51 protein-coding genes (2 of these 51 running past the window's edge) are annotated in these 57671 nt (G+C 61.5%); 30 read left to right on the top strand and 21 right to left on the bottom strand.

The window, feature by feature from the left end:
* The 4 genes from ACVWYU_RS11175 to bfr all read left to right on the top strand — a co-directional run.
* Positions 1-311: the 3' end of a DNA-directed RNA polymerase subunit alpha gene (locus tag ACVWYU_RS11175; RefSeq protein ID WP_007924176.1), read on the top strand. The gene continues 691 nt to the left of window position 1, outside the view; 311 of the gene's 1002 nt are visible here — the last part of the coding sequence; its start codon lies beyond the left edge, outside the window; it ends in the stop codon at positions 309-311.
* 42 nt (positions 312-353) lie between these two features.
* Positions 354-740: a 50S ribosomal protein L17 gene (gene rplQ, locus ACVWYU_RS11170; protein WP_007924175.1), complete on the top strand. Its 387-nt coding sequence runs from the start codon at positions 354-356 to the stop codon at positions 738-740.
* A 234-nt stretch (positions 741-974) separates the two neighbouring features.
* Positions 975-2429, top strand: a complete 1455-nt coding sequence (locus ACVWYU_RS11165; RefSeq protein WP_457372708.1) for a catalase — start codon at positions 975-977, stop codon at positions 2427-2429.
* 148 nt (positions 2430-2577) lie between these two features.
* Positions 2578-3042, top strand: a complete 465-nt coding sequence (gene bfr, locus ACVWYU_RS11160; protein WP_247254549.1) for a bacterioferritin — start codon at positions 2578-2580, stop codon at positions 3040-3042.
* Positions 3043-3108: 66 nt separating this feature from the next.
* Here the strand turns inward: bfr and uvrA are convergent, their stop codons facing one another.
* The gene (uvrA, locus tag ACVWYU_RS11155; RefSeq protein WP_457372707.1) at positions 3109-5943 is read right to left on the bottom strand and encodes an excinuclease ABC subunit UvrA; all 2835 of its coding nucleotides are present in this window, start codon (positions 5941-5943) and stop codon (positions 3109-3111) included.
* Positions 5944-6134: 191 nt separating this feature from the next.
* On the opposite strand from uvrA, the gene ACVWYU_RS11150 reads away from it, so the two are divergent.
* Both ACVWYU_RS11150 and ACVWYU_RS11145 read left to right on the top strand, forming a co-directional pair.
* Positions 6135-7532, top strand: coding sequence for an MFS transporter (locus ACVWYU_RS11150; protein WP_248915658.1), 1398 nt, complete (start codon positions 6135-6137; stop codon positions 7530-7532).
* Between the two features lie 9 nt (positions 7533-7541).
* Positions 7542-8057, top strand: coding sequence for a single-stranded DNA-binding protein (locus ACVWYU_RS11145; RefSeq protein ID WP_007970128.1), 516 nt, complete (start codon positions 7542-7544; stop codon positions 8055-8057).
* A gap of 109 nt (positions 8058-8166) precedes the next feature.
* On the opposite strand, the gene ACVWYU_RS11140 is transcribed toward ACVWYU_RS11145, so the two are convergent.
* Complete coding sequence (locus ACVWYU_RS11140) at positions 8167-8724, bottom strand: cysteine hydrolase family protein (protein ID WP_457372706.1); 558 nt, start codon at positions 8722-8724, stop codon at positions 8167-8169.
* Between the two features lie 102 nt (positions 8725-8826).
* Here ACVWYU_RS11140 and ACVWYU_RS11135 point away from each other — a divergent pair, with 102 nt between their 5' ends.
* The 3 genes from ACVWYU_RS11135 (at position 8827) to ACVWYU_RS11125 (ending at position 11886) form a co-directional block, all read left to right on the top strand.
* Positions 8827-9831: a GlxA family transcriptional regulator gene (locus ACVWYU_RS11135; protein WP_247254553.1), complete on the top strand. Its 1005-nt coding sequence runs from the start codon at positions 8827-8829 to the stop codon at positions 9829-9831.
* Between the two features lie 197 nt (positions 9832-10028).
* Complete coding sequence (locus tag ACVWYU_RS11130) at positions 10029-11138, top strand: DUF3182 family protein (RefSeq protein ID WP_457372705.1); 1110 nt, start codon at positions 10029-10031, stop codon at positions 11136-11138.
* A complete protein-coding gene (locus ACVWYU_RS11125; RefSeq protein ID WP_090325593.1) occupies positions 11128-11886 on the top strand; it encodes an alpha/beta hydrolase family protein in 759 nt (252 codons plus the stop codon). The genes ACVWYU_RS11130 and ACVWYU_RS11125 overlap by 11 nt, the downstream gene beginning before the upstream one ends.
* Before the next feature lie 48 nt (positions 11887-11934).
* Here the strand turns inward: ACVWYU_RS11125 and ACVWYU_RS11120 are convergent, their stop codons facing one another.
* The 5 genes from ACVWYU_RS11120 to ACVWYU_RS11100 all read right to left on the bottom strand — a co-directional run bounded on the left by ACVWYU_RS11120 (position 11935) and on the right by ACVWYU_RS11100 (position 17461).
* Positions 11935-12921 carry a lysylphosphatidylglycerol synthase domain-containing protein gene (locus ACVWYU_RS11120; RefSeq protein ID WP_457372704.1) on the bottom strand — a complete coding sequence of 329 codons (987 nt, stop codon included), beginning with the start codon at positions 12919-12921 and terminating at the stop codon, positions 11935-11937.
* Positions 12918-14201, bottom strand: a complete 1284-nt coding sequence (gene clsB / locus ACVWYU_RS11115; RefSeq protein WP_457372703.1) for a cardiolipin synthase ClsB — start codon at positions 14199-14201, stop codon at positions 12918-12920. Before clsB ends, ACVWYU_RS11120 begins: the two co-directional genes overlap by 4 nt.
* The gene (locus ACVWYU_RS11110; protein WP_457372702.1) at positions 14198-14995 is read right to left on the bottom strand and encodes an endonuclease/exonuclease/phosphatase family protein; all 798 of its coding nucleotides are present in this window, start codon (positions 14993-14995) and stop codon (positions 14198-14200) included. The genes clsB and ACVWYU_RS11110 overlap by 4 nt, the downstream gene beginning before the upstream one ends.
* Positions 14992-15915 (bottom strand): DUF72 domain-containing protein, encoded by a 924-nt coding sequence (locus ACVWYU_RS11105; protein ID WP_457372701.1) that lies wholly within the window; start codon positions 15913-15915, stop codon positions 14992-14994. Before ACVWYU_RS11105 ends, ACVWYU_RS11110 begins: the two co-directional genes overlap by 4 nt.
* A 343-nt stretch (positions 15916-16258) precedes the next feature.
* Positions 16259-17461, bottom strand: coding sequence for an MFS transporter (locus ACVWYU_RS11100; protein WP_090325582.1), 1203 nt, complete (start codon positions 17459-17461; stop codon positions 16259-16261).
* Between the two features lie 220 nt (positions 17462-17681).
* Between ACVWYU_RS11100 and ACVWYU_RS11095 the strand changes: the two genes are divergently transcribed.
* Positions 17682-19817: a mechanosensitive ion channel family protein gene (locus ACVWYU_RS11095; protein WP_457372700.1), complete on the top strand. Its 2136-nt coding sequence runs from the start codon at positions 17682-17684 to the stop codon at positions 19815-19817.
* A gap of 88 nt (positions 19818-19905) precedes the next feature.
* Here ACVWYU_RS11095 and ACVWYU_RS11090 read toward each other — a convergent pair whose 3' ends face one another.
* Positions 19906-24219: an Lhr family helicase gene (locus tag ACVWYU_RS11090; RefSeq protein ID WP_457372699.1), complete on the bottom strand. Its 4314-nt coding sequence runs from the start codon at positions 24217-24219 to the stop codon at positions 19906-19908.
* A gap of 308 nt (positions 24220-24527) precedes the next feature.
* Between ACVWYU_RS11090 and ACVWYU_RS11085 the strand changes: the two genes are divergently transcribed.
* Both ACVWYU_RS11085 and ACVWYU_RS11080 read left to right on the top strand, forming a co-directional pair.
* Positions 24528-25412: a sugar nucleotide-binding protein gene (locus ACVWYU_RS11085; protein ID WP_090325577.1), complete on the top strand. Its 885-nt coding sequence runs from the start codon at positions 24528-24530 to the stop codon at positions 25410-25412.
* Positions 25405-26334 (top strand): NAD-dependent epimerase/dehydratase family protein, encoded by a 930-nt coding sequence (locus tag ACVWYU_RS11080; RefSeq protein ID WP_457372698.1) that lies wholly within the window; start codon positions 25405-25407, stop codon positions 26332-26334. The genes ACVWYU_RS11085 and ACVWYU_RS11080 overlap by 8 nt, the downstream gene beginning before the upstream one ends.
* 141 nt (positions 26335-26475) lie before the next feature.
* Here ACVWYU_RS11080 and ACVWYU_RS11075 read toward each other — a convergent pair whose 3' ends face one another.
* The 5 genes from ACVWYU_RS11075 to ACVWYU_RS11055 all read right to left on the bottom strand — a co-directional run bounded on the left by ACVWYU_RS11075 (position 26476) and on the right by ACVWYU_RS11055 (position 30624).
* Positions 26476-27174 (bottom strand): OmpW/AlkL family protein, encoded by a 699-nt coding sequence (locus tag ACVWYU_RS11075; protein WP_390957385.1) that lies wholly within the window; start codon positions 27172-27174, stop codon positions 26476-26478.
* A gap of 222 nt (positions 27175-27396) precedes the next feature.
* Entirely contained in the window at positions 27397-27930 is a 534-nt protein-coding gene (locus ACVWYU_RS11070) for a DUF3299 domain-containing protein (RefSeq protein WP_390957384.1), read from the bottom strand.
* On the bottom strand, positions 27927-29192 hold the full coding sequence (locus tag ACVWYU_RS11065) for an ABC transporter permease (protein ID WP_457372697.1): 1266 nt from the start codon (positions 29190-29192) through the stop codon (positions 27927-27929). Before ACVWYU_RS11065 ends, ACVWYU_RS11070 begins: the two co-directional genes overlap by 4 nt.
* Before the next feature lies 1 nt (position 29193).
* Positions 29194-29904 (bottom strand): ABC transporter ATP-binding protein, encoded by a 711-nt coding sequence (locus ACVWYU_RS11060; protein WP_090325568.1) that lies wholly within the window; start codon positions 29902-29904, stop codon positions 29194-29196.
* A 135-nt stretch (positions 29905-30039) separates the two neighbouring features.
* On the bottom strand, positions 30040-30624 hold the full coding sequence (locus tag ACVWYU_RS11055) for a DUF2796 domain-containing protein (RefSeq protein WP_248915647.1): 585 nt from the start codon (positions 30622-30624) through the stop codon (positions 30040-30042).
* A 135-nt stretch (positions 30625-30759) separates the two neighbouring features.
* Between ACVWYU_RS11055 and ACVWYU_RS11050 the strand changes: the two genes are divergently transcribed.
* Complete coding sequence (locus ACVWYU_RS11050; RefSeq protein WP_390957381.1) at positions 30760-31098, top strand: hypothetical protein; 339 nt, start codon at positions 30760-30762, stop codon at positions 31096-31098.
* A gap of 104 nt (positions 31099-31202) precedes the next feature.
* On the opposite strand, the gene trxA is transcribed toward ACVWYU_RS11050, so the two are convergent.
* The 3 genes from trxA to ACVWYU_RS11035 all read right to left on the bottom strand — a co-directional run bounded on the left by trxA (position 31203) and on the right by ACVWYU_RS11035 (position 33351).
* Positions 31203-32075 carry a thioredoxin gene (gene trxA, locus ACVWYU_RS11045; RefSeq protein ID WP_247254569.1) on the bottom strand — a complete coding sequence of 291 codons (873 nt, stop codon included), beginning with the start codon at positions 32073-32075 and terminating at the stop codon, positions 31203-31205.
* Positions 32076-32233: 158 nt separating this feature from the next.
* Positions 32234-32890 carry a class I SAM-dependent methyltransferase gene (locus ACVWYU_RS11040; protein WP_457372696.1) on the bottom strand — a complete coding sequence of 219 codons (657 nt, stop codon included), beginning with the start codon at positions 32888-32890 and terminating at the stop codon, positions 32234-32236.
* A complete protein-coding gene (locus ACVWYU_RS11035) occupies positions 32887-33351 on the bottom strand; it encodes a YbaY family lipoprotein (protein ID WP_247254571.1) in 465 nt (154 codons plus the stop codon). The genes ACVWYU_RS11040 and ACVWYU_RS11035 overlap by 4 nt, the downstream gene beginning before the upstream one ends.
* Positions 33352-33478: 127 nt before the next feature.
* Here ACVWYU_RS11035 and nrdR point away from each other — a divergent pair, with 127 nt between their 5' ends.
* The 12 genes from nrdR (at position 33479) to ACVWYU_RS10975 (ending at position 42211) form a co-directional block, all read left to right on the top strand.
* Positions 33479-33943 (top strand): transcriptional regulator NrdR, encoded by a 465-nt coding sequence (gene nrdR / locus ACVWYU_RS11030; protein ID WP_003228656.1) that lies wholly within the window; start codon positions 33479-33481, stop codon positions 33941-33943.
* Positions 33940-35073, top strand: coding sequence for a bifunctional diaminohydroxyphosphoribosylaminopyrimidine deaminase/5-amino-6-(5-phosphoribosylamino)uracil reductase RibD (gene ribD / locus ACVWYU_RS11025; RefSeq protein ID WP_457372695.1), 1134 nt, complete (start codon positions 33940-33942; stop codon positions 35071-35073). The genes nrdR and ribD overlap by 4 nt, the downstream gene beginning before the upstream one ends.
* Positions 35074-35120: 47 nt before the next feature.
* A complete protein-coding gene (locus tag ACVWYU_RS11020; RefSeq protein ID WP_096514815.1) occupies positions 35121-35786 on the top strand; it encodes a riboflavin synthase in 666 nt (221 codons plus the stop codon).
* Positions 35787-35802: 16 nt separating this feature from the next.
* Positions 35803-36894, top strand: coding sequence for a bifunctional 3,4-dihydroxy-2-butanone-4-phosphate synthase/GTP cyclohydrolase II (gene ribBA, locus ACVWYU_RS11015; protein WP_090325554.1), 1092 nt, complete (start codon positions 35803-35805; stop codon positions 36892-36894).
* Positions 36895-36985: 91 nt separating this feature from the next.
* Positions 36986-37462: a 6,7-dimethyl-8-ribityllumazine synthase gene (gene ribH, locus ACVWYU_RS11010; RefSeq protein ID WP_003228649.1), complete on the top strand. Its 477-nt coding sequence runs from the start codon at positions 36986-36988 to the stop codon at positions 37460-37462.
* On the top strand, positions 37459-37959 hold the full coding sequence (gene nusB / locus ACVWYU_RS11005; protein ID WP_008000432.1) for a transcription antitermination factor NusB: 501 nt from the start codon (positions 37459-37461) through the stop codon (positions 37957-37959). The genes ribH and nusB overlap by 4 nt, the downstream gene beginning before the upstream one ends.
* Positions 37960-37982: 23 nt before the next feature.
* Positions 37983-38948 (top strand): thiamine-phosphate kinase, encoded by a 966-nt coding sequence (thiL, locus tag ACVWYU_RS11000; protein WP_457372694.1) that lies wholly within the window; start codon positions 37983-37985, stop codon positions 38946-38948.
* The gene (locus tag ACVWYU_RS10995) at positions 38945-39448 is read left to right on the top strand and encodes a phosphatidylglycerophosphatase A family protein (protein WP_090325550.1); all 504 of its coding nucleotides are present in this window, start codon (positions 38945-38947) and stop codon (positions 39446-39448) included. The genes thiL and ACVWYU_RS10995 overlap by 4 nt, the downstream gene beginning before the upstream one ends.
* Before the next feature lie 43 nt (positions 39449-39491).
* Entirely contained in the window at positions 39492-40229 is a 738-nt protein-coding gene (locus ACVWYU_RS10990) for a substrate-binding periplasmic protein (protein WP_457372693.1), read from the top strand.
* A gap of 148 nt (positions 40230-40377) precedes the next feature.
* Positions 40378-40995 (top strand): GTP cyclohydrolase II, encoded by a 618-nt coding sequence (ribA, locus tag ACVWYU_RS10985; protein ID WP_090325547.1) that lies wholly within the window; start codon positions 40378-40380, stop codon positions 40993-40995.
* The gene (locus ACVWYU_RS10980) at positions 40992-41411 is read left to right on the top strand and encodes an MFS transporter (RefSeq protein WP_390957375.1); all 420 of its coding nucleotides are present in this window, start codon (positions 40992-40994) and stop codon (positions 41409-41411) included. Before ribA ends, ACVWYU_RS10980 begins: the two co-directional genes overlap by 4 nt.
* A complete protein-coding gene (locus ACVWYU_RS10975) occupies positions 41411-42211 on the top strand; it encodes a cobalamin-binding protein (RefSeq protein ID WP_457372692.1) in 801 nt (266 codons plus the stop codon). The genes ACVWYU_RS10980 and ACVWYU_RS10975 overlap by 1 nt, the downstream gene beginning before the upstream one ends.
* An 86-nt stretch (positions 42212-42297) precedes the next feature.
* Here ACVWYU_RS10975 and ACVWYU_RS10970 read toward each other — a convergent pair whose 3' ends face one another.
* The 5 genes from ACVWYU_RS10970 to ACVWYU_RS10950 all read right to left on the bottom strand — a co-directional run bounded on the left by ACVWYU_RS10970 (position 42298) and on the right by ACVWYU_RS10950 (position 48718).
* A complete protein-coding gene (locus tag ACVWYU_RS10970; protein WP_457372691.1) occupies positions 42298-44181 on the bottom strand; it encodes a TonB-dependent receptor domain-containing protein in 1884 nt (627 codons plus the stop codon).
* A gap of 150 nt (positions 44182-44331) precedes the next feature.
* On the bottom strand, positions 44332-46230 hold the full coding sequence (gene dxs / locus ACVWYU_RS10965) for a 1-deoxy-D-xylulose-5-phosphate synthase (RefSeq protein WP_457372690.1): 1899 nt from the start codon (positions 46228-46230) through the stop codon (positions 44332-44334).
* Positions 46231-46321: 91 nt separating this feature from the next.
* On the bottom strand, positions 46322-47209 hold the full coding sequence (ispA, locus tag ACVWYU_RS10960) for a (2E,6E)-farnesyl diphosphate synthase (RefSeq protein ID WP_248915638.1): 888 nt from the start codon (positions 47207-47209) through the stop codon (positions 46322-46324).
* On the bottom strand, positions 47206-47448 hold the full coding sequence (locus ACVWYU_RS10955) for an exodeoxyribonuclease VII small subunit (RefSeq protein WP_007894317.1): 243 nt from the start codon (positions 47446-47448) through the stop codon (positions 47206-47208). Before ACVWYU_RS10955 ends, ispA begins: the two co-directional genes overlap by 4 nt.
* A gap of 109 nt (positions 47449-47557) precedes the next feature.
* Entirely contained in the window at positions 47558-48718 is a 1161-nt protein-coding gene (locus ACVWYU_RS10950; protein ID WP_090325536.1) for a Fic family protein, read from the bottom strand.
* A 277-nt stretch (positions 48719-48995) separates the two neighbouring features.
* Here ACVWYU_RS10950 and ACVWYU_RS10945 point away from each other — a divergent pair, with 277 nt between their 5' ends.
* The 5 genes in view from ACVWYU_RS10945 to ACVWYU_RS10925 are tightly spaced (at most 35 nt apart) and all read left to right on the top strand, a layout consistent with a single transcriptional unit that may run on beyond the window.
* Positions 48996-49787, top strand: coding sequence for a YfaP family protein (locus ACVWYU_RS10945; protein WP_248915637.1), 792 nt, complete (start codon positions 48996-48998; stop codon positions 49785-49787).
* 35 nt (positions 49788-49822) lie between these two features.
* Positions 49823-51535: a DUF2138 domain-containing protein gene (locus ACVWYU_RS10940; RefSeq protein WP_090325534.1), complete on the top strand. Its 1713-nt coding sequence runs from the start codon at positions 49823-49825 to the stop codon at positions 51533-51535.
* Entirely contained in the window at positions 51520-52170 is a 651-nt protein-coding gene (locus ACVWYU_RS10935) for a DUF1175 domain-containing protein (RefSeq protein WP_090325533.1), read from the top strand. The genes ACVWYU_RS10940 and ACVWYU_RS10935 overlap by 16 nt, the downstream gene beginning before the upstream one ends.
* Complete coding sequence (locus ACVWYU_RS10930) at positions 52167-56726, top strand: alpha-2-macroglobulin family protein (RefSeq protein WP_457372689.1); 4560 nt, start codon at positions 52167-52169, stop codon at positions 56724-56726. The genes ACVWYU_RS10935 and ACVWYU_RS10930 overlap by 4 nt, the downstream gene beginning before the upstream one ends.
* Before the next feature lies 1 nt (position 56727).
* Positions 56728-57671, top strand: the 5' portion of a protein-coding gene (locus tag ACVWYU_RS10925; protein WP_457372688.1) for a DUF2300 domain-containing protein. 676 nt of this gene lie beyond the right edge of the window; only the first 944 of its 1620 coding nucleotides appear in the window; its start codon is at positions 56728-56730; its stop codon lies off the right edge, out of view.

Below are 57671 nucleotides of genomic sequence, written 5' to 3'. Positions count from 1 at the left end.
TCGACCTCAAGGGTGACAGCGAACCAGTGGTAATCGAGCAAGAAGACGAGATCGATCCGATCCTGCTTCGCCCGGTTGACGATCTGGAACTGACTGTACGTTCGGCTAACTGCCTTAAGGCGGAAAACATTTACTACATCGGCGACCTGATTCAGCGTACCGAAGTAGAACTGTTGAAGACTCCGAACCTTGGCAAGAAATCCTTGACTGAAATCAAGGACGTTCTGGCCTCCCGCGGTCTGTCCCTCGGCATGCGCCTCGACAACTGGCCGCCTGCAAGTCTTAAGAAGGACGACAAGGCGACTGCCTGATCGTCGTAATCACCGAACGTAGTGTTTGGTAAGGAATGAACCATGCGTCATCGTAAAAGTGGTCGTCACCTCAGCCGCACCAGCTCGCACCGCAAGGCCATGTTCCAGAACATGGCGGTGTCGCTGTTCGAGCACGAGCTGATCAAAACTACTCTGCCAAAAGCCAAAGAACTGCGCCGCGTTGCTGAGCCGCTGATCACTCTGGCCAAGACAGACAGCCTGGCTAACCGCCGTCTGGCTTTCGACCGTACTCGTTCGAAAGCTATCGTTGGTAAGCTCTTCAACGACCTGGGCAAGCGTTACGCTACCCGTGAGGGTGGCTACCTGCGCATCCTCAAGTGCGGTTTCCGCGCTGGCGACAACGCGCCTATGGCGTACGTCGAGTTGGTTGATCGTGCTGTCGGCGGTGAAGCTGTATCCGCTGAGTAAGACGTCAGTCTGAAACAAGAAACCGGGCCTAGCGCCCGGTTTTTTGTGCCTGTTAGAAATGCGCTCTACGTACAAGCTTCAAACCTTCCCGGTCGGCACTATATCCGTGGGTTGGTCATTAGTTATTTTCTATCGATGTCAGCAAGTTAATGAATTTGTGGCTGTCATGATGATGATCAATACTCCCTCCAAGCCGATTCGCCGGCAGTTCAAGACTGACAAAGGAAGAGACGCATGAGCCAGAACAAAACACTTACAACCGCCAGTGGCGCTCCTGTCGCCGACAACCAGAATTCTCGCTCCGCCGGCCCTCGTGGTCCTCTGCTGCTCGACGATTTCCACCTGATCGAGAAGCTTGCACACTTCAACCGTGAAAACATTCCAGAGCGTCGTGTTCACGCCAAAGGCTCGGGTGCTTACGGCACATTTACTGTGACGCGTGACATCACTCGCTACACCAGCGCCAAGCTGTTCGAGGCAGTGGGCAAACAAACGCCAACATTTCTACGTTTTTCCACCGTAGGTGGTGAGCGAGGTTCCGCTGATACCGAGCGCGACCCTCGTGGCTTTGCGTTGAAGTTCTACACCGAGGAAGGTAATTGGGACATCGTTGGCAACAACACCCCAGTGTTTTTCATCCGCGATCCGCTGAAATTCCCGGACTTCATCCATACGCAAAAGCGTTTGCCCCAAAGCAACCTCAAAAGTGCGCAGGCGATGTGGGACTTCTGGTCGTATTCGCCCGAGGCACTGCATCAGATCACCATTCTGTTTTCGGACCGGGGCATTCCTGATGGCTATCGTCATATGCACGGCTTTGGCAGCCATACCTATAGCCTGATCAGCGCCACAGGCGAGCGTCATTGGGTGAAATGGCACTACAAGACTCTGCAAGGGATCAAGAACCTGGCACCGGCGGAAGCAGCGCGCCTTGCCGGTACTGACCCGGATTACGCCCAACGGGACCTGTTCAACGCTATCGAGCGTGGTGACTTTCCAAAATGGCGTGTGTGCATCCAGATCATGACTGAGGCTCAAGCCGCCGCGCATTATGAGAACCCATTCGATGTGACCAAAACCTGGTCGCAGAAAGAGTTCCCGTTGATTGAAGTCGGTGAGCTGGAGCTCAATCGCAATCCGCTCAATTACTTCGCGGAAGTCGAGCAGGCCACCTTTGGTCCCAGCAACATGGTGCCAGGCGTCGGTCTGTCGCCAGACCGAATGCTACAAGGCCGTGTATTCGCTTACGCGGATGCTCACCGCTATCGCGTCGGCACCAACCATCAGCAGTTGCCGGTGAATGCGCCGCGCAGCCCGGTTAACAGCTATCAGCGCGATGGTTCGATGGCGTTGGGTTCCAATGGCGGTGCGGCTCCGAACTACGAACCGAACAGTTATGTCGATTCCCCGAAGCAGGCTCCTCGTTACGCTGAGCCCGCTTTACCGTTGAACGGTTCGGCTGATCGTTACGATCATCGTGAAGATACCGATTATTACAGCCATGCCGGTGCGCTGTTTCGCTTGATGAGTGACGAGCAGCGTGCGTTATTGGTGAGCAACATCGCCGGCGCGATGGCAGGTGTATCAAGTGATGTAGTTGATCGCCAGTTGCAGCATTTCTTCAAGGCCGATCCGGCGTATGGAGAAGCAATCGCAAAGCAGCTCAACGTACAGCTTAACGTAGTCTAAATGCGAAGCAGAACCGCCCTTGATTGGGCGGTTTTTGCGTTAATTAAGCTGCTTTTCTCAGAATATCTTCGCTTTTATTGCGTAATCGAGTGACCTGCCAAGCGGGTTGGTTCAAACTACAGACTTTCAAGCAGGGAGATGTAGGGCGATGCAAGGCCACCCAGACGTTATCGATTACCTCAACACGTTGCTGACCGGCGAACTGGCCGCACGTGATCAATATTTCGTCCATTCGCGGATGTACGAGGACTGGGGATTCACCAAGCTCTACGAACGTATCAATCACGAAATGGAAGAAGAAGCCGGGCATGCCGATGCGCTGATGCGTCGGATCCTGATGTTGGAAGGCACGCCACGCATGCGTCCGGATGATCTTGATGTGGGCACCACAGTGCCTGAGATGCTTGAGGCTGATCTGCGTCTTGAGTACAAGGTCCGTGCAGCACTGTGCAAAGGCATCGAGCTGTGCGAGCAACACAGGGACTACGTCAGTCGCGAGATCTTGCGTGTTCAGCTCAATGACACCGAAGAAGATCACACCTACTGGCTGGAAAAGCAGTTGGGTCTCATCAAGTTGATCGGTCTCGAGAACTACCTGCAATCGCACACCTGATGGCGGCGTATATAAAAAAGCCCCTGTCACTGATGAAGTGACAGGGGCTTTTTCTTGACCCGTGTCTCAGGCCCGATCGCGTTCCAGCAGCGGTTTCAGGTAGAAGCCGGTATGAGACTGTTTCATCTCTGCAACTTCCTCCGGTGTGCCAACGGCAATGATTTGGCCGCCTTTGGAGCCGCCTTCCGGCCCCAGGTCCACCAACCAGTCAGCGGTCTTGATCACATCCAGGTTGTGCTCGATCACCACAACCGTGTTGCCGTGGTCGCGCAGTCTGTGCAACACGTCGAGCAATTGCTGGATATCTGCAAAGTGCAGGCCGGTGGTCGGCTCGTCGAGGATGTACAGGGTCTTGCCTGTGTCGCGCTTGGACAGCTCGCGGGACAGTTTCACCCGTTGTGCTTCGCCACCGGACAGCGTGGTCGCTGATTGCCCCAGCTTGATGTACGACAGGCCCACATCCATCAGCGTCTGCAGCTTGCGCGCCAGTGCCGGTACCGCGTCGAAGAACTCCCGCGCTTCCTCGATGGTCATCTCGAGGGTTTCGTGGATGCTCTTGCCCTTGTACTTGATCTCCAGGGTTTCGCGGTTGTAGCGCTTGCTCTTGCACACATCACAAGGAACGTAGATGTCTGGCAGGAAGTGCATTTCCACCTTGATCAGACCATCGCCTTGGCAGGCCTCGCAGCGTCCGCCCTTCACGTTGAAGGAGAAGCGCCCCGGCCCGTAACCACGGGAGCGCGACTCCGGCACGCCGGCGAACAACTCGCGAATGGGCGTGAACAACCCGGTGTAGGTCGCCGGGTTGGAGCGCGGAGTACGACCAATCGGGCTCTGGTCGATATCGACGACTTTATCCAGATGCTCCAGACCCTTGATGCTGTCATGAGCGGCCGCTTCAAGTGTGGTTGCGCCGTTGAGTGCCGTGGCGCTCAGAGGAAACAGCGTGTTGTTGATCAGGGTCGATTTGCCTGAGCCGGATACACCGGTCACACAGGTCAGCAGGCCGATCGGCATCTCGAGGTCGACGTTGCGCAAGTTGTTGCCGCGAGCGCCCTTGAGCGATATCGACAGCTTCTTGTTGCGCGGCGTGCGTTTGGCCGGCACTTCGATCTTCACCCGACCCGACAGGTACTTGCCCGTCAGCGAGTCTGGGTGAGCCATGACCTCGGCCGGCGTGCCTTCGGCGACGATATGCCCGCCATGAACCCCGGCGCCCGGGCCGATATCCACCACGTAGTCCGCCAGGCGAATCGCGTCTTCGTCGTGCTCGACCACAATCACCGTGTTGCCGATGTCCCGCAGATGCTTGAGCGTGCCGAGTAACCGGTCGTTGTCGCGCTGATGCAAGCCAATCGACGGCTCGTCGAGGATGTAGAGAACGCCGACCAGGCCGGCACCGATCTGACTGGCCAGGCGAATACGCTGGGCCTCACCACCGGACAAGGTGTCGGCGCTGCGATCCAGCGACAGGTAATCAAGGCCGACGTTAACCAGGAACTGCAGCCGCTCGCGGATTTCCTTGAGGATCTTGTCAGCGATTTCCCCACGACGTCCGGTCAGCTTGAGCTCGCCGAAGTAGTCACAAGCATCGCCGATAGGCAGGTTGGTCACTGCCGGCAGGGTTTTCTCGCCGACCCATACATGCCGCGCCTCACGCCGCAGACGGGTGCCGCGGCAATCCGGGCAGGCCTGGGTGCTGAGGAACTTGGCCAGCTCTTCTCGCACCGAAGCCGATTCGGTTTCGCGGTAGCGGCGTTCCAGGTTCGGCACGATGCCTTCGAACGGGTGCGAACGTTTGACAATGTCGCCACGGTCGTTCAGGTACTTGAAGTCGACGTTTTGCGAGCCACTGCCGTGCAGGATGAATTTCTGCTGATCGCCGGGCAGTTCGTTGAACGGCACCTCGAGGCTGAATTTGTAGTGCGAGGCCAGCGAGCCGAGCATCTGGAAGTAATAGACGTTGCGCCGGTCCCAGCCGCGAATCGCGCCTTCGGCCAGGGTCAGCTCGCCATTGACCAGTCGCTTGATGTCGAAAAACTGCTTCACACCCAGGCCATCACACGTCGGGCAGGCGCCGGCCGGGTTGTTGAAAGAGAACAGCTTGGGTTCGAGTTCGCTGATGGCGTGGCCGCAAATCGGGCAGGCGAAGCGCGCGGAGAAGATCATCTCTTCACCCGGCTCGTCGTCCATCGGTGCCACCAGGGCGATGCCGTCCGCCAGCTTTAGCGCCGTCTCGAAGGATTCGGCCAGACGTTGCTGCAGGTCAGCGCGGACCTTGAAGCGGTCGACCACCACATCAATGGAGTGCTTCTTTTGTTTGTCGAGCTTGGGCGCTTCATCCAGCTCATACAGCTTGCCGTTGATCCGGGCGCGCACGAAGCCCTGGGCACGCAGCTCTTCGAACACCGACAGGTGCTCGCCTTTACGCTCGCGAATGACCGGGGCCAACAGCATGAGCTTGCTGCCCTCCGGTTGCGCCAGAACCAGGTCGACCATCTGGCTGACGGTCTGAGCCTCCAGCGGAATATCGTGATCGGGGCAGCGAGGAATGCCTACCCGCGCATAAAGCAGACGCAAGTAGTCGTAGATTTCGGTGATGGTGCCGACCGTCGAGCGCGGGTTGTGCGAGGTCGACTTCTGTTCGATTGAAATGGCCGGCGACAGGCCTTCGATGGTGTCGACATCGGGCTTTTCCATCATCGACAGGAACTGGCGGGCGTAGGCCGACAATGATTCGACGTAGCGGCGCTGGCCTTCGGCGTACAGGGTGTCGAAAGCCAGGGACGACTTGCCGGAGCCGGACAGGCCGGTGATGACGATCAGCTTGTCCCTTGGCAGGGTCAGGTCGATATTCTTCAGGTTGTGGGTTCGAGCCCCACGAATCAGGATCTTGTCCAAAGTGGCCTCGCTTGGCGGGCGTCGAAAACGTAGGAGTATACGGCCAAATACTGGATGGATGCACACTATCAAGTGACGGGAGGATTGGCTTACATGAAGAGTCTGTCAGATGAGCGCGTCAAAGCGTCGCGATATACCCCGTCAATCGATGGGACTGGTAGAATCGCCGCCGGTTCACATGAGGTTTTTCCATGCACGATCCCCACAGCGAACGCATGAGTGGCAGCGAGACCCGCGCGGCGAGTGGTCTGGCCCTGGTGTTTGCCTTCCGTATGCTTGGCATGTTCATGGTGTTGCCGGTATTGGCGACCTATGGGATGGACCTGGCGGGAGCGACCCCGGCCCTTATCGGGCTGGCGATTGGCGCTTACGGCCTGACCCAGGCGATTTTCCAGATTCCTTTCGGTTTCATTTCAGACCGCATCGGCCGCCGCCCGGTGATTTACCTCGGTTTGATTATCTTTGCCCTCGGCAGCGTCCTGGCGGCCAGCGCCGATTCCATCTGGGGCGTGATTGCCGGACGTATCCTGCAAGGTGCCGGGGCGATTTCCGCTGCGGTCATGGCGTTGTTGTCAGACCTGACCCGGGAACAGCATCGGACCAAGGCCATGGCCATGATCGGCATGACGATTGGCCTGTCGTTTGCCGTCGCCATGGTGGTCGGGCCATTGCTGACGCGTGCTTTCGGCCTGAGCGGATTGTTCCTCGCCACAGGTGGCATGGCGCTGTTCGGCATTGTGATCGTGATGTTCATGGTGCCGCGTTCCACCGGGCCGTTGCAGCACCGTGAGTCCGGCGTCGCGCGTCAGGCACTGATTCCGACGCTCAAGCACCCGGACCTGCTGCGCCTGGACCTGGGCATCTTTGTGTTGCACGCGATGTTGATGTCGAGTTTCGTTGCATTGCCCCTGGCCCTGGTCGAAAAAGCCGGGCTGCCTAAAGAGCAGCACTGGTGGGTGTACCTGACCGCGCTGCTGATTTCCTTCTTCGCCATGATCCCGTTCATTATCTACGGCGAGAAGAAACGCAAAATGAAACGAGTTTTGCTCGGCGCCGTCGTGACGCTGATGTTCACTGAGCTATTCTTCTGGCAGTTCGGCGACAGCTTGCGGGCTCTGGTGATCGGGACGGTGGTGTTCTTCACTGCGTTCAATCTGCTGGAAGCTTCATTGCCGTCGCTGATCAGCAAGGTTTCACCGGCCGGCGGCAAAGGCACGGCCATGGGGGTGTATTCCACCAGCCAGTTCCTGGGTTCCGCACTGGGCGGCATCCTCGGTGGCTGGTTGTTCCAGCATGGCGGTTTGTCGGTTGTGTTCCTTGGATGCGCGGGTCTGGCTGCCCTCTGGCTGGCCTTTGCTGTTACCATGCGCGAACCTCCCTACGTCACGAGCCTGCGCTTGCCGTTGTCGCCCGAGGCGATCCGCGAAGCGGGTTTGGTTGAGCGCCTGAAGGCGGTCGTAGGGGTAACAGATGCAGTGATCGTCGCTGATGAAGCGGCCATTTACATCAAATTGGACACCGAACTATTGGATCGCACCACCCTTGAGCGCCTGGTGAACAACCCGGCCGAGGCAGCGTGCGTAGCCTAGGAGAACGTAATGGCCCGTGGGGTTAACAAAGTCATATTGGTCGGCACTTGCGGCCAGGATCCTGAAGTTCGCTACCTGCCTAACGGTAACGCCGTGACCAACCTGAGTCTGGCGACCAGCGAGCAGTGGACTGACAAGCAAACCGGTCAGAAAGTCGAAAAGACCGAATGGCACCGTGTGTCGATGTTCGGCAAAGTTGCAGAGATCGCTGGCGAGTACCTGCGTAAAGGTTCGCAGGTGTACATCGAAGGCAAGCTGCAGACCCGCGAGTGGGAAAAAGACGGCATCAAGCGTTACACCACCGAAATCGTCGTCGACATGCAAGGCACCATGCAGCTGTTGGGTGGCCGTCCACAGGGCGACCAGCAAGGCCAGGGCGGCGGTAACAACTACCAGCAATCCGCTCCGCGCCAGCAGGCTCCACGTCCTGCACCGCAACAGCAGCCACAGCGTCCGGCACCGCAACAAGCCGCGCCGCAACCGGCTCCGGATTTCGACAGCTTTGATGACGATATTCCGTTCTGATAACCCGCTTCACCCGCTCTAAACACAAAGGCCCGGCGCTAACAGCGTCGGGCCTTTTTTGTGGGCGCTGGATTGATCAATCCGGTACCGGGTACGGCAAGCTCAGGCACTAACCCTGGCTGGCAGACAGAAACTCGTCGGTGGAGATCACCTTCGCATACGCAAAACCCAAGGCCGACATGAAGGCCGCGTGCACCTGGGCTGCCGGAACAGTCAGGCCGTTAAACTCCAGGTCACGGGAGGCACAGGCGTCGTGGATCACCGTGACGCTATAGCCGAGGTCGTTGGCGGCACGGGTGATGCCGTCGATGCACATGTGGCTCATGCTGCCGACGACCACCAGTTCCTTGATGCCTTGTTCGTCGAGGATCGACTGCAGTTCGGTTTCGCGGAATGAGTTGACGAAGTGCTTGAGCACCACTGGTTCGTCGGCATGGTTGAGGACCTTGGGGTGCAGCTTCGCGCCTTCGGAGCCCGGGGTGAAAAAGGGCGCGGTGTCGGAGGTGAACTCGTGGCGAATATGCACCACCGAATCGCCAGCATCACGGAAGGCTTTGAGCAGGCGTACAGCGTTGTCCGCCGCGGCATCGGCGCCGACCAGTGGCCACTTGCCTTGGGGGAAGTAGTCGTTTTGGATATCGACTAGGATGAGGGCTTGCTTGGCCATGACTGTTTCCTTGAAGTGCGGGTTGGATGTGGAATCAAGTATTGGCCCACGCACGCCCTCCAGGGATTGGCCGCACCGACAATAGAAGGGGGAAAACTGACAATGGATGCACAAAGGGCAATCGCCGAACTGGGCGTGTTGATCTATCCCGGCGCGCAAATGGCGGCGGTGCATGGGTTGACGGACCTGTTCGGGGTGGCCAACCGGATCGCCGCCGAACATCAGGCGGCGCAGTTGCCTCTGCTGCGGGTCAGTCATTGGCAAGTGGACGGCGAGCAGGCGCCAGCGCGGGTGTACGACAGCCATCCCGGGGTGGACGGCGCCTTGGCGGCGGTATTGATTCCGCCGTCGATTGCCGGGTTCCGCGAAGGCCAGGCATCGCAGGCGTTGATTCGCTGGATGCGCCAGCAACATGCCAATGGCGCGACCCTCGGCGGTGTCTGCGTGGGCTCGATTCTGCTGGCCGAAAGCGGACTGCTCGACGGCCGTAGCGCCACCACCCATTGGACCTCGGCCAAGGCATTCGCCGAACGTTACCCTGCAATCAAGCTCAAGGCCGATACCCCCATCGTCGATGACGGCGACCTGATCACGACCGCCGGGCTGATGGCCTGGTCGGAGCTGGGGCTGCGCCTGGTGAATCGCTTGTTGGGGCCGAGTATCGCCACTGGCACCGCCCGTTTTCTGGTGGTGGAGCACAGTGACAGCGCCAGCGAGTGCGGCAGCAACTTCGCGCCGATTCTCAACCATGGCGATGCGTCGATCCTCAAGGTTCAACACTGGCTGCAAAGCACCGGTGCCACCGATGTGTCGCTGACGTCCATGGCCGAGCGGGCAGGGTTGGAGGAACGCACGTTCCTGCGTCGGTTCCGTGCCGCCACCGGGCTCAAGCCCACCGAGTACTGCCAACACCTGCGGGTTGGCAAAGCGCGTGAAATGCTCGAATTCACTAATGGCACCATCGATCACATAGCCTGGACCGTGGGGTATCAGGACCCGGGCGCCTTTCGCTCGACGTTCAAGAAAATCACCGGGCTGGCGCCGAGTGATTACCGGACGCGATTTGGCGTGACGCCGAATACAGCCAATCGTGGCCAATCCTTGTAGTGCGCTCCCAAAGGTGTCACGCATCGATCATGCAAAATGCCAGAACAAGACATGCAGTCGTGCAGAATAAAACAGGCCCGATGCCACCACCTTTCGCGTAACCGGCTGATTTGAATTGCGTTTCTTTTCAGTCGCGATTGGCCTGATCTCTGCACCCCCAAAGCTACATTCATCTGGCGCCGATTGAAGGGGGACGCATGACCCCAACAAACCGCAAGAAACTGGTGGTCGCCCACTCGGTGCGTTCCGACGCGCCGTTGCACGAAGTCGAAACCAATCGCTCGCTGGCCCGCTGGCTGGCGCACATTCTCGGGCTCAAGTACGGCGGCAGTTACGACCCGACGCAGCATCTCGGTCGTGAACTTTACCTGCTGCCGACGCAAACCCTGGTCGGTGCTGCCGCCGCCCGGCAACTGGGCGTCAAGGGGCCTGAAGATTTGTGGGGCGGTTACGTCGAGCATGACTTCATCTGCACCAAAGCCATCAGTCACGGTTTGCGTAACCACCTTGCCCATGCCCCGCAAGGCTGGTCACCGTTGTTTTCCGAACGGGTGCGCCATGTGGTGCTTGATGGTCTCAGCGTGTTTTCCTTCGACGATGCGCGGCCGGCGGCGGAGCACCTGCTATACACCGGCCCGATCCGCCTCAAGCCGATTCACGCGTGCGCCGGGCGGGGTCAGGAAGTCATCAGGAGCCTCGACCAGTTCGATGAAATCCTTGCCCGACCCGAGGCCAAAACCCTGTTCACCGAAGGCGTGGTGCTGGAGCAGGACCTGGACCAGGTCACTACCCACAGCGTTGGTCAGAGTTTCATCGGCGACAAAGTGCTGAGTTATTGCGGTGATCAATATTTGACCAAAGACGCCCACGGCGAAGAGGTCTATGGTGGTTCCAACCTGTTGGTGGTGCAGGGTGGATACGATGATTTACTGAAGCTGGACCTGCCCGATGACGTGCGGCTGGCCATCCAGCAGGCACAAGTGTTCGACAGCGCCGCGGATGAAGCCTACCCCGGTTTCTATGCGTCGCGGCGCAATTACGACATTGCCCAGGGCATGGCCAGCGACGGCAAGCCACGCAGCGGCGTGCTCGAACAATCCTGGCGCATGGGCGGTGCCAGCAGTGCCGAAATGGCGGCCTTGCAGAGCTTCGTCAACGATCCGGATATGCGCGCGATTCGTGTGTCTTCGGTGGAAACCTACATCGAGCAGCCTTTGCCGGCGCACGCCATCGAGATGTACCGCGGACCGGCGCAAGACAGTGATTTTCTCCTCAAGTACGTAACGGTCAAAACCTATGACGGCTAGAAGCGAAAGCATTCAAATCGACATCGATGACGAACAGATGAGCGGGACTTTTCTCAGCCCCAAATCAAAGGTCCCCGGCGTGTTGTTCGTGCACGGTTGGGGCGGCAGTCAGGAGCGCGACCTGGAACGGGCCAAAGGCATCGCCGGCCTGGGGTGTGTGTGCCTGACCTTCGACCTGCGCGGGCATACCGGCGGCACCGGTATTCCGTTGTCCCGGGTGACCCGTGAAGACAACTTGCGCGACCTGCTGGCGGCCTACGATCGCTTGCTCGCTCACCCGGCGCTGGATACCTCGGCGATTGCCGTGGTCGGCACCAGCTATGGTGGTTACCTGGCCGCGATCCTGACCTCGTTGCGCCCCGTACGCTGGTTGGCGCTACGGGTGCCGGCGCTGTACCGCGACGAACAGTGGCACACACCCAAGCGCGATCTGGACAAGCTCGATCTGCGCGATTATCGCAGCACCCTGGTGCGCGCCGATGGCAACCGGGCGCTGCATGCCTGTTCGCAATTTACCGGGGATGTGCTGCTGGTGCAGTCCGAGACCGATGACTACGTGCCCCATGCAACCATCATGAGTTATCGCGCGGCCTGTCAGCAGACCCACTCGCTGACGCACCGCATCATCGACGGTGCCGACCATGCCCTGAGTGATCCCGTTTCACAGCAGGCCTATACCTCGATCCTCGTGGACTGGATCACGGAAATGGTGGTGGGTGAGCGGCTCAGCATCATTCAGTCCCGGTGATAGTGGCTGTCTCGAAGAACGCCATCGCGTCCTTTCAGACAGCAGCAGTCACACGGGCTTTTTCGAGATCCGCAACGCCTTGGCCTTGGCTTCCACCACCAGATACATCACCAGAGTGATCAACAACGGCAGCAGAAAGTAGATCGCCCGATAAGCCAGTAGCCCCGCCACCAGGCTGCCCCGCGACACCTCATGTTGCAGCAGCGCCACGATCACTGCCTCCAGCACACCGAGCCCGGCCGGGATGTGGGTGATCACCCCGGCGATGGCGCTGATCAGCAGCACGCCAAGCACCAGCGGGTAATCCAGTTTGCCCGGCAGCAGGGTGAAAATCACCGCCGCCATCAACGACCAGTTCAAGGCCCCGAGGGCCAGTTGCACGATGGCCATGCGCAGCGACGGCAGGTTGATTTCCACGCCGCGAATGGCCCATTCCCGGCGGGTTGAGTACCGGCACGCGGCCAGATAGCCCGCACTCACCAGCAGCAGTAACACACCGACCCCTTGCAGCGCGCCGCTGCTGAGTGTCCAGCCGGGCGGCATGCGCACCAGACCGCTGCTGAACACTGCGCCGGCCATCACCATGTAGCCAAACCAATTGGTGGCCAGGCTCAGACCGAGGATTTTCGCGATGTTGGCTTTGCTCACACCGAGTCGTGAGTACAGCCGATAACGCATGGCGATACCGCCGACCCAGGCGCTCAGGTTGAGGTTGAAGGCGTAACTGATGATCCCGACGGGCAGGATCTGTTTCCACGTGAGGTCCTGGCGGATGTAGGTGCGACCGACCAGGTCGAAGCAGGCGTACACCACAAAACTCGTGAGGGTCAGCCCGGACGCGATGATCAGCGTGCGCACCTTGAAGTCGGCCAGGGTATCGAACACCTCGTTCCATTCGATGCGCTGGGCGAACATCGTCAACAGCACGATCAGCGCCAGAAAAAACAGCAGCGTCAATGGTCGCTTCCAGCGGCTCCAGCGCGACTTGACCCGCTGTTCGGCGTTGCGCATCGCACGGGCTTCGGTGCGGCTCATGATGGCTCGCTCCGGGTCGACGCGGTGAAGGCCTTGAGGTGGGGTTTATGCGCCGGCAACCAACCGGCCCAGGCCGGGAAGTGCCGCAGGAAGTGGAAGACCAGAAAACCCACGGTCATGTGCCAGACGCGGCCGCGCGGTGCGTTGTCGACCGACATGACCTTGCAATGGTTGTCACTGAGATCTTCAAGGCGTTCGAACAGATGCCGGTTGAACCCTCGGTCGCGGATCAACACATTGGCCTCCAGGTTCATCGACAGGCTCAGGGGGTCGAGGTTGCTGGAACCGACCGTGCTCCAGTCCTCATCCACCAGCGCGACCTTGCCATGCAGCGGGCGGTCGCAATATTCGTAGATCGCCACACCGGACTTGAGCAGGTAGTCGTAGGTCATGCGCGCCGCGAGCTTGGCCACCAGCATGTCCGGCTGACCTTGCAGAATCAGCCGCACCTCGACACCACGACGGGCTGCGTTACGAATTTCGCGCAGCAGTCGATAGCCGGGAAAGAAGTAAGCATTGGCAATCACCACGCGCCGTTGCGCTGTACGCAGTACCTGTCGGTAAACCTCTTCGATGTCGGTCCGATGCTCGCCGTTGTCGCGATACACCAGGCGCACCTGTCCATCGTGATCGCTGAACGCCAACTCCGAGCGGCGTTGTCGACGCCGTTGCCACCAGTACCTGGCGTGCACCGGGCGGCCGCATTGCAGCAGGGCAAAGTGATGGATGTCGGCCACCGCCGGGCCTTGTACTTCAACCGAGTAATCCTGCTTGGCCTCCGGGCCGAAGTCGGCCAGATGGTCGGCGGAAAAGTTGATCCCGCCGAGGAACGCGAAGGTTCCGTCGACGACCACGATCTTGCGGTGCAGGCGCCGAAACCAGTTGGTGCGGATGCCCAGGTGTTTGGGCGCCGGGTCGAACATTTGCAAATGCACACCGGCGTCACTGAGGGCGGCGAGGTAACCGCTGCTCAGTTCTCCGCAACCAAATCCGTCGAAGCTGGCGGTGACACGCACGCCGCGCCGGGCCGCGTCGATGAGTACGGCCTGCAGTTCTGCGCCGACCTTGTCTTCGAAGACGATGAAGGTTTCCAGGAGAATTTCGCTTTTGGCCTGACGCATGGCCTCGAACACTCGGGGGAAATAGGCTTCGCCGTTTTCCAGCAACTCGACCCGGTTGTTGCCGTGCCAACGGTATTCGACATCGACGGCTGCCGGCTCGCTGACCGGGGGCGCGGGAACCGGGGCGACGGTGGTTTTATCCATCGGCGAAGCGCTCATACCTCGATCTCCACCGATAGCGGGGCGTGGTCGGAAAGGTGTGACCAGGGGCGGTTTGTCAGCACTTGCGGGCGACAGGCCTTCAGATTGCGTACATAGATGCGGTCCAGGCGCAGCACCGGCCATCGCGCAGGAAAACTGCGTGCCGGTTTGCCAAGGTGTTCGGCGAAGACTTCGCGCAAGCCGCAAGACTTGAGCAAGGCATCGGCGCGCTGGCGCCAGTCGTTGAAATCACCGGCGATGATTACTGGTGCGTCACCGGGCAGTTCTTCCAGGCGACGGGCCAACAGCTTGAGCTGTTCGGTGCGGTGGCTTTCACGCAGGCCAAGGTGCACGCAAATGGCATGCACCTCAGGGCCTTCGCCGGGCAAGCGCAATACACAATGCAGGAGGCCGCGATTCTCGTGGCCGCTGATCGACACGTCGAGATTGTCATGGCGCACGATCTGGAATTTCGACAGCAGCGCGTTACCGTGATCGCCCGCCGGGTAGACCGCGTTGCGCCCATAGGCGAACTGCGGCCAGAGGCTGTCGGCGAGGAATTCGTATTGCGGCATCGCCGGCCAATTGTCATAGCGCTTGGGGTGGTGTTCGTGGGTGCCGTGGACTTCCTGCAAAAACACCACATCAGCAGACACACTGCGCACCGCTTCGCGCAATTCCGGCAGGATGAAACGCCGGTTCAACGCGGTGAAGCCTTTGTGGGTATTGACCGTCAGGACAGTGAAGCGGTGCACCAGGGGCTCGATGAGCGCTTGCTCGTCGGTGACGCCAACCGGCTCGGGAATGCTCATGCCAGCACTCCTTCGGCTGCCGGCTCGCCGGGGGCGGTGGCCAGGTCCTTGTCGAGGTCGAAACGTTCGAGCAAGCGCCGCGCATCGAAGGGTGCACGTACCTTGATGTCATTGTCGAAATAACAGAACACCTCGCGGGACTTGCAGGCCTTGGGTTTGAGCCTCGGCGCGATCAGATGCAGGTCATCCGGTTGCCGACCATGCTGCCAGGCCTCGATCCGGTCACCCCAGCGTTTCAGAGCCTGGGTGTAGCCGCTGGCGTAGAGCTCTTCGTCACCGTGCAGGCGCAGGTAGACGAAGTCGCTGGTGATGTCTTCACGGTACGGCCATTTGCCGGCGGTGTCGGCGATGACCAACGCGGTGTTGTAGCGCTTGAGCAAACGCACAAACGCCGGGTCGATGAAGCTGTCATGGCGGATTTCCACGGCGTGGCGAACCGGCTTTTTCTTGTAGGCCTTCAGGCTGGCGTGGCTATTGATGTGCGCGTCGTGCTGGCGGGCGAGGGCAGCGGCTTGTTCGGTGTCGTGGGGCAATTGTTCGAGGAAGGTTTCGAACAGATCGGCATCGAATTTGAAGTTGGGCGGGAATTGCCAGAGGATCGGGCCGAGCTTTTCTTTCAGCTCCAGAACCCCCGAGGCGAAAAAATTCGCCAGGGGTTTATGAATGTCGCGCAGGCGCTTGATGTGAGTGATGAAACGTGGGGCCTTGACGCTGAAAACGAACTGCGCCGGTGTGTCGTTGTACCACTCGGCATAGCGCTCTGGCCGTTGCAGGGCGTAAAACGATCCATTGATTTCGATGCTGTTGACCGCCCGCGAAGCGAATTGCAATTCACGCTTCCGGGCCAGGCCCTTCGGGTAGAAATCCCCCCGCCAAGGCGTGTAGCGCCAACCTGAAATCCCGATATGAATCGCCGCCATGTCGCCTCCGGTCCGAGTGCCCCTGTCTTTTGATGACTGCGGGGCAAGGGCGAAAGTTTCGACGGGACTACAGGTGGCAGGTATTTCACTGATCACCGCAAAACCTGTAGGAACCGGCTTGTCGGCGATGGGTGTCAACGATAACGCGTGTAACCTGGTTAAACGTGGTGCCCTTGGGTCCATCGCGAGCAAGCTCGCTCCTACAGGTATTGCGTGACCTATGCCAGGGCACTGCCCTTGTGGGAGCCGGCTTGCCGGCGATGGGCGTCAACGATAACGCGTGTGATCTGGATAAACGCGGCGCACTGGAGTCCATCGCCAGCAGGCTGGCTCCTACGGGGGATCAGTGACCGACGACGATACGGGTCGAGGATTCAGCGTACACAGGACCCAAGCGGTCAAGGCGACCGCTCCAGGCCGTCAGCGCCAGTGCCACCAGCACCACCAGGCCACCAATCCACGCCGTATGAATCAATCCCATCTGCGCGACAATCAAGCCACCCCCCCAGGCACCGCCAGCGATGCCGAGGTTGAACGCGGCGATGTTCAGGCCGGAAGCCACGTCGACCGCGTTTGGCGTGTGATGTTCGGCCTGGCGCACCACGTAAACCTGCAACCCCGGCACATTACCGAAGGCCACGGCACCCCAGACCAGCACGGTGGCCAGCGCCAGCCATGGATTGCCGGCCGTGAAAGTCAGCACGAACAGCACGGCGGCGAGCAGGCTGAAGATGATTTTCAAGGCGCTGATCGGACCGCGTTTGTCCGCCAGTTTGCCGCCCCAGATGTTGCCCACGGCCACCGAGACACCGTAGACCAGCAGCACCAGGCTGACGGTGCTGGCGCTGAAGCCGGAAATGTCCTGGAGGATCGGTGCCAGGAAGGTGAACGCAATGAACGAACCGCCGTAACCAACCGCCGTCATGGCGTACACCAGCAGCAACCGTGGCTGCTTGAGCACCTGCAATTGCTGCAACAGCGACGCGGGTTTGCTGTGGGCGATGTTTTTCGGCACGTACAGCAGGCTGCCGATGAACGCGATGACACCCAGTGCGGACACGGCGAGAAAGGTTTCACGCCAGCCGAAATGCTGGCCGATGAAGGTGCCCAACGGCACGCCAGTTACCAGCGCCACGGTCAGTCCGGTGAACATGATGGCAATCGCGCTGGCGGCTTTATCCTTGGGCACTAGACTGGTGGCGATGGTCGAGCCGATGGAGAAAAACACCCCATGGGCCAGGCCGGTGACGATCCGCGCAATGATCAGCGATTCATAACTCGGCGCTTTCCAGGCCAGCAGATTGCCGAGGGTGAACAGCACCATCAGCGACAACAGCAACATTTTGCGCGGTACTTTGCCGGTGAGGGCGGTCAGCACGGGGGCGCCGACCGCGACGCCCAGCGCATACAGGCTGACCAAAAGGCCGGCGGACGGCAGGCTGACACCCAGGTCGGCGCCAATGGTGGGTAACAGGCCAACGATGACGAATTCGGTCGTCCCGATGGCAAAAGCGCTGAGGGTCAGCGCGAGCAAGGCAATGGGCATGGCTGCAACTCCGGTGGGTTGATTCGATGGAGCGCAGTGTCGGGTTTTGAGGCAGGCGGAAAAATACAGGGATGAGCATTTGATATTTGCGCAGTGGTCAAATATGCCCAAGTTCCTCACCACAGAAGGGTAAACAACCCCTTCCTCCGTGAACCATCACCGAACTTAACCGGCATTTCCCGATCAGTCCCTTACAGTCTTATCCAAAGGAGCCGAAGCGTTGATCAAGCTCAAGACAGCGATATTACTGGGGGCGTTGTTGCTACTCGGCAGCGAGGAGCTGGAAGCCGCAGCCGCACTACCGGGCTTGCCGGCGGCCGCCACCGCCGCGACATCAGCGGCCCAACCTGAACCTCTGGTGCAAGGCGGGCTGTTGGGCGCCATCAGTTCGAGCATCGATGAAGTCCAGAGCAAGCTCGATCTCAACGAAGACCTGCTGAACGCGTGGCGCCTGCGCGCTGACCGTGCGGCCAATGAGGTGGATCAACTGGTCAATCGTCCATCGGCCCGTTCGGGCTGGGCCGTGTCGGGGGATTTCCTGCTGCTGACGGCGGTGTGGGCCGGGGTTTTCGGTCTGTTCTGGATACTCGGCAGGTGGTTGACCGAACGTCTGTGCCAGCATCGTGTGTTGCTCAGTCGAGAACGTGGTCAGGCGTTACTGGGCTACGTTTTGCCCTACAGCGTCCCCGCAGTGATCAGTTTGCCGCTGACGATTTATGCCAGTCAGGTGTTGCCCGTGTCGGCCGGTCGGGCGCTGGCCTTGTGCTTTGCCTACGCCACCAGTGCCGGTGTCTTCGCCGCCTCCCTGGTGATGTCCCTGGCGGTGCTGTTCAATACCGGTCACAAGCGCCGTGCGGTACACATCATTCGCCAGGAAAGCCCACGGCCGCTGTTCGCGATCGGTTTTCTCGTGGCGCTGAGCGATGCCCTGACCAGTCCGCAGATCGCCCATCAATTGGGTAGCAATCTCACCAGCAGCATCGCCGTCTTTACCGGGCTGGCGGCCTCGATCGCCTTCGGCCTGTTGGTATTGCGCATGCGTCGTCCGGTCGCCCATGTGATCCGGATCCTGCCGCTGGCCCAGCGTCGGGCGCAGCCGGCCTTGCGTGAAACACTGCGGATATTTTCCGGTATCTGGTACTGGCCGATTCTGTTGATGGTGCTGGTCTCGATCATCAACCTGATCGGCATTGGTGATGACAATCAGAAAGTGCTGCGCAGCGCGCTGCTCACCACCGTGTTGCTGATCGCCACGGTGTTTCTGAGCACCACGCTGCATCATCTGTTCAAGTCCCACAGCGAATCCGAGGTGCGCCACATCGGGGCTTACAAAGAGCGGTTTCTGAGCTTGTCCCACGCGTTGTTGCGCATTGCCATGGCCATCGTGTTCATCGATGTTCTCGGACGCATCTGGGGCGTGTCGCTGTTCGATTTTGCCGTGAGCAACTCTTTCGGCCGTGCCATCAGCGACTCACTGAGCCACATCGGCCTGATTTTCCTGGTGACCTGGATGGTCTGGGTCGTACTGGACACGGCGATTCAGGAAGCCCTCAAACCACCGACCAACAAACGCTCGGCGCGTCAGCCGAGTACGCGGGTCAAAACCATCCTGCCGCTGCTGCGCAACGCGATCAAAATCATCCTGGTGGTGATCTGCGCCATCACCACCATGGCGAACCTGGGCATTAACGTCGCGCCGTTCCTGGCGGGCGCCGGGGTCATCGGTCTGGCGATCGGCTTTGGTTCCCAGCAACTGGTGCAAGATGTGATTACCGGTTTGTTCATCATTATCGAAGACACCCTGTCCATCGGCGACTGGGTGGTGCTCGATTCCGGGCATGCCGGCACGGTCGAAGGCCTGACCATTCGTACCTTGCGCCTGCGCGACGGCAAGGGCTTCGTGCACTCGGTGCCGTTCGGTCAAATCAAGGCCGTGACCAACCAATCGCGGCAGTTTGCCTATGCGTTCTTTTCGGTGCAGTTCACCTATGACACCGATGTCGACCAGGCCATCGGCCTGATTCGCGAGGCCGGGTATTCCATCAGTGACGACCCGTTCCTCAAGTACAACCTGCAAGGGCCGCTGGATGTTTTCGGCGTCGACAAGATGGACCTCAACGGCGTGGTGCTGACGGCGCAGTTTCGCACCGTGTCGGGCGGGCAGTACGCAGTGAGCCGGGCGTTCAACCAGCGTTTGAAAAAGCTTGTGGATAACAGCCCGTGGGTGCATTTCGCGCAGACTTATCCACAGCAGGTTTTGATGCCAAGGCAGCGCGGGGTCGAGCCGCTGCAGGATGGGGCGGCTGAACCGGAGCATTCGGCGGTGTTAATGCCCGATTCGCCGCGTCCTCAATAACACCTCAATCTGGAGCTGGCTCGCCAGCGATTGCGGTATGTCAGTCGAATCAATGTTGGATTTGCCGGCGCCATCGCTGGCAAGCCCGCTACAGGTGATTGTGCTGGATCAGCCGATTGCGCACTTCAGTCATGGCCCGTTGATCCAGCTCCAGCCAGAAATACGCTTTGCCGGCAATCTCGGCCGCGGCCGGCAAACCGTCGCGGTACACCAGTCGATTGCTCGCCAGTGCCGGTACTTTGGGGCCGGGCAGCAGGGTGCCGGCGAGGTTCAAGGGGTCGACGCCGCACACTGCGATCAAGCTGCCGTCATGGGGCCGGCGCCGGACTTCGCGCAACAGCGCAATCGCCTCGGGCAGGGCGAATTGCTCGCCCGCCAGGCCACTGACAAAGCGTCCACCGCGAATCTCTCCCCGCGCTTCCAGTCGATGGAAGGTGCGCAGCAATTCGCGCCAGCTCGGCAACCAATCGGCCTCGCGCTCCAGCAAGCGCCAGAACACGACGCCATAACGACGCAGCAGGGTCATGGCGATGTGTTCCAGGGTCTCGGCAGGCGTGGCCGACGGCCGCTTGTTTTCCACATCCGGCGCGACAGCCCCGCGCCGTAACAGTGCCCATCGTCCGGCATCGTCCATACCACCGACAAACGCGCCGCGCCCGCGACGGCTGCTGCGGTTCTGGCGTTTGCTGGCCGGCGTAATCAGTGCCCGCAGTCCGGCGAAGCTGTCGGCGTTCACCAGGCCGGCGCCCACCAACTCTTGCAAGGCGATTTCCAGCTCCGAGCGCAGCAGGTGGGCCTCGTGAATCAATTCATCGAAAAACAGCGCGCCGTGCTGACTGAGTGCGGCATGGACCTTTTGCGTTTTTGGCGACAGCTCGCTGATGGGCGTTTGCTCGGTCAAGTCGCTCCAGAGACCGACCCGATTGCGCGGCAACAACAGAATCGGCGTGCTGCGCAGTGCGGTACCGGTGCTTTTGTTGCGCGCGGTGAGGCGGGTCCAGACCAGTTTGCCGCTGCGGCACAGATCATCCAGCCAGCTCGGTGCATAGTCCTTGAGGCGTGCTGGCAGCAGGTCGCTGTCCCAGGCTGATGCGGCGCCAGGGTAGCCCTCGAACTGCGCGATGATCGTCGGCAACACCGCACTGCCCTGGCCCTGAGTGGCGCTGGACAAGTGCTGCCAGTCGAACAGAAACCGCATGAAATCCTGCAACGCCACCGGCTCGATTTCCCGACGCAGGCGCTTGACCGTGTAGCGATGAATCCTCGCCAGCAAATGACGCTCGCACCATTGTTCCTCGGTCGCGCCCGGCGTGAAGCGGCCGCGCAGCACATAACCTTCGCGTTCCAGCTGCGCCAGTGCCTGGGTGACCTGTGTTGCAAGCAAGCCAAGCGGATCGGCAATCGCCTTCAACGGCAACGGGCCAAAAGCACTGAGTCGGGCGCGGATGACTTCGAGCACCGCATCGTCCGCGTCCCAGGCTTCATCGAACCCCGGCAGCGCCTCCAGTGCCGGCAGCCAATCAACCTGTGGATAAATCGCCCGCAGGCAGGTCAGCCGTTCCCGTGCCAGCCACAGCGACGAGTCGAGGCGGCAGGCGCGGCCGCTGTCGGCCAGGGCGTTGAGCCAGTCGAGCCAGTTCGGATTGGTCTGGGCTTCGGCTTCGGTGATGCACGCCAGGCTCATCAACGCCTCATGCATCTCATCGATACCATTGGGGGCCGGCCAGGCTTCTTCGCGTACGGCGGCAATCGCTTCGGCGTCCAGCGCGCCGAGGTCGTCGGTCGATTCCGGGTCGCTCCAGCGGCGGTTGAGCACCGCTTGCGTGCGGCGTTCTTCCAGCGGCGCATCGTCGAGAAAGGTGTAGGGGCGGGCGCTGAGAATCTCCGCCGCCAATGGCGAGGGCGCCGGCAGGTCGCGACTGATCAGCCGGATCTCGCCGCGCTCCATGCGTCGCAACAGTGCGAGCCAGCCTTCGCTGTCCATGGCTTCGTGCAGGCAATCGTCGAGGGTTTGTTCCACCAGCGGGTGGTCGGGAATGTCCCGCTCGCCGACGAGGTTCTCCACGCAGGCGATCTGATCGGGAAACACGCTGGCGATCAGGTCTTCGCTTTTCATACGCTGGATCTGCGGCGGGACTTTTCGCCCGCCGGTATAGCGTGGCAACGCCAGCGCCACCCCGGCATTCCAGCGCCAGCGCACGCCGAACAGCGGCGCATCGAGAACGGCTTGAATCAGCGTGTGCTCGGCGCTGTTGCTGTGCAGGTAACGCCACACGTCATCCAGCTCAAAACTGTGGCTGGTGGACAGCGACAGCACGATGGCGTCTTCACTGGCGGCGGCCTGCAATTCGAAGTTGAAGGTGCGGCAGAAACGCTTGCGCAGGGCCAGGCCCCAGGCGCGGTTGATGCGGCTGCCGAATGGCGTGTGGATGATCAGTTGCGTGCCGCCGGACTCGTCGAAAAACCGTTCCATCAGCAGCGTGTCTTGCGAGGGCAGGGCGCCGAAGGCCTGGCGCGCGCGGGCCAGGTATTCCACCAGTTGTTCGGCGCTGGCCAGGTTCAGGCCGAGCGTCTGCGTCAGCCAGTCGAGACTCGGCTGCAAGTTGCCCGGCGTGGCACCGAGCAGTTCGTCGAGTTGAGCTTGCAGGCGCGCGACGGCAAACGACAGTTCCGCGCTGCGCCCCGGCGCTTCGCCAAGCCAGAAAGGTATGGTCGGCGGCTGCCCCTGGGCATCCTCGACCCGGACCTTGCCGGTCTCGACCCGCAGGATTCGGTACGACGTATTGCCCAGCTGAAAGACGTCGCCAGCGATGCTTTCCACCGCGAAGTCTTCGTTGACGCTGCCGATGTTCAACCCTTGCGGCTCCAGCAGCACGCTGTAGTCGGCGTTATCCGGAATGGTCCCGCCGCTGGTCACGGCCGTCAGCTTGGCGCCCCGGCGACCGCGCAGGCTGCGGGTCACTGCATCGCGGTGCAGGTAAGCGCTGCGGATGCCCTGGCGACCGTTGTAGCCCTCGGCGAGCATCCGCAGCAGCGCCTGAAAATGTTTGTCGTCGAGCGCGGCGTAGGGCGAGGCCTGGCGGAACTGCGCCAGCAGCGCGTCCTCCGGCCATTCCTGGCAACTGACTTCGGCGATGATCTGCTGGGCCAGCACGTCCAGCGGAGCCTCGGGGATTTGCAGGGTATCGAGTTCGCCCCGGCGTACGCAGTCGAGCAGGGCGGCGCATTCGATCAGGTCGTCGCGGGTGGTGGCGAACAAACGGCCCTTGGGGGTGCCGCCGACCTGGTGCCCGGAGCGACCGACCCGTTGCAGAAAAGCCGAAATCGAGCGCGGCGAGGCGATCTGGCAGACCAGGTCGACGTCGCCAATGTCGATCCCCAATTCCAGCGACGCCGTGGCGATAAGCACCTGTAACTCGCCGCGCTTGAGCCGTTGCTCGGCATCCAGGCGAAACTCCTTGGCCAGGCTGCCGTGGTGGGCGGCCACGGCGTCCTTGCCCAGGCGTTCGCTCAAGTGGCGGCTCAGGCGTTCGGCCAGGCGCCGGGTGTTGACGAAAATCAGCGTGGTCCGGTGTTCGCGGGCGAGGGCGGCGAGGCGGTCGTACACCAGTTCCCAGACATCGTTGGCCATCACTGCTGACAACGGCACCGGCGGTACTTCGATATCCAGGTCCCGTGGGCGGGCGTGGCCGATGTCGATGATCTCGCACGGTCGGTCACGGCCCACCAGGAAGCGCGACACCGCTTCGATGGGTTTCTGCGTGGCGGACAGGCCGATGCGCACCAGTGGCTCGGCGCAGAGCGCTTGCAGGCGTTCCAGGCTCAGGGCCAGGTGGCTGCCGCGTTTACTGGCGGCGATGGCGTGGATCTCATCGACGATCACCGTGCGTGTGGTGCCGAGCATTTGCCGGCCCGAATCGGAACCGAGCAGCACGTAGAGCGATTCCGGGGTGGTGACCAGAATGTGCGGTGCCGTCTTGCGCATCGCCGAGCGCTCTTTTTGCGGCGTGTCGCCGGTGCGCACGGCCGTCGTGATCTGCAGTTCGGGCAAGCCCAGCACGCGCAACTGTTCGGTGATCCCGGCCAGCGGGTCTTGCAGGTTGATGCGGATGTCGTTGGACAGCGCCTTGAGCGGCGAGACGTAGACCACCAGGGTTTCGTCCGGCAGGCCTTCGGGCTGGGCCAGGCCACGGTGCACCAGGTCGTCGATCACGGCGAGGAACGCGGTGAGGGTCTTGCCGGAACCGGTGGGCGCGGCGATCAGGGTCGAGCGACGCTGGCGGATCAACGGCCACGCCCGGGCCTGGGCGGCGGTCACCGTCGCGAAGGTCTTGCTGAACCAGGCGCTGACGGCGGGGTGGAAGCCGTTCAGGGCACTGTCTGCGGGGATGGGCAGGTTCATGCAACAATTTATGCGGGTGGGGGGCGTAAGATGCAAGTACCGCTCAAGACCTTCGTTGAGTCTTAGGGCCCTATCGCGAGCAGGCTCGCTCCCACAATGGATTGGAGTACACCGCAAATCCCATGTGGGAGAGAGCCTGCTCGCGATGGGGCCGGCGAAGGCACCACAATTCCCGCACATCTACACTTTACGGATGACGGTTGCGCACTAAACCCGCAAAATGCAACGATTCTGGCTACTTTCAACGACACCGCTCGCGAGCGCTGTCGACAAACCCTCGTTCCAATCAGACTGGGCCTGCTGACTCTATGCGAATGCGCCTTATGTTACTGGGCGGCGGAAATGCCCTTGGGCAGGCGCTGATTCGCCTCGGTGCGGAAGAAGACATCGGTTTCCTCGCCCCCCGCCCTCCGCAAGACGGCTGGGATGCCGCGAGCCTGACGCAACTGCTCGACGACACCCGACCGGACGCGTTGATCAACCTCGCCTACTACTTCGACTGGTTCCAGGCGGAGACGGTCAGCGAGCAGCGTCTGGCCGCGCAGGAGCGGGCGATCGAACGCCTGGCCGAACTGTGCCAGCACCACAACATCGTCCTGCTGCAACCTTCGAGCTATCGAGTGTTCGATGGCTCCCGGGCAACCGCCTATAGCGAAAAAGATGAACCGGTGCCGCTGGGCCTGCGTGGTCAGGCGTTGTGGCGCATCGAGCAAAGTGTGCGCGCCACGTGCCCGCAGCACGTGTTGCTGCGTTTCGGCTGGCTGCTCGATGACAGCCCCGAGGGCACGCTGGGGCGTTTTCTCGAGCGGGCCGAACGTCCCGAAGAACTGTTGATGGCCGACGATCGCCGGGGCAATCCGACCCCGGTGGATGACGCCGCCCGGGTGATCATTTCCGTACTCAAACAGCTCGACTGCGCGGCGCCATTGTGGGGCACCTACCACTACGCCGGGCATGAAGCGACCACGCCGCTGGCCCTGGGCCAGGCGATTCTCACCGAAGCACGCGCCCTGCATCCGCTGGCCATCGAAGCACCGACCGCCCAGGCTCACGCCGCGCGACCGGACGCCGCCGAAGAGCCGCAACACGCGGTGCTGGCCTGCAAGAAAATTCTGCACACGTTCGGGATCAAGCCACGCGCCTGGCGTGCGGCCCTTCCGGGTCTACTCGACAGGTTCTATCGCCATGGCTGACGGCCCCGTTTTAATCACCGGCGGTGCCGGTTTCATTGGTTCGCACCTGGCCGATGCCTTACTCGCCACCGGGCATAAGGTGCGGGTGCTCGATGACCTGTCGACCGGCAAGCGCAGCAACCTGCCACTGGATAATCCCGGCATCGAGTTGATCGTCGGTGATGTCGCCGATGCCGCCCTGGTGGCCCGGGCTATGGTCGGTTGTAGCGCCGTGGCGCACCTGGCGGCAGTGGCGTCGGTGCAGGCCTCGGTGGACGACCCGGTGAAAACGCACCAGAGCAATTTCATCGGTTCGCTGAATGTCTGCGAAGCCATGCGTCAGGCGGGTGTCAAGCGAGTGCTGTTCGCCTCCAGCGCGGCGGTGTACGGCAACAATGGCGAAGGTGAGTCAATCGATGAAGACACGCCCAAGGCGCCGTTGACCCCTTACGCCGCGGACAAATTGGCCAGCGAACATTACTTCGATTTCTATCGACGCCAGCACGGACTGGAGCCGGTGATTTTCCGCTTCTTCAACATCTTCGGCCCGCGTCAGGATCCGTCCTCGCCGTATTCCGGGGTCATCAGCATTTTCAGCGAGCGCGCGCAGAACGGCCTGCCGATCACGGTGTTTGGCGACGGTGAGCAGACACGTGATTTTGTCTACGTCGAGGACCTGGTCGGCCTGCTGGTGCAAAGTATCGAGAAGCCTCAGGTGGAAGTCGGGGCGGTCAATGTCGGCTGGAACCAGGCGACCAGTCTCAAGCAGATGCTGACGGCGCTCGAGACGGTGGTCGGCAAGCTGCCGCCGGTGAGCTATGGCCCGGCGCGTTCCGGTGACATCCGCCATTCACGGGCCAATAACCAGCGTCTGCTGGAACGCTATACCCGTCCGCAACAGACACCGTTGAGTGTCGGGCTGGCGCGGTTGTTGGGGCGCTGAGATTCTTGCGAGCACAAAAGAGGCGCCTTGAAAGGCGCCTTTTTTGTGGCCCGGATATCGCTTCTGGGGCGATGTATTTCCTGTGGCGAGGAGCATGCCCCTTCACCACACAAGCCAGGTTCACCACCACGTGAACATCCTTTAGAACTTGTAACCCAGGCCCACCATGTAGATGAACGGGTCCACATCCACATTGACGCGGGCGCGGGTGCCCGGTGCCACGGCGTCGTTTTCCACGGTCGCGCGGGTGTCGATGTCGATGTAGCGCATCTGGGCGTTGAGCATGATGTTGTCGGTAAGCATGTAATCCGCACCGACCTGGAACGCCATGCCCCAGGAGTTATCCGCCTTGAAGTTGCTGAAACCGTTGGCCTGGGCCTCGCTGCTGAGGTGCTCGTCGTAGATCCAGGTGTAGTTGATACCGGCGCCGACGTAAGGCTGGAAGGCGGACTTCGCGTCCAGCGGGTAGTACACGACGCTGAGGGTCGGTGGCAGGTGTTTCAGCGAGCCGAGTTTGCCATTCGCCGCACCCAGGGCTGTGCCCTTGAGTGTGACGTCATGCTCGAACGGCGTCGCCGCGAGCAACTCGATCCCCCAGTTACTGGTGAACATGTAGGCGAAGTTCAAGCCCAGTTGCGTGTCGCTGTTCATGGTTGCCTTGCCACCCAGGTTGGTACCCGCCAATGGGCCTTGATCGACCTTTACGCTGGAGCTGTCGTCTTTCGGGTTAACGGTGATTGCACCGGCGCGAAGGATGATGTCACCGGCTTCGTGGGCGTGGGCGAGCGGGGCGGCGAGCGCTAGGGAACACAGCGCGACGCTGAGCAAGGACTTGTTCATGGGGGCTCCAGAGGACGTTAAAAATGTTTGATGTCCAATGGTAAACAGCCGTTTGATTTCGTCTTTTGACTCAGCTCAATGAAAGTGGGGTGTGCGCAATTTTGTGGGCGATTTTGCGGGCCTCTTCGCGAGCAGGCTCTCTCCCACAGGGTTGCGCGATTCCCTGTGGGAGCGGGCTTGCCTGCGATGGCGGATGATCTGACAACGCAAAAAACAGCGGACTCACTCCGGCAATTCATACACGTAAATCTTTTCCGCCTCCATCTGATACCCGGCATCCGCCAATTCGCTGGTGGACGGTTTGACCTGCATCGCTCCTTCGATCCAGTACGGTTGGTACAACTCGTCCAGCTTTACCCCGACTTCACTTTTGACGTGCACGATCTGGTTCGATGGCGGTGGCGGCACGTGGATGCAGGCGCCGAAATACGGCACCAGCAGAAACTCCGTGGTGCGTCCTTCCTCGCTCACTTCCAGCGGCACGATGTAACCCGGCAAACGAATGTGCTGCCCATCGAGGGCTTTCACCACCGGCGCGTTGGGCATTTCCTGCTTGGCTGCGGGCGCTGATTCGGCGGACAGTGTGCTGCTCATCTGCGACAGGTCGTGCAGTGGCTTCATGTTCGGCACTTGCGCCGGGGCGTCCGGCGGGATCATGTCCGGCCAGGTCAGCTCTTTCGGCTCGGCCGCCCATAGGGGCAGGGCGACCAGCATCAACAGCGCTAGCAGGGCGCGGGGCATTTTCAACGTCCTCATAAACGGATCGACAGGCCATCGGCCAAGGATTGGCGATAAGCGCGCCAGGCCGGCACGCTGCCCATCAGCAGCGCAGCGAGCAGAATGCCACCGAGCAGCGTCCATTCATATTCGCTCGGCCAGGACAGCGGCAGAAACAGGCCGTAATTGGCTTGCACATACCCCTGGGCGGCGGCGATGCACAGGTACAGCAGCGCCACGCCAGCGACCACGCCGGACAACGCCAGGGCAAACGCCTCCAGCACCAGCAGCGTTGCAATGTGCCACGGCCGCGCGCCCACCGAACGCAGGATCGCCATTTCGCGACGACGCTCGTTGAGGCTGGTGAGAATGGCCGTGAGCATGCCGATCAATCCGGTCAGCACGACGAACAGCGACACCACGAACAAGGCTTTTTCCGCCGTGCCCATCAAGCTCCACAACTCTTGCAGCGCCACGCCCGGCAGGATCGCCAGCATCGGTTCGCCGCGGAATTCGTTGATTTCACGCTGCAAGGCAAAGGTCGAAATCTTGTTGTTGAGGCCCAGCATGAACGCGGTGATCGCTTGCGGCGTGAGGTCCATGTTGCGCGCCTGATCGGCGCTGATCCGACCTTCACCCCTGGCCGGCACGCCGTTGTGCCAATCGATGTGAATGGCTTCCATACCACCAAGACTGATGTGCAGCGTGCGGTCCACCGGGGTGCCGGTGCGCTTGAGAATACCGACCACGGTGAAGGGCTTGTCGTCGTGCTTGACCAGGCTGATCGCCGCGACGCCATGGGCCAGAACCAGTTTGTCGCCGAGTTTGTAGTGCAGTGCTTCGGCCACTTCGGCCCCCAGCACCACTTCGAACGGGTCGGTGGCGAAGGCACGACCGTCGGCCAGTTCCAGGTGTTGCTGGCGGCCGTACTGGTAATGCTCGAAGTACGCCTCGGTGGTGCCCATCACCCGATAACCGCGGTGCGAGTCGCCCAGGGATATCGGGATCGCCCACTTCACTTTCGGGTTGCTGGCGAAGTGTTCGAAGCTGTCCCAACGAATGTTGTTGGTGGCGTTGCCGATGCGAAACACCGAGTACAGCAACAGGTTGACCGAGCCGGAGCGCGCACCGACGATCAGGTCGGTGCCGCTGATGGTACTGGCGAAACTGGCCTTGGCTTCGGTGCGCACCCGCTCTACCGCCAACAACAGGCAGACCGACAGGGCGATGGCGAACGCAGTGAGGATCGCGGTGAAGCGGCGGTTAGCCAGGCTGGCCATGGCAAGACGAAACAAATACATCTCAGACCTCGGACGGGGTGGCGGCGCGATTGAGATCGGCCAGCGACAGGTGGCGATCGAACAGCGGCGCGAGGCTTTGATCATGGCTGACGAACAGCAGGCTCGAGCCGGCTTCGCGGCATTCGGCGAACAGCAGGCGAATGAAGTTTTCGCGGGCGTCGTAATCCAGGGCCGAGGTCGGTTCGTCGGCGATCACCAGTTCCGGCTGGCCGATCAATGCCCGTGCGGCAGCGACCCTTTGCTGTTGGCCGATGGACAGCGAATCGGCGCGGCGACTGAGGATGCTTTCGTCTTTCAAGCCCAAATGCGCAAGCAACGTGGCAGCCGCCTGATCGATGCTGCCATGGCGCTGGATTGCCCGTTGCGCGCGCAACTTGGAGAAGCGGCAAGGCAGCTCGACGTTTTCGCGCACCGAGAGAAATGGCAGCAGGTTGAACTGCTGGAAGATGTAGCCGGTGTGATCGACGCGAAAGTGATCGCGGGCACCGGCCGAGAGTTCGGTCAGTTCCTGGCCGAGCAGGCGGATACTGCCGCGATTCGGTTTCTGCACACCGCCGAGCAGGCCGAGCAGGGTAGTCTTGCCACTTCCGCTCGGGCCTTTGAGGAACAGGGTTTCCCCCGGCTCCAGGCGAAACGCCGGGATGTCCAGCAACGGTGGGTGACCGGGCCAACTGAAGCCCAGGTCGGACAGTTCGATGAGTGCTTGGGTCATGGCGCCGATTTCAGTGGTGTTCATTAACCTGTGGGAGCGAGCCTGCTCGCGATGGCGGTGTAACAGTCAACAAAGATGTTGAATGTTACGGCCTCATCGCGAGCAGGCTCGCTTCCACGTTTGATTTGCGGTGGATCAGAATTTCAGGGCCGCCGCCTTCGCCGTCACCTCAACCCCTTGCTGTCCGCTCGGGCCGATCAGTTGTACCTGAATTTTCTGGGTGGCCGGGAACGTATTGAAGATATTCGCCAGATCCAGAGTCTTCAGCGCACCGGGAGTGGCGCAAGTGAAGCTGTAATGGGCGTGGATTTCGCTGTGCTCGTGGTGATGTTCGTCTTTGGCGTCTTCGTCGTGATCGTCGTCAGCCTTCGGTTTGTCGCCGAACAGCGGGCTTTCCAGTTCCGTGCCAGCGACCTCGCAACCGGCGGCTTTCGGCAGGGCGAACAGCGCCAAGGGTTTTTCCAACTGGGCACGGACAGCAGCAACCTTGGCCTTGTCGGCATCGGTGGTGGCAGCATGTTCGAAGCCCACCAGATTCATCGCCGGGCTTTCCAGCTCCAGCTCCAGGGTCTGACCGTCCAGCGCTGCGTTCAAGCGACCGACACCGTGTTCGTGGGCGCCGAGGCTACCGTGCTCGTGGTCGTGGTCATGTTCATCAGCCGCATGGGCGACAGCCAGCGGCAACAGGGCAAATGGCAAGGCGAGCAGCAGACGATGCATGGGCGTAACTCCGAAAGTAAAATGAAGAATTTGTTATGTAATCTTATAACGTTATGGCGGAGAGTTTGACCGTCTGCTTGGCGTTGCACAAGTCCCGTGGGAGCATGCCGGACAGAAATGTGCAGGAGCTGACTCATGTTGCGAATTCGCGGAAGCATCGGCGACTGGCCGGTGGATTTGACGCTGGAGATGGACGACGCCGACTGGGCGCGGCTGGGGGCGCAGTTGACCGTGGAGAAAACCGGGGTCACTGCCGCGCCGGCTAAACCGCAGAGTCAGGATGATGCGCTGTGGCAGATCGCCAGGGACCTGCTGCGCAAGGCTGGACAGTTGAGTGGGCCGGATCTGCTGGAGCAACTGGAAGGGCTGACCGGCAATGCGTCGGCGGGCAAACGACTGTTGGTGCGTTTGCGCCATAGCCCGGACGTGAAGGTGGAGAGCGGCGGGGATACGCCGCTCTATCGCTGGTTGTAGGAGCGAGCTTGCTCGCGAAGGACGTCAATCCTGACGCGGGCTACCTGCATAACTGCGGCGCCCATATGTCCATCGCGAGCAAGCTCGCTCCTACAGGGCCGCGCTTAATAAAGCGCGGCAAACAACTTGCGACGGTAGGTGGTCACCAGCGGGTGATCGTTGCCGAGCAGTTCGAACACCTGCAGCAAGGTCTTGTGCGGCAAGCCTTCGCTGTAGCTGCGGTTGCGGATGAACAGCTTGAGCAGGCCATCCAGCGCGGCGTCGTATTGCTGGCGGGCCAGTTGCTGGACCGCCAGTTGATAGACCGCCTCATCGTCCTGCGGATTTTTTGCCAGGCGCGCCTTCAGGTCAGCGACATCCGGCAAGTCCTTGGCCTGGCCGAGAAACTTGATCTGCGCCTTGGCACCGGCCAATGCAGCTTTGTGTTCATCAGTCTTGACCGCATCGAGCACGGCTTGCGCCTCGCCCAGTTCACCGCGTTCGGTGAGGCAGCGGGCGTAGAGGATCAGCGCCTTGGCGTTGGTGTTGTCTTCACCCAGCAGCACTTTGAGGATGGCTTCGGCGTCGGCGAAGCGGCTGTCGTCGAACAGCGCCTGAGCCTGTTCGAACGGGTCGGCAGCGGCCGGCGGCGGCATTTGCACGTGAGGCTCGAGCAGCGCGCGCACGGCTGATTCCGGTTGGGCCCCGGCAAAACCGTCGACGGGCTGACCATCCTTGAACAGCACCACGGTTGGCAGACTGCGAATGCCGAAACGGGCGACGATGTCCTGTTCGATGTCGCAGTTGACCTTGGCCAGCAGCAACTCACCCTGATAGCTCTCGGCAATGGTCTGCAGCATCGGCATCAGCACTTTGCACGGCGCACACCATTCGGCCCAGAAATCCACCAGCACCGGTTTGTGGAAAGAATTCTCGATCACCGACTGGTCGAAGTCGGCGGTCGTGGCGTCGAAGATGTACGGCGTTTCCTGACTCATGGGGGATCTCGTAGAAGCGTGAATGAGGCAACTATACGGCCTGGCGGGGTGTGGCCGGAAGCGGGGGCGTGAAAGGTGCGTTGGGTGACAGGCTCGCTCCTACAGTGGTTGTGTGTCGAATACAAATCCTGTGGGAGCGAGCCAGCATCGCGATGCTTTCAGGCGCGCCGCGCATGGTAGAGGCTCACATGCCGAAACTCTTCCGGCTCGGCCAGATCCGGCAGGGTCATGGCTTCAAGCATTTCGATTCGACGATACAGCGGATGGCGAAAATCCCTGACTCGCGAATCGGCCACCAGCGCTTCCTGGCCACGACTCAAGAATTCATCGAGCAGCGGCAGGTTCGCGCGGTCGTACAGCACATCGGCGACCAGGATCAGATCAAAGCGATCGGCTTCGGCGAAAAAATCCGTCGAATAGCTGAGCTGCACGTCATTGAGTTCGGCGTTCGCCCGACAGGCGGCAATCGCCAGCGGGTCGAGGTCGCAAGCCACCACTTCCAGCGCTCCGGCCTTCACCGCCGCAATCCCGGCGACACCGGAGCCGGCGCCGAAATCCAGGACACGCTTGCCTTTGACCCACTCGGGAAATTGCGCGAGATAACGGGCTACGGCCAAACCGCTGGCCCAGCAGAAACACCAGTAAGGCGGTTCATGCAGAATCCGTCGGGTTTCCTCCGGGGTGAAGGCGCGGTCCATGTTGTCGCCGTCGATCAACCAGAGCTTCAGGTCGGTGCCCGGCAGCTCACCGGCTACCAGGCGCGCGTCACCGAGCAATTCACCCAAGGACTGTTGCAGGTCGAGCGGTGTACTCATGGGGCTGTGACGAATTGCAGTTGCCCCAGCACCTGGGTGGTCGGCTGGGTAATCAATTGCGATGGCAGATGCAGGATCAATTGGCCGGACTGACTGGCGCGGCCACGCAGTTCGACCCGGGCGCCGGACGGGAAGGATTCCGGATTGAAGCGCAGGTGAAACGGCAGCACCTGGTTGTTGCCGATCAGGCTCGAACTGGCGAGTAACTGTTGCGGACGGCCTTTTTCGTCGATCACCAGCAGCGCCAGTTCGACTTCGGCGCCCGCCGGCACGCCTTGCAGGGTGCCGCTCAATTCACGTTGATAGGCCGGCAGCGGACCGAGATTGGCAGACTCCCTGGCTTTCTTCTGCGCCTGCTCCGGCGCGGGGCCTGGTGTCGGTGGCTGGGGTTTGGGCGCATTGCTGCCGCAAGCCACCAGCAGGCTGAACAGACTGAGCAAAACGAGCGGTCGTAGCGACATTGGCAGCTCCGTAAAGGTAAATTCCATGGATCTAAAGATCATGGCGTCTGTATACCGCAAACCCTATGGCTTGTCTTGCCACGGGGATGCGCTACCATGGCCCTCCCTTTTTTTGTTGCCTGCCACCATGCACTGTCCCTTCTGCGGTGCCAACGACACCAAGGTCATCGACTCGCGTCTGGTCGCCGAGGGCGAACAGGTGCGCCGCCGGCGTGAATGCCTGGCCTGCGGCGAGCGATTCACGACGTTCGAGACCGCCGAACTGGTGTTGCCGCGCCTGATCAAAACCGACGGCAGTCGTCAGCCGTTCGACGAAGAAAAACTCCGCGCCGGCATGCAGCGCGCGCTGGAAAAGCGCCCTGTGAGTGTAGAACGCCTGGAATCATCGTTGGTGCACATCAAGCACAAACTGCGTGCCACCGGTGAGCGAGAGGTCAAATCCCTCGTGGTGGGTGAACTGGTGATGGCCGAGCTGCAGAAGCTCGACGAAGTCGCTTACATACGTTTCGCTTCGGTGTATCGCCGCTTCCAGGACCTCAACGAGTTCCGCGAAGAGATCGATCGCCTGGCCCGTGAGCCGGTAAAAGAATGAGCCTGCCCGCAGAACAAACCATCCTCGACGCCCATTTCATGACCCGCGCCCTCGAACTGGCGCGCAAAGGTCATTACACGACCCACCCCAACCCCCGGGTCGGTTGCGTGATCGTGCGGGACGGGCAGATTGTCGGCGAAGGCTGGCACGAACGCGCCGGCGAACCCCACGCGGAAGTCCACGCCTTGCGCGCCGCCGGTGAACTCGCCCGTGGCGCCACCGCTTACGTAACCCTCGAACCCTGCAGCCACCACGGTCGGACACCACCCTGTGCCGATGCACTGGTCAATGCCGGTGTGGCGCGGGTGGTCGCGGCCATGCAGGACCCGAACCCGGAAGTCGCCGGTCGTGGCTTGCAACGCCTGGAGCAGGCCGGTATCGCCACCGAAAGTGGCGTACTGGAAGGCGAGGCGCGCGCACTCAATCAAGGTTTCTTGAAACGCATGGAGCACGGCTTGCCGTTCGTGCGGGTCAAGCTGGCCATGAGCCTCGATGGCCGCACGGCGATGGAAAGCGGCGAAAGCCAATGGATCACCGGCCCGGCGGCGCGTTCGGCGGTGCAACGTCTGCGTGCCCAGGCCAGTGTGGTGTTGACCGGTGCCGACACGGTGCTGGCGGATAACGCCCGCTTGACCGTGCGTGCCGATGAGCTTGGACTGGACGCCGGGCAAACCGCACTGGCCATGAGCCGTCCGCCGCTGCGCGTGCTGGTCGACGGTCGTCTGCGTGTGCCGCTGGATGCGCCATTCTTCAAGGCCGGTCCGGCGCTGGTGGCCACGTGCATGGCGGTGGAGGAGCAATACGCCAACGGCCCAGAATGCCTGATCGTGCCGGGCTACGATGGCCAGGTCGATTTGCGCCAGTTACTGGTCGAACTGGCCGCTCGCGGTGTCAACGAAGTGCTGGTCGAGGCCGGGCCGCGCCTGGCCGGGGCTTTTGCTCAGCAAGGTCTGGTCGACGAGTTTGTGATCTTCATGGCCGGCAAGTTCCTGGGCTCCTCGGCGCGTCCGCTGCTGGACTGGCCGCTTGCGCAAATGAAGGATGCGCCGTCGCTCAAAATTACCGAAATTCGCGCGGTTGGCGATGACTGGCGAATCACTGCCATTCCTTTGCCAGCAGCGAGCGTATAATTTTCGGCCATCGCTATAGCGCTGGCTTTGTTCTCGAGGAGAACCCCATGTTCACCGGCATCATCGAATCCATCGGCAGTATTCGTGCATTGACCCCAAAAGGCGGAGATGTGCGGGTCCATGTAGAAACCGGCAAGCTCGACCTGAGCGACGTCAAACTGGGCGACAGCATCGCGGTCAACGGCGTGTGCCTGACCGCCGTTGAGTTGCCGGGCAACGGCTTTGCGGCCGACGTCAGCCGCGAAACCCTCGACTGCACCGCCATGAACGACCTCAAAAGCGGCAGTCCGGTGAACCTGGAAAAAGCCCTGACCCCGACCACCCGTCTTGGCGGGCATCTGGTCAGCGGGCATGTCGATGGCGTGGGTGAAGTGGTGGCCCGCACCGAGAATGCGCGTGCCGTGGAATTCCGCATCCGCGCGCCGAAAGAACTGGCCAAGTACATCGCCCATAAAGGCTCGATCACCGTCGACGGCACCAGCCTGACGGTGAACGCGGTCGATGGCGCCGAGTTCCTGCTGACCATCATTCCGCACACCCTGAGCGAAACCATCATGGCGTCGTACCAGCCGGGTCGTCGGGTGAATCTGGAAGTGGACTTGCTGGCGCGTTACCTGGAGCGCCTGTTGCTGGGCGACAAGGCCGCAGAGTCTACGGCTGGCAGCACCATTACTGAAAGCTTTCTGGCCGCCAACGGCTACCTCAAATCCTGACTCAAGGGGGTGCCTTGTGGCGCTCAATAGCATCGAAGAACTGGTTGAAGACATCCGCCAAGGCAAGATGGTCATCCTCATGGATGACGAAGACCGCGAGAACGAAGGCGACCTGATCATGGCCGCCGAGTGCTGCAAGCCCGAGCACATCAACTTCATGGCCAAGCACGCCCGTGGCCTGATCTGCATGCCGATGAGCCGCGAGCGTTGCGAGCTGCTGAAGCTGCCGCTGATGGCGCCACGCAACGGTTCCGGCTTCGGCACCAAGTTCACCGTGTCGATCGAAGCGGCCACCGGTGTGACCACCGGCATCTCCGCCGCCGACCGCGCACGCACCGTGCAAGCGGCTGCCGCCCGTGATGCCAAGGCTGAAGACATCGTCAGCCCGGGCCACATCTTCCCGCTGATGGCCCAGGCCGGTGGCACCCTGGCTCGCGCCGGCCACACCGAAGCCGCCTGCGACCTGGCGCGCATGGCCGGTTTCGAGCCGAGTGGCGTGATCTGCGAAGTGATGAACGACGACGGCACCATGTCCCGTCGCGCGGAACTGGAAGCTTTCGCAGCCGAACACGACATCAAGATCGGTACCATCGCCGACCTGATTCACTACCGGATGATCCACGAACGTACCGTTCAGCGGATTGCCGAGCAGCCGCTGGACAGCGAACTGGGCCAATTCAACCTGGTGACCTATCGTGATTCGGTGGAGGGCGACGTGCACATGGCACTGACCCTGGGCAATGTCTGCGCCGAGGAACCGACCCTGGTTCGCGTGCACAACATGGACCCGCTGCGCGACCTGCTGATGGTCAAACAACCGGGTCGCTGGAGCCTGCGCGCCGCCATGGCCGCGGTTGCCGAGGCCGGCAGCGGCGTGGTCCTGTTGCTCGGGCACCCGCTCGATGGCGACGTGTTGCTGGCGCACATCCGCGAAACCGCGGACCACGCGGCCGTGAAAAAACCGACCACCTACAGCATTGTCGGTGCCGGTTCGCAGATCCTGCGTGACCTCGGTGTGCGCAAAATGCGCCTGATGTCTGCACCGATGAAATTTAATGCGATATCCGGTTTCGATCTGGAAGTTGTAGAATACGTGCCCTCCGAATAATGACCGGTTGTTTCCGGCCTTGAATTCGCGGTTCAAATATCACTGAGGGGCGCGTAGAAGACGCGTCCCGGCTCTTTAAGAGATCTAACGAATGACCCTGAAGACCATCGAAGGTACCTTCATCGCCCCTAAAGGCCGCTACGCTCTGGTAGTGGGCCGTTTCAACAGCTTCGTCGTTGAAAGCCTGGTCAGCGGTGCAGTTGATGCCCTGGTTCGCCATGGCGTGAGCGAAAGCGACATCACCATCATCCGTGCGCCTGGCGCCTTCGAAATCCCGCTGGTTGCGCAGAAAGTCGCTCAGAAGGGTGAATTCGCGGCAATCATCGCCCTGGGCGCGGTCATTCGTGGCGGTACTCCGCATTTCGAATACGTGGCAGGCGAATGCACCAAGGGCCTGGCCCAGGTGTCCATGGAGTTCGGCGTTCCGGTTGCCTTCGGCGTCCTGACCGTTGATTCCATCGAGCAAGCCATCGAACGTTCCGGCACCAAGGCCGGTAACAAAGGTGCTGAAGCTGCCCTGTCCGCTCTGGAAATGGTCAGCCTGCTGGCGCAGTTGGAGGCCAAGTGATTAGCGACGAAAGCGATCGTTTCAACCCGCGCGATCCAAAGCCTGCGGATGCCGGCAAGCCATCGAAAAGCGTCAAGCGTCGCGAAGCCCGTCAGCTCGCGACCCAGGCGCTGTACCAATGGCACATGGCCAAGCAGTCGCTGAACGAGATCGAAGCGCAGTTCCGGGTCGATAACGATTTCACCGATGTCGATGGTGCTTATTTCCGCGAGATCCTCCACGGGGTTCCGCAGTTCAAGACCGAAATCGACACCGCACTCAAGCCTTGCCTGGACCTGACCATCGAAGAGCTCGACCCGGTTGAACTGGCGGTTCTGCGCCTGTCCACCTGGGAGCTGCTCAAGCGCGTCGACGTGCCGTACCGCGTTGTGATCAACGAAGGTATCGAACTGGCCAAGGTCTTCGGTTCCACCGACGGCCACAAGTTCGTCAACGGTGTGCTCGACAAACTGGCCCCGCGTCTGCGTGAAGCTGAAGTGAAGGCGTTCAAGCGCTAACCTGCGCTTGAACTGCCATTGCCATGGGTGAGTTTGAGCTGATCCGCAATTTCTTCGCCGCCGCGCCTTGTGCGCAGGGCGGCGAAGGCGTTGCCCTCGGGATCGGTGACGATTGTGCCTTGCTGGCTATTCCCCCGGGGGAACAGCTGGCGATTTCTACCGATACGCTGGTGGCCGGTGTGCACTTCGCCGACCCTTGTGATCCCTTTCTGCTCGGCCAGCGCTCGCTGGCCGTGGCCGTCAGTGACCTGGCCGCCATGGGCGCCACCCCCATCGCCTTTACCCTTGCCCTGACCTTGCCGACGGTGACTGCCGATTGGTTGCAGGCCTATGCCCGTGGTTTGAGCCTGATGGCGCAAAGCTGCAGCGTGGCGCTCGTCGGCGGTGACACCACCCGCGGGCCGCTGAGCATGACCATGACCGTGTTCGGGCGCGTGCCCAGCGGTCAGGCCCTGACCCGCAGCGGCGCACAACCGGGCGACTTGTTGTGCGTCGGCGGTGAACTGGGCAATGCCGCTGGCGCCTTGCCGCTGGTGCTCGGCGAGCGCACCGCCGAACCTGCCATCGCCGATCCGCTGCTGGCGCACTACTGGTCGCCGCAACCGCAGTTGGCGCTGGGTCATGCACTGCGTGGCAAGGCAACGGCGGCGCTGGACATCTCCGATGGCTTGCTCGCTGATTGTGGGCACATTGCCCTGGCATCGAAGGTCGCCGTTCAAGTCGAGTGCGATCGCTTGCCGTTGTCCAGTGCGCTGGTCGCTTTCCTCGGGCAGGCGGGGGCGCAGAACGCGGCGCTCAGCGGTGGCGATGATTACGTATTGGCTTTCACGCTGCCGTCCGTCGAGTTACCGCCATTGCTGGCCGAGGGCTGGCCGATTCATGTGATCGGGCGGATTGTGGCGGGGCAGGGCGTGACGCTGCTCGATAGCGATGGGCAGGACATCACCCCGCAAACCCGGGGTTATCAACATTTTCGGGAGTCACCGTGACAGATCATCCCAAACAGGTCCCGGGGGAGTTCGTACCGCCGTCGGTCTGGCGCAACCCGTGGCATTTCCTGGCGTTCGGCTTCGGCTCGGGCACCTTGCCAAAGGCCCCAGGCACCTGGGGTTCATTGGTGGCGCTACCCTTTATTCCGTTGTGGCAGATGCTGCCGGACTGGGGATACTGGCTGATGCTGGGCATCACCATGCTGTTCGGCTTCTGGCTGTGCGGCAAAGTCGCGAACGATTTGCGGGTGCACGACCATGAAGGCATCGTCTGGGACGAAATGGTCGGGATGTGGATCACCCTGTGGCTGGTGCCGGAAGGCTGGCAGTGGTTGCTGGCGGGTTTCCTGATGTTCCGTTTCTTCGATATTCTCAAGCCGTGGCCGATTCGCTGGATCGACCGGCATGTGCATGGTGGCGTCGGGATCATGCTCGATGACGTTTTGGCGGGTGTGTTTGCGTGGCTGGCGATGCAGGGATTGGTATGGATTTTCGCCTGACCTGACCGCAGAGGTCATGAGGCGCCAAGTGGGAGAACTAAGGATGGCTCTACGCGGGTTGATGGGGATGGTGCTTGCCGTGTGTTTCTCCCTCGCGCAGGCGCAGGAGACCGGGACGCCACCGGCGGTCATTCACCTGGCCAGCGAAGACTGGGAGGATTACACCGCCGCCGACGGCCATGGACTGGGCTGGGACGTGCTGCGACAAGTCTTCGAACCGGCGGGCGTCAAGCTCGACATTCGCACTGAACCCTACCTGCGCTCGGTAGGCCTGGCCGAGCGCGGCGAGGTCGACGCCTGTGTCGGTTCCTATCGCGACGAATCCAGCGAGCTGCTCTATCCCCGCTGGAACTTCGATACCGACCACATCTACGCCTTGGGGCTGACCAGCAGCCCGGTGCCAACCCCGGAAACCCTGGGCAATTATCGGCTGGCGTGGGTGCGTGGCTACGATTACCAGCACTACCTGCCCAATGTGCAGCACTTTGCTGAAGTGCAGCGGCGTACCGGCATCGTGTCGATGCTGACCCACAAGCGTACCGACTTTTACATCGACGCCCTGACCGAGGTCGATTACGTGCTCAATCGGGCCAAGGATCCGTCGCAGCTGCGACGCACCCATATCGCCGAACTGCCCCTCTACCTGTGCTTCGCCAAAACCCCGCAGGCCCGCACGCTGATGGCCTTGTTTGACCAGCGCATGGAACAGCTGGTGAAAAGCGGCGAGCTCAAGCCCATCTTCGAACGCTGGAAACAGCCTTACCCGTTTGATGAGAACTGAAGGGCTCCCACAGGGGCGGTGTCGTCAGGGGGGGGCATATCAAACTTTTTGATAGTTATCCCCGATAATTCAGCCTAAGCGCCATCCGGAACCTGCTGTTACAATGCCGGCCTGCGAATCTTCAGACTTTTAGATCAGGAGCACACAGGTGCCTGTCGTTTTTGTCGCCGCTTGCAAGCTGCCAACGCCTTTTGCGCAATTCACCATGCATGGCTTTCTTGATGAAGCCACCGGCCGTGAGCACGTTGTGCTGAGCCTGGGCGAGATTGCCGACGGTGCCCCGGTACTCGGCCGGTTGCACTCCGAATGCCTGACGGGCGATGCCTTGTTCAGCCAGCGTTGCGACTGCGGCTCGCAACTCGAAGCTGCGTTGCAGGCGATTGCCCGCGAAGGTCGCGGCGTATTGCTGTACTTGCGTCAGGAAGGCCGTGGCATTGGCCTGCTGAACAAGATCCGCGCCTATGAGCTGCAGGATGGCGGTGCCGATACCGTTGAGGCCAACGAGCGCCTGGGCTTTGCCGCTGACCAGCGCGACTACGCCATGTGCCTGCCGATGCTGGAGCACCTGGGCGTGAAATCCCTGCGTTTGATGACCAACAACCCGCGCAAGGTCAAAGCCTTGACCGACATGGGCATCGTGGTTGCCGAGCGCGTACCGTTGCACACCGGTCACAATCCCCATAACAAACTCTACCTGGCGACCAAGGCCAGCAAACTTGACCACATGATGGGCAACGAGCATCAGGGCGAGGTTGACCGGGCGTGACACGCGGTCAGGTGCGGCGGCGACTGGCCGTCAACTGGTGGCAATACCTGGCGCTGGCCTTGTTGCCGCTGTTCGTGATCAACGGCGTGTTCGGCCAGAGCGAGGCGATCTTGCCGGTGCTGGCGATGCCATTGTTCGTCGCCGGTGTGGCTTCGATGTTTGTCAGCCTGAAGTTTTTCGGTGGTTACAAACACGCATTGATCGCCACCCAGAAAGCCCTCGATACCCCTGAAGAACCTGCCGCCTGGATCAGTCTGGCCGCCACACGGCGCACGGCATTTCTCGCTGCCGGCCTGCCGGCGTGGATCGGTGCCCTGGCCGTGTTCGTCGGTCTCGAAGCCGTGCCGCTGGTGCTGCTGGCACTGTCGACTACGGTGCTGTTCTACCTCTACCGCATTCCGCGTCAACTCGGCTGATGCGTGCAGCCTGGCTGGCGGTTCTGCTGCTGGCCATCAGCGGCTCGGCAGCAGCGGTCGAGCGGGTGGTCAGTCTGGCGCCGTCGCTCTCTGAAATCGTTGTCGAACTGGGTTCAGCCGACCTGCTGGTGGGGGTGCTGGATGCCGGTGAGCGTCCTGCCGAACTCAAAGACCTGCCGTCCGTTGGCCGCTACGGCCAGTTGGACATGGAGCGGCTGCTCAGCCTGAAGCCCGACTTGCTGCTGCTGTGGCCCGACAGCGTCGGCCCGGCCCAGCGTGAACAACTCAAGCACCTGAACATCCCGACCTACGTCGCCGAGCCACATGACCTGGACCAACTCGCCGCGCAAATCGAGGCCATTGCCACGCAACTCGGCCGGCCGGAGCGCGGTGTCTCACTGGCGGCGGGGTTAAGGCAGCGGCTGGCGGAATTGCGTCAACGTTATCGCCGCGATCAACCATTAGGGGTGTTTTATCAGGTCTGGGATCGGCCGCTGTACACCATTGGGGGTGGGCAGATCATCAGTGATGCGCTCGAAGTCTGTGGGGCGCGGAATGTCTTCGGCGACCAGACGCTGGCCGCGCCGCAGATCAGTGTGGAGGCGGTGCTGCAGCGCAATCCGCAGGTGATCCTGGCCGGCGATCAGGCGCAACTTGATGCGTGGAAGGCATGGCCGCAGGTGGAGGCGGTGGCGAAGGGGCAGTTGCTGTTGGTGACGGATAAAGGCCTGGAGCGACCCAGCGGGCAAATGATCGAAGCGACCGCCAAGCTTTGCCGGTTGATCGCACCTGATCGTTGAGACCGAGGCGTCAGCAATGACAACGCAGATCCCCTGTGTGCGAGCTTGCTCGCGATAAGGCCAGCCCGAACACGGCTCATTTCAGATCAGATCTCCGGGGTCCACGTCACCCCGAACATCCAGGTTTGACCTTCCTCTCGATACCCATACTGACTGCCTTCATGGCTATACAGTACCCGGGTGTAGTCCTTGTCCAGCAGGTTATCGACTTTTAGCTCCAGTTTGATCTCGTGATTGAGTTCCCAACTGCTGCGCAGCCCCAACAAGGCATAGCCGCCCAAGGGCTGTTGATTGTTCAGATCGTCATAGCTGCTGCTCACCGTTTGCAAGCTGGCGCCGAGGCCCAGCCGGTCGAACTGCCGATCCAGATCCAGGCTCAAGGTGCGCCGGGCACGCCGCGCCAGGGTATGGCCGGTGTCGCGATCGCGGGGATCGATGATTGCCACGCCGAGATTGCTCTGCCAGCCGAAAAGCTCTTGTTTCAACGCCGCTTCGAAGCCGTTGATCCGTGCCGAAGCCACGTTCTGCGGGCGTGAGTTGCTGCCGAAGATGATCGCGTCTTGCAAATCGGTGCGGTACAGCGAGGCTTCGAGGCGACTGTCCTCGGTCAACTGGCTGCGCCATTGCAGCTCATAGCTCTTTGACGTTTCGGGCTTCAGGTCCGGGTTGCTGAAGTCCGGGTAATACAGGTCGTTGAAGGTCGGCGCGCGGAAGCCTTCGCTGTAACTCAGCAGCACATCGTTATCCGGGTTCAACGGCAGGGTGAACGTGCCGCTCCAGCTGTTCTGGCCGCCAAACTGCTGATTGTCATCGTGACGCAAGCCCAGCTCGGTGGAGAAACTGTCCGCCTGATAGCGGTGCTGGATGAACGCCGCCCGGTTCCAGCGGCTGTCTTCGTCGAAGTCCGTGCTGCTGTTGATCCGGTCTTCGTACCAGTCGCCGCCGAGGATCAGGCTGTTGCGCTCGTTGAGCTTCAGATCGTTCTGCCAGGTCAGCGAGTCGCGGTAAGTGTTGAACACGCTGCGTTCATCGCTGAGTTTGTCGAGGGTCTTGTCGCGGTTTTCGCTGTGGCCGAATTCGACGCGGGTTTTCCAGAGGTCATTTACCCGCGCGTCGATGTAGCTGCTGACGCTGCTCACGTCGAATTCGCTGTAGGGCTGCTGCTGCACCGACTCGAAGGTAACGGGATCAAAGCGCCCGAACGGGTTGTCGAACGCGTTTTTGCCGTGGTTATCCAGCAGGTTGGCGCCGACTTCGATGTCGTCGGTGAGTGCGTGGCTCAGGCTCAGGCTCAGCGACTTGTTGCGGTATTCGTCGTGATCGCCATCACTGGGATACGACTCGCGGGTGCGGTTGATCCCGGCGGTTTCATCAAGGCTGGTGCCAAGGTTGAAACGGGTACGCTCATCGCCGCCGGACAGGCCAAGGCTGCGCTCCCAGGTCTGGTTGCTGCCAAAACCCATGTGCAAGCGCGGTTGCAGGCCTTGCTGGTCGCCGCGACGGGTAAAGATCTGGATCACACCGCCAATCGCATCGCTGCCGTAGATCGCCGAGCGGGAGCCGCGCAGCACTTCCACGCGCTCGACCTGCTCGATGTTGATGTGTTGCAGGTTGCTGTCACCGGACGTCGAGTTGCCGATCCGTTGGCCGTCCACCAGCACCAGGCTCTGGGCTGATTGAGTGCCGCGGATGTACACCCCGGGCAAGCTGCCTCGACCACCGGTTTGCGCCACTTGCACGCCCGGCACCCGACGCAGCAGGTCTGTGACGCTGTTCGGTTGCAGGCGGTCGATGTCTTCGCGGGTGAACACCGTGTTGGCGGCGCTGCTGTCGTTGCGCGCTTCGACCTGACGGTTGGCGCTGATCAGCACGTCGGGCAGTTTCAGGGCTTGATCGCGTTCGAAAGTGTCGGCGAGGGTTATGGCGGCGGGTAGCAGAAGCAGGGGCAGGGCGACGCGGTAGAGCTTCATGGGTAGTCCGAGGGTATTTCGCGGAGCACAAAAATCAATTGTGGGAGCGAGCCTGCTCGCGATTACGGTATATCAGTCAATATTTGAGTCGACTGACAGTCCGCTATCGCGAGCAGGCTCGCTCCCACACTATGTTGCGTGTATCCAGAATTAGACGTTAAGCAGTTGCAGCCGTTCGCGGATCGCGGCTTCGATTCCGGCCTCGTTCAATCCACACTCGGCCAGCATTTGCGCAGGCTTGGCGTGTTCGACGTAAAGGTCCGGCAAGCCCAGGTGCAGCATCGACTTGAGGATGTTTTCCCGGGCAAGGAACTCGCTGACCGCACCACCGGCGCCGCCCATGATCGCGTTCTCTTCGACGGTCACCAGCAGCTCATGGCTGGCGGCGATTTCACGTACCAGTGCTTCATCCAGTGGTTTGACGAAACGCATGTCGACCACGGTGGCATCCAGCGTCTCGGCCACTTTCATCGCCTCGGCCAGTTGCACACCAAACACCAGCAGGGCGACTTTGCTGCCTTGACGGCGCACCACGCCCTTGCCGATTTCGATCGGTTCGAGGTTCTTCTCGATGGTCGCATTCGGGCCAGTGCCACGCGGGTAACGCACGGCCGCCGGGCCTTCGTACAGATGACCGGTGGTGAGCATTTTGCGCAGTTCGTTTTCGTCGCTCGGGGTCATCACCAGCATGCCGGGAATGCAGCGCAGGAACGACAGGTCGAAGCTGCCAGCGTGCGTCGGGCCGTCTTCGCCCACCAGACCTGCACGGTCAATGGCGAACAATACGTCGAGGTTTTGTACTGCCACATCGTGAACGAGCTGGTCGTAGCCGCGCTGCAGGAAGGTCGAATAGATCGCCACCACCGGTTTGGCGCCTTCGCAGGCCATGCCGGCGGCAAGGGTCACGGCGTGCTGTTCGGCAATCGCCACGTCGAAGTAGCGCAGCGGGAAGCGCTCGCTGAAAGCCACCAGGTCGGAGCCTTCCTTCATTGCCGGGGTAATGCCCACCAGGCGCGGGTCGGCCGCGGCCATGTCGCACAGCCATTCACCGAACACACCGGAATACTTCGGTCCGCTGGCCTTTTTCGGCGCAGCGGCAGGGGCGTCCAGCGGTTCGAGCTTGGTGATAGCGTGGTAGCCGATCGGATCGACTTCAGCAGGCGCGAAGCCCTTGCCCTTCTTGGTGACGACGTGCAGGAACTGCGGGCCTTTCAGGTCGCGCATGTTGCGCAGGGTGGCGATCAGGGTCGGCAGGTCGTGGCCATCGATCGGGCCGATGTAGTTCCAGCCCAGTTCTTCGAACAGGGTGCCGGGTACCAGCATGCCTTTTGCGTATTCTTCGGTGCGACGGGCGATTTCCCAGGCGCCGGGCAGGCGCGACAGCACTTTCTTGCTGCCTTCGCGCATGCTGGCGTAAGTGCGGCTGGACAGGATCTTCGCCAGATAGTTGGACAAGCCACCAACGTTGCGCGAGATCGACATGTCGTTGTCGTTGAGGATCACCAGCATGTCGGCGTTGACTTCCGGCGCGTGGTTCAGCGCTTCGAACGCCATGCCGGCGGTCAAGGCGCCGTCGCCGATCACCGCGATGGCCTTGCGATCATTGTTTTGCAGGCGCGAGGCAATCGCCATGCCCAGCGCTGCGCTGATCGAGGTACTGGAGTGACCGACGCCGAAGGTGTCGTATTCGCTCTCGGAGCGGCGCGGGAAGGCGGCGATGCCGTCCTTCTGGCGCAGGGTGCCCATGCGCTCGCGACGACCGGTGAGGATCTTGTGCGGATAAGCCTGATGACCCACGTCCCACACCAGCCGGTCGTCCGGGGTGTCGAAGACGTAATGCAACGCGATGGTCAGCTCGATCACGCCCAGGCCGGCGCCGAAATGCCCACCGGTCTGACCGACCGTGTAGAGCAATTCCAGGCGCAACTCATCGGCCAGGGTTTCCAGCTCGGCTTCGCCTAACCGGCGCAGGCCGTCCGGCGTGTTCGCGCGGTCGAGCAGGGGCGTGGTCGGGCGCTTGCGGGGAATCTCATGAAACGTCGTGGGCATCAGGCGAATCGTTATAGGTATAAAAGATGCGGCAGTTTACCTGATGCATCGGTCCCTGCCCACGCGTTGGTCTTTTTTGACCGATTGGCCGTCAGTTGCGGCGCTCGACGATATAGCGGGCCAGATCGCGCAGAGGCTCTGCCGCCGCGTCAAACGGTCGCAGAGCGTGCAGTGCCTGATCGCGCAATTCCAGGGCGTAGGCCTTGGCGGCTTCGAGGCCGAGCAGGGCCGGGTAGGTCGGCTTGTCGCGGGCAATGTCGGCGCCCTGGCGTTTGCCGAGGGTTTCGGTATCGCTTTCAACGTCGAGAATGTCGTCCTGGACCTGGAATGCCAGACCAATGGCCTGTGCATAAGTCTGCAGGGACTTCAGTTCGTCCTTTTGCGCGTGACCACTGGCCAGTGCGCCGAGCTTGACGCTGACTTCGATCAGCGCACCGGTCTTGTGCCGGTGCATGTATTCAAGGGCCTTTTGATCGAGCTTCAGACCGACCGAACCCAAATCGATGGCCTGACCGCCGACCATGCCCGCCGGGCCTGCGGCCAATGCCAGGGCGCTGACCATCTGCAGGCGAATCTCTGCGTCGGCGTTGCTCAGACGCGGGTCGAGCAGGGCGCTGAAGGCCAGGCTCTGCAAGCCGTCGCCAGCGAGGATCGCGCACGCTTCATCGAATTTTTTGTGCGTGGTGGGCTGGCCGCGACGCAGGTCATCGTCGTCCATGGCCGGCAAATCGTCGTGCACCAGCGAGTAGGCGTGGATCAGCTCCACCGCGCAGGCCGCGCCGTTGGCTTGCTCGGCCTTGCCGCCCAGGGCTTCGCACGCGGCGTAGGCCAGCAGCGGGCGCACGCGCTTGCCGCCGTTCATCACGCTGTAGCGCATGGCTTCGTACAGGCGCGCCAGCTCAGGGCCGGGTGCGGTGAACAGGGTTTCCAGAGCCGCATTGACTCGAGCCTGGCTGGTCGCTGAATACGCTGCAATCATTCTGGTTGATCCGCGTCGAAGGGTTCCTCGGCCAACTCGCCATCACGCTCGAGCAGCACCTGAACCTTTTGCTCGGCCTGGGCCAGCGCCGCCTGGCAATCGCGGGTCAGACCGATGCCTTGCTCGAAAGCGGTCAGCGAGTCTTCCAGCGACAATTCACCATTCTCCAGGCGCTCGACCAGCGTTTGCAGGTCGGCGAGAGATTGTTCGAAATCCAGTGCAGCTTTTTTGCGGGCCATGGCGGCGATTTCCGGTTGACGTTAAACCGGCGCGACACTAGCAGACATGGGGTTTATGGGCAAATGAGCGGGGCGTTTGGCGGCTAAACCCTGTGGCGAGGGAGCGAGGTCACTTGCCATAGGGTGATGGAGTCGAGCCATCCGGATCACGGATTTTATAGCGGGTACTGCGCCCGCCACCCGGCAGGCGTTGCAAACAGCCTTTTTCCAACAGTTCGGCCAGATGGCGGGTTGCAGTGGCTTTGGACACTTTCGCCACGGCCTGATACTGAGCTGCGCTGATCCCGCTTTCGAAACCGCGCTCTCCGCCATCGAGCATGCGATTCAGTACTTTGGTCTGTTCGACCGACAGTTCGGATTCCCGGTGCGCCTGCCAGAAACGCGCTTTGGCCAGCACCGACTCGATCCTCGCCATTGCCTGCTGCAGGCTGCGCAGCAAGGTGTGTAAAAACCATTGCAGCCATTCGGTGATGTCCAGCGTCGCTTTCTGGCTGGTTTCCAAGACGCGGTAGTAGCCTGAGCGATCCTCGAGAATGCTCGCCGACATGGCGTAGAAACGGATTGCCTGAGCCTCGCCTTGAGCCAGCGCAAGGTCGGTGATGGTTCGCGTCAAGCGACCATTGCCATCGTCAAAAGGGTGGAGCGTGACAAACCAGAAGTGCGCGACGCCGGCACGCAACAGCGGATCGAGCGCGGCCTGATGACGGCTGCTTTCAAACCAGTCGAGGAAGGTTTCGAGTTGTTGTTCAAGGCCCCGGCGGGGCGGCGCTTCGAAGTGGACTGTGGGCTTGTCGAGACGGCCCGACACCACTTGCATCGGATCATCGCCGCGCAATGCGCCAACACGGATACTCCGTGCGGCGAGATCAGTGTCCTGATCCGGGAACAGCCATGCATGCCAATCCAGCAAGCGCTCAAGGGTCAACGGCTCGGCGAAATGCTGCGTTGCATCAAGCATCAGGCGGGCCAGGCCTTCGCTGCGTTGGCTGACGTTATCGCCACCCATCACTTCAAGCCCCAAACGCCGCGCCAGTGAAGAGCGGACCGAGCCGACATTCAGCTGTTCACCTTCGATGGCGGACGAGGTGACGATGTTTTGCAGCAATGCATCCAGCTCGCTCTGCGCACTCAGCGAACTACCGACGGAACTGACCATGCCCATCAATCGACCTTGTGCCTGGACGCACTCGCGCAGCAACGGTGCCAAGCGCTCGGCGTGCCAGGTGAAATTCGGCCAATCAGGCTGTTGCCAGATCCAGTGAGGTGCCATGTATTTGATGCTCTGGGGTGAGTGAGCCGATTAGAAGAGATATTCGGCTCATATAATGAGCCGAATATGACCCTTATTCGGCTCACCGTCCACTCACCTGCGTGATTTGCGCCGCATTTTCAGAGGGATGTGATTGTTAGCTGCGGCCATGGCGGCTAACCTTCGCGCCCTGTACGACCCGACAGTCACGGGTCTTTCAGACGAAACGCAGTATCAACCTCTGTAACGCGCCGAGGATCGGGCGCAAGGTTTCGTCATGCATGGCAGGAGGCATCACATGCGTTCAATTCTTTTGCTGCTGTTCGGCTGGCTCTGTGCGCCTGCACTCCTGGCCGCGCCGAGTGCCGAGGTGTCGGAGCCCATTGGTGGTTGGCGCTACAACGGCCTGCTGGACCGGACGGAAAACCCGCAAGTGGCCTATCCCACGCCGCCCATCGACCGGGGTGTGCAGCGCAATCGCACGATGATCGAGGGCCAGCTCAAGGCCCTCGGCACGCAACGCGGCCCCCACACCCTGGCGGTCAACGGCAATCCGTTGAACCTGTACACCGACGATCAGGGGCGTTTCGCCCGACCCTATGCGTTCGGCGCCGGCTCCAACAGCGTCGAAGTGCGCAGTGCCGAGGGGCAGTCGCTCAAGCGGGTTCAGTTCTATGAAGCCAACAACCTGCGCACCCCGGCGCGGATTCGGGTGGTGCTCGGTTGGGACGACCCGAAGGCTGAACTCGACCTGCACATCATTACCCCGGATGGTCAGCATGCGTTCTGGGCTCATACGGCGCTGACCAACGGCGGCGGCCTGGACCCGGATGGCGTCGATGGTCCCGGCCCGGAAATGTTCACCATGACCGCGCCGCTGCATGGCACCTATCTGGTTTACGTGAACTATTGGGGCAACTTTGGCAGTGGCGGCTATAACTTCGATGAGGCCAGCAACCAGAACGAGGTAATCACCTCGCAGATCAACCTGGTGCTCAACGAAAACACCGTCGACGAAAAACGCGAAACCTTCATCGTGCCCTTGCGTGCGATCGGCGACCTGCTGCTGGTCAAGACTTTCAACTATTAAACATCCCGCACCACGGATGAATTGGGTTTTGTGAAATGAGTGAAAACATCGTGTCCCCAGCCGCCGATGCATCGGCCGCCAAACCTTCCCGGCGCTGGCCGGCGCTATTGCTTGGGTTGGGCCTGGCCGCCGTTGTGGCGGGCGGGGTGGGGTGGTTCCTGCACAAACCCAAGGTGCCTGCGCCCGTATTGGCCAGCGACAAGCTGGGCATGAGCCGGCCGGATGGCCTGCTGGAAACCCACTCCTTGAGCCAATTGCCCAAGGATCTGCTGGCGGTGCCGTTCCTCAAGGAAACCCTCACCGAAGATTTCGTCTTCTATTACGAAACCCACGCGGATCGCCTCGGGCTGATCGGCAGTCTGCGGCGGATCATTTACGAGCATGACCTGAAGTTGCAGGACAGCCTGATCGAACAGCTCTTCGATCAACCCGCCGACGTGGCGCTGTGGCGCGGGGCGGATGGTCGGCTCAAGGATTTCCTGCTGGTGATGGATCGCGGCGGACTGGCCAAGGTGCTGGAACCACTGGCCAAGGTGGCGCTGGATGATTCACAGCTGAGCAAAATTGCCGATGTGAAGGTCGGCAGCGACGATGTCGCGCTCTATCAGCTCACCTACAACGCCAGCAAGGCGCTGGTGTTTGCCTCCCATGGCGACAAACTGGTGGTGCTGTCCAATCCATCGAAACTCTACGACCCGCAAAGTGGCCAGGCCGAGGAGCCGGGCAGTGTCTCGACAGCCGCCATCGCCGCGCTGCTCAACGGCGACAAACTGTTCCCCGAAGCATTCGGCCTGCCGCCACGCGCGCCTGAAGTGAAGCAACGCCTGTCGGTCAACGCCAGTGTGCTGGCGATGGGGTATCAGCGTTTCATCCCGAACTTCGCCGGGCTGCGCTTCGACATGGACGACAAGGGCTGGCACAGCTTCCTCGCCATGGATGAACTGGACGATCAGCCGGGCTTCGATTTCAAACCGATCTGGCAAGCCATGCCCATGGGTGCCAGCGCCTGCGTGGCCTTGCCGCTTGCCGCCGAACAACAGAAACCGCTGCTGGTAAAACTCGGCGCCGACGAGAAGGTGGCGCAGGCCTTGACCGAACACATGGCCGGTGCCGCGGGCCTGTGCTGGTACGCCGATTCGCGGCTGTACACGCCGCTGCTGGTGGCCGGCCTGAACGATAAGGACAGCGCCAGACTCGATGGTGATCTGGGCAAGCTGTTCGGCTCGATGGTTGGCGCCTACGAAGGCAAGGTCGAAGATCACGCGTTCCCGGTGGTCGAAAAACAGGAGGGCCCGACCCATCAGTGGCAGCGCCAGGTCAGCTCAAACTTCGGTCCGTACGCGGCCAAGGACGCCGAAGACCCGGACGCGATCACCGGCAAGGCTTTCATGCGCGTCAGCCTGGCGCGTCACGGTTCGACGCTGCTGTTCTCCCTCGACGACAAACTGGTGGACAAGGCGCTCGGCACCCTCGACAAGCGCTTTCCGCCGATGGCCGACGTGGTGCCGAAGGACCTGCTGATGCCGATCTACTTCGGCCCGGAGTCCATGGCCCAGCTGATGCAACAGGAAACCCTCGACAGCCTGCCCCAGGACATGGAGCCGGTGTTCTACAACGCCGCGCAAACCTACCTCATCCCGAAACTGCGCAAGCTCGGCGGTTACGGCAAGTACGCGCTGACCTTGCCTGAAGGCAGCGAACCCGACGGCCACTGGCAATGGCTGCCACTGGAATGGAAAGCCCTGTGACTGGACTGATCCGAAGCCTCGGCCTGCTCGCGCTGCTGCTGAGCGCGGCTGCCCGGGCTGTCGAAACCCCGGCGCTCGACCCGCAGCAATCCCAAGTGTTCCGCGCCTGGTTCGTGCGCATCGCCCAGGAGCAACTGAGCCAGGGCCCGAGCCCGCGCTGGTATCAACAGGACTGCGCCGGGCTGGTGCGTTTCGCCGCCAACGAAGCGCTGAAAGTCCATGACGACAAATGGCTGCGCAGCAATGGCCTGTCCAATCGCTACCTGCCGCCAGAGCTGCCATTGAGTGATGCCCAGCGCGGTCTCGCCCGGCAATGGCAGCAGGGCGGCGGCAAGGTCGGGCCGTACGTCAACGCGATCAAGCTGATTCAGTTCAACAGCCATCTGGTCGGCCGTGATGTGGCCCAGGCGCGTCCCGGTGACCTGATGTTTTTCGATCAGGGCGACGACCAGCACCTGATGATCTGGATGGGTCGCTACATCGCCTATCACACCGGTACCACCACACCCACTGACAACGGCATGCGCTCCGCAAGCCTGCAACAACTCATGACATGGAAGGACACCCGATGGATACCCGATGCAGCCAACCCCAACTTCATCGGCGTTTATCGACTGAATTTTCTCTCCCAATGATCGGTGCCCGCATGTTGCGTTTTCTGCCTCTGCTGTTGCTAATGGCGCTGCCTTTTTCAGTGGTGAATGCCGAAGACACCGTTGAACCGAGTGGCTATACGCCGGTGGCCGGGGAGAGTTTCTTTCTGCTGGCCGACAGCAGTTTCGCCAGCGACGAACAGGCGATGGTGCGTCTCGAAGCACCAGGCCGCGACTATCGCCGGTTCCGCATGGAACCCTACGGCGGCGCCGACATTCGCGTGTATCGCATCGACAAGCCGCTGGATTTCCTCAAGCGCCAGAAGAATCTGCACCGGGTGGTCAGCGACGGCCAGTTCAAGGGCGAGGGCCTGTCCAATACCCTCGCGTACCTGTGGGACAACTGGTACCGCAAGTCTCGCCGGGTGATGCAGCGGGCGTTTTCCTACGAGTCGCGTAAACAAGTCACCGAGCACGTGCCGGAACTGAAGATGGGCAACGCCATGGCCGCGCCAACGCCCTACGACGCGCAGCCGCAATTCGCATTGATTCCGGGGCTGCCAGTGGTCAGTCAGTTCCGCTACCCGTTGTGGCAGGCCAAGCCGATCCAGCCACCGGAAGGGGTGAACCTCGCGGGCTCCTCCAGCGAGTTCGTCAGCGTCGCGCCGGGCAACGTCTATATCCCGTTGGGCAACCTGAAACCGGGCCTGTATCTGGTGGAAGCGCTGATCGGCAAGTACCGGGCAACCACCATGGTCTTCGTTTCCAACACCGTGGCCGTGAGCAAGATTGCCGGCGATGAATTGCTGGTGTGGGCGGCGCGCAAGCACGAAGGCAGTGCGGTGCCCAAGGTCAATGTGTTGTGGACCGACGGCCTCGGCGTGATGAGCAGCGGCGCCACTGATGCCGAGGGTCTGCTGCGCCTGAAACACGTCAGCCCCGAGCGGTCGTTCGTGATAGGCGAAGACGAAGAGGGCGGCGTATTCGTCTCGGAAAACTTCTACTACGACAGCGAAATCTACGACACCAAACTCTATGCCTTCACCGACCGGCCGCTGTACCGGCCGGGGGATTGGGTGTCGTTGAAAATCGTCGGTCGCGAGTTCAAGAACGCCCGGGACTCGGTGCCGCCAGGCGCCGCCGACATCAACATGACCGTGCTCGATGCCACCGGTACGGCCCTGCAAACCCTGGACTTGAAACTGGATTCCAAGGCCGGCACCCAGGCGCGTTTCCAGTTGCCCGACAATGCCGTGGCCGGCGGTTATGAGCTGCGTTTCAGTTACAAGGATCAAGCCTACAGCAGCGCCTTCCGGGTCGCCGAGTACATCAAGCCGCACTTCGAGATTTCACTGAATCTGGCCAAGCAGGACTACCGCACCGGCGAAGCGGTCAAGGGCAGTCTCGTGTTGCTGTATCCGGACGGCAAACCGGTAGCCAATGCCAAATTGAGCCTGAGCTTGCGTGCTCAGCAGCTGTCGATGGTCGACAACGAGCTGCAATACCTCGGTCAATTCCCGGTGGAGCTGACCAGCACCGAACTGACCACCGACGCCAAGGGCAACGCCACCCTCGAACTGCCGGCTGCGGAGAAACCGAGTCGCTTCATGCTCACCGTGTTCGCCAGCGATGGCGCGGCGTATCGGGTCAAGACCACCAAGGAAATCCTCATTGATCGCGGTGCCGCGAATTTCCGCTTGAGCGCGCCGCAGCGTTTCAGCGCGGTGGGCGACAAGGTGGTATTCAGCTACGCCAATGAAAGCGAGCAGAGCCAGTCGGTCACGCCGAGCAGTTATGGCTGGGTGCGCCTGGAGGACCAGAGCACCGGCGAAGGCAAACTGACGGCCACCGACAAGGCTTTCACCCTGGCGTTCGAGCGCCCTGGTACCTACAACCTGACACTCAGGGATGACCACGGCCGAACCCTTGGCGCCACCGGTCATTCGGTCACCGGCGACGGCGTCAAAGCGGTGCCGGGCACCGTTGAAATCGTCCTCGACAAACCCGAGTACAAGGCCGGCGACGAAGCCCTGGCGTTGATGACCTTCCCCGAGCCGATCAGTGATGCACTGCTGTCGCTCGAACGTGACAAGGTCGAGGCCACCGCGTTGCTGTCCAGGGGCGGTGACTGGCTGAAGATGGAAAAACTCAGCGACACCCAATACCGCGCGCGCATTCCGGTGAAGGACAGCTTCGCACCGAACCTGACCTTCTCGGTGCTGTACACCAAGGGCGGTCAGTACAGTTTCCAGAATGCCGGCATCAAGGTGATTGCGCCGCAGATAGACGTGGCCATCGCCACCGATAAAGACACCTATCGACCCGGCGATACCGTGTCGGTGGACCTGAGCACCCAGTTCGCCGGCAAGCCGATCCCGGCGCACCTGACGGTCAGCGTGGTCGACGAAATGGTCTACGCGTTGCAGCCGGAAGTCGCGCCGAGCATCGACCAGTTTTTCTATCACCCACGGCGTAACAACGTGCGCACCAGCGCCAGCCTGTCGTTCATCAGCTACGACGTGGCGTTACCGGGCAGCCCTGGTGCACCGGGCAAGGCCAACCGCAGCGAACGTGGCGTGAAGGTGCTGGAACGGCCGCGCCGCGAAGACGTCGACACCGCCGCGTGGCAGCCGGAGCTGGTGACCGATGCCAGTGGCAAAACCCGCTTCACCTTCAAGATGCCGGATTCGCTGACCCGCTGGCGCATCACCGCCCGGGCCATCGCCGATGACGGTTTGGTCGGGCAGAAAAAACAGTTCGTGCGTTCGGAGAAACCGCTGTACCTGAAATGGAGCGGGCCGAGCACATTCCGCACGGGCGATAAGCCGGATCTCGGCGTGTTCGCCTTCAGCCAGGCAGAAAACCCGGTCAAGGCCGAGCTGGTGACTCATTACGCGGGCAACGAGCAGCGTGTGCCTGTGACGCTGAGCAACGGCATCAACTACATCGCGTTGCCTGAGTTCTCCCTGGCCAGTGGCGAGTGGACCGCCGAGCTGGTGCAGGACGGCAAAACCGCTGATGCCTTGGCCGTGCGCCTGATCGCCACCGGTGAAGGATGGCAAGTCACGCAGAGCCAAAGCCTGGACGTGAGCGTCGGCGATACGCCGCTGACGCTGCCGGCCGACGCCACGGATATTCGCCTGCGCCTGGATGACAGCCCGCAAGCGCTGTTCCGTTCGGCACTGGATGATCTGCTGAGCTACCCCTATGGCGGCGTCGAACAAACCGCCAGTCGTTTGTTGCCACTGAGCATGGCCTATCCGACCTTGGCGTCGAACCCGCAGGTCCGCGACCGCTTGCGCCTGATCATGCAGAACAGCCGCTTGCGGCTGGTGCAAATGGCCGGACCGTCGGCGAGTTTCACCTGGTGGGGCATGGACGGCGAGCCGGACGCGTTCCTGACCGCCTACGCTTATTACGCCGACTGGCACGCCAGCAAAGTGCTGGAGCTGAGCCTGCCGCCAGAGCACTGGCAGCGGGTGTTGGAGGTCTATTCGAAGCAGGCGAAAAACACGCCGCTGTTACAGCGCGCGCTGATTCTGTCGTTCGCCAAACAGATGCAATTGCCGGTGAACACCTTGCTCAGCGGACTGATGGATGACCTGGCAAAAGCGGGCGAGGGCAATGCCGCGAACCTGATGGACGATGGCGAAGACAGCATCGTCATGAGTGATCCGGATTCAGCGTTGGGTCTGGCCGCCGCCCGGGCGCTGACGGCGTCGTTGGCCAAGCAATCGAAGGTCACGCTGCCCGACGCTTTCAACCGGCAGCTGGCGGATGCTCAGCAACGCCTGGCCGTCAGTTCCCAGCCGTTTGCAGAAGCCCTGAATCTGTCGCTGCAAGCCTTCGATCAGGCCCACGCGCAGGCGTTGCTGCAGCGCTTGCTGCCCCGGCAATCGACCCTGGAACGGGCGTTGGCGCTGACCTGGCTGCAGCGCAGCATCGAACAGGCTTCACCTGCCATTGCCTTGGCACCGGGTGAAGGCTGGAAGAAAAAATACGGTGATACCGGCGAGGTGTATTGGACCTGGCAAGGCGCTACGGCCGTGCCGACGGTATTGTCGTTAAGCGGCACCCAGGAGCGTCCATTGCGGGCTGCGTTGAGCTTCCGAAGCCAGCAACCCACCGTCGATCCGATGGCCGTGACCATCACCCGTCGCCTGTCTCGGCTGGTGCCGGGGGATGAAGCGTTCACCTTCAAACTGGAGGCGGTCGGCAACGCGCCGTTGTCCAGCGACAGCCTGTACCTGGACGAAGTGATCCTCACCAGCAAAGCCGCCAAACCGCTGCGCTACGGCATGCTCGAAGTGCCGTTGCCACCGGGCGCCGATGTTGAGCGCACTACCTGGGGCATCAAGTTGATGGGCAAGGCCGGCACCGAACCCACGGCACTGGAAAAGGCCCGTTTCGAGCCGGGGCAACTGGCCTATGCCGTGCCGGTGGATGCGCTGAGCGGTGAGCTGCGCCTGCGTCATCTGGTGCGTTTCTCGCAGAAAGGCCAATTCAACCTGCCGCCGACGCGCTTCACTCAGGTGTATGCGCCAGAGCATCAGGCTCAAGAGCAGAAACCGGCGCTCGGTCAGGTCACGGTCCACTGACATGCCACGGCTTCTGGTCTGCTGGCTGTTGTGTTTGATCCCTGCGCTGGCCACGGCGCAGGACGAACCGCTGCATCTGGCGTTCAAGGGTGATTTGCTGTCCTTGAGCCGGACTCAGTTGCTGGCGCGCGAGCCGTTGCCCGATACCTTGCAGACCCCGCTGGGCAGTGTGTGGAAGTTGTTTGTCTACAGCTGGCTGGTGGACACCGGCGCACGCGAACCGGCTTATGAATGTCGTGGTCAGTCGAAGGAGGAAGTCTATTGCTGCACGGCGGGCGGCAAGATCGAACGTGATCAGGCGTTGGTCAAGTCCTGCGGGTTGTATTTCGAGCCGACGCGTCTGGGCATTTCCAGCGCCGATTGGCGAGCCTATTGGCAAACGCGACAGGCGCCGTCGTGGTTGCTGAACCTGGCTTCACTGCAGCCTGACACTCGGGCTCCTGTGGCCGAGTTGTTGCGCTCCCTGGCGCTACTGCCGGCCCAGGATCAGGCGCGTCGGGTATTGCTCGATGTGGTGCTCAATGCCGCAGACGGCAATGTGGTCGGCGAACTCGGCAGCCGGTTGCGAGTGAAAACCTGGAGCTGGCGGGGGGATCGGGATCCGGCGTCGCGCCAGGGTGGATTCGCCGGTTGGACGGCGGACGGTGCGCCGATCTGGGCCGGTGGGCGTGGGACCAGCCAGCGGGTCTTGCGTGAGTATGGCCCTGCGTTGGCCACGGTGCTCCCGGCATCCTGGCCGGCCGAGACCGGAAAGTGCGTCGAGGTCAGCCTGTTCTCTCGTTATCCGTTGACGCGGGTTCTGTCGGGAGGCCGCGTTGCAGCGTCCGGACCTTTACAGGGCGACTACCGCGTCGAATTCGCCAGCGGCAATCAGCTCGATATCCACAGCGATGGCGAACTGTTTTTAATGAAAGACCAACTGGTGGCGCGCCTGGACCGCGAAGA

This window comes from Pseudomonas sp. TE12234 (genome assembly GCF_054061835.1).
This window is presented reverse-complemented; position numbering and strand designations above follow the sequence as displayed.

Coding starts and splice junctions, on each gene's coding strand:
- ACVWYU_RS10975 (WP_457372692.1), top strand. CDS start 41,411: ATGCGTGCAGCCTGGCTGGCGGTTCTGCTGCTGGCCATCAGCGGCTCG.
- thiL (WP_457372694.1), top strand. CDS start 37,983: ATGGGTGAGTTTGAGCTGATCCGCAATTTCTTCGCCGCCGCGCCTTGT.
- ACVWYU_RS11060 (WP_090325568.1), bottom strand. CDS start 29,904: ATGACCCAAGCACTCATCGAACTGTCCGACCTGGGCTTCAGTTGGCCC.
- ACVWYU_RS11130 (WP_457372705.1), top strand. CDS start 10,029: ATGACCCCAACAAACCGCAAGAAACTGGTGGTCGCCCACTCGGTGCGT.
- trxA (WP_247254569.1), bottom strand. CDS start 32,075: ATGAGTCAGGAAACGCCGTACATCTTCGACGCCACGACCGCCGACTTC.
- ACVWYU_RS10950 (WP_090325536.1), bottom strand. CDS start 48,718: ATGGCACCTCACTGGATCTGGCAACAGCCTGATTGGCCGAATTTCACC.
- ACVWYU_RS11120 (WP_457372704.1), bottom strand. CDS start 12,921: ATGAGCCGCACCGAAGCCCGTGCGATGCGCAACGCCGAACAGCGGGTC.
- ACVWYU_RS11090 (WP_457372699.1), bottom strand. CDS start 24,219: ATGAACCTGCCCATCCCCGCAGACAGTGCCCTGAACGGCTTCCACCCC.
- ACVWYU_RS11075 (WP_390957385.1), bottom strand. CDS start 27,174: ATGAACAAGTCCTTGCTCAGCGTCGCGCTGTGTTCCCTAGCGCTCGCC.
- ACVWYU_RS10930 (WP_457372689.1), top strand. CDS start 52,167: ATGATCGGTGCCCGCATGTTGCGTTTTCTGCCTCTGCTGTTGCTAATG.
- rplQ (WP_007924175.1), top strand. CDS start 354: ATGCGTCATCGTAAAAGTGGTCGTCACCTCAGCCGCACCAGCTCGCAC.
- ribD (WP_457372695.1), top strand. CDS start 33,940: ATGAGCCTGCCCGCAGAACAAACCATCCTCGACGCCCATTTCATGACC.
- ACVWYU_RS11070 (WP_390957384.1), bottom strand. CDS start 27,930: ATGAGGACGTTGAAAATGCCCCGCGCCCTGCTAGCGCTGTTGATGCTG.
- ACVWYU_RS11145 (WP_007970128.1), top strand. CDS start 7,542: ATGGCCCGTGGGGTTAACAAAGTCATATTGGTCGGCACTTGCGGCCAG.
- ACVWYU_RS11100 (WP_090325582.1), bottom strand. CDS start 17,461: ATGCCCATTGCCTTGCTCGCGCTGACCCTCAGCGCTTTTGCCATCGGG.
- ACVWYU_RS11110 (WP_457372702.1), bottom strand. CDS start 14,995: ATGAGCATTCCCGAGCCGGTTGGCGTCACCGACGAGCAAGCGCTCATC.
- ACVWYU_RS11055 (WP_248915647.1), bottom strand. CDS start 30,624: ATGCATCGTCTGCTGCTCGCCTTGCCATTTGCCCTGTTGCCGCTGGCT.
- ribH (WP_003228649.1), top strand. CDS start 36,986: ATGACCCTGAAGACCATCGAAGGTACCTTCATCGCCCCTAAAGGCCGC.
- ACVWYU_RS11135 (WP_247254553.1), top strand. CDS start 8,827: ATGGATGCACAAAGGGCAATCGCCGAACTGGGCGTGTTGATCTATCCC.
- ACVWYU_RS10970 (WP_457372691.1), bottom strand. CDS start 44,181: ATGAAGCTCTACCGCGTCGCCCTGCCCCTGCTTCTGCTACCCGCCGCC.
- clsB (WP_457372703.1), bottom strand. CDS start 14,201: ATGAGCGCTTCGCCGATGGATAAAACCACCGTCGCCCCGGTTCCCGCG.
- ACVWYU_RS11035 (WP_247254571.1), bottom strand. CDS start 33,351: ATGTCGCTACGACCGCTCGTTTTGCTCAGTCTGTTCAGCCTGCTGGTG.
- ACVWYU_RS11020 (WP_096514815.1), top strand. CDS start 35,121: ATGTTCACCGGCATCATCGAATCCATCGGCAGTATTCGTGCATTGACC.
- ACVWYU_RS11050 (WP_390957381.1), top strand. CDS start 30,760: ATGTTGCGAATTCGCGGAAGCATCGGCGACTGGCCGGTGGATTTGACG.
- dxs (WP_457372690.1), bottom strand. CDS start 46,230: ATGCCCACGACGTTTCATGAGATTCCCCGCAAGCGCCCGACCACGCCC.
- ACVWYU_RS10935 (WP_090325533.1), top strand. CDS start 51,520: ATGGAAAGCCCTGTGACTGGACTGATCCGAAGCCTCGGCCTGCTCGCG.
- ACVWYU_RS11125 (WP_090325593.1), top strand. CDS start 11,128: ATGACGGCTAGAAGCGAAAGCATTCAAATCGACATCGATGACGAACAG.
- ACVWYU_RS10945 (WP_248915637.1), top strand. CDS start 48,996: ATGCGTTCAATTCTTTTGCTGCTGTTCGGCTGGCTCTGTGCGCCTGCA.
- ACVWYU_RS11080 (WP_457372698.1), top strand. CDS start 25,405: ATGGCTGACGGCCCCGTTTTAATCACCGGCGGTGCCGGTTTCATTGGT.
- ACVWYU_RS11085 (WP_090325577.1), top strand. CDS start 24,528: ATGCGAATGCGCCTTATGTTACTGGGCGGCGGAAATGCCCTTGGGCAG.
- ACVWYU_RS11150 (WP_248915658.1), top strand. CDS start 6,135: ATGCACGATCCCCACAGCGAACGCATGAGTGGCAGCGAGACCCGCGCG.
- ACVWYU_RS10940 (WP_090325534.1), top strand. CDS start 49,823: ATGAGTGAAAACATCGTGTCCCCAGCCGCCGATGCATCGGCCGCCAAA.
- bfr (WP_247254549.1), top strand. CDS start 2,578: ATGCAAGGCCACCCAGACGTTATCGATTACCTCAACACGTTGCTGACC.
- nrdR (WP_003228656.1), top strand. CDS start 33,479: ATGCACTGTCCCTTCTGCGGTGCCAACGACACCAAGGTCATCGACTCG.
- ACVWYU_RS11140 (WP_457372706.1), bottom strand. CDS start 8,724: ATGGCCAAGCAAGCCCTCATCCTAGTCGATATCCAAAACGACTACTTC.
- ACVWYU_RS11040 (WP_457372696.1), bottom strand. CDS start 32,890: ATGAGTACACCGCTCGACCTGCAACAGTCCTTGGGTGAATTGCTCGGT.
- ispA (WP_248915638.1), bottom strand. CDS start 47,209: ATGATTGCAGCGTATTCAGCGACCAGCCAGGCTCGAGTCAATGCGGCT.
- ACVWYU_RS11065 (WP_457372697.1), bottom strand. CDS start 29,192: ATGTATTTGTTTCGTCTTGCCATGGCCAGCCTGGCTAACCGCCGCTTC.
- ACVWYU_RS10955 (WP_007894317.1), bottom strand. CDS start 47,448: ATGGCCCGCAAAAAAGCTGCACTGGATTTCGAACAATCTCTCGCCGAC.
- ACVWYU_RS11105 (WP_457372701.1), bottom strand. CDS start 15,915: ATGGCGGCGATTCATATCGGGATTTCAGGTTGGCGCTACACGCCTTGG.
- ACVWYU_RS10990 (WP_457372693.1), top strand. CDS start 39,492: ATGGCTCTACGCGGGTTGATGGGGATGGTGCTTGCCGTGTGTTTCTCC.
- ACVWYU_RS11165 (WP_457372708.1), top strand. CDS start 975: ATGAGCCAGAACAAAACACTTACAACCGCCAGTGGCGCTCCTGTCGCC.